Source organism: Thalassobacter sp. 16PALIMAR09 (assembly GCF_000765485.1).
Classification (GTDB): domain Bacteria; phylum Pseudomonadota; class Alphaproteobacteria; order Rhodobacterales; family Rhodobacteraceae; genus Thalassobacter; species Thalassobacter stenotrophicus.
The window spans coordinates 53447-109928 of record NZ_JHAK01000004.1 but is presented as its reverse complement, the minus strand read 5'-3'; the positions used below and the strand labels follow the sequence as shown (position 1 = coordinate 109928).

Below are 56482 nucleotides of genomic sequence, written 5' to 3'. Positions count from 1 at the left end.
AATGGCCGATAGCTGCCACACAGGGCGTAAACGGACGATGGCGCGTCGCGGATGTCCTTTTGTGGAAGTGAAAAAATGGGCTAGGGTTTCACGGAATGCGACCGGGAGAGCGCTAGACATGACCGACACCATCCGTTTCACGCTTGACGGCGAACAGATCGAGGCACCCGCTGGGCTGACGATTTGGGAGGTCGCGAATGGCCGCGGCCTCGTGATACCGCACCTGTGCCACAAGCCCGCGCCAGGCTACCGCCCCGACGGAAACTGCCGCGCCTGCATGGTCGAGATTGAAGGCGAGCGGACCTTGGCCGCATCCTGCATCCGCGAACCGGCTGAGGGGATGGTGGTGAATACTGCCTCAGCACGTCCGGTGGCGGCACGCAAAATGGTCATGGAAATGCTTGTGGCCGACCAGCCCGAGCGCGATGTGGCCCATGATAAGTCAAGCCACCTGTGGGACATGGCCGAGGCGAATGGCGTCACCACCAGCCGCCTGCCGACCCTAGAGGCCGAGCGTATCCCCCTGCTCGATGACACCCACGTTGCGATGTCCGTCAACTTGGACGCCTGTATCCAATGTGGCTTGTGCGTGCGCGCCTGCCGCGAGGTGCAGGTCAATGACGTGATCGGCATGGCCGGTCGCGGGCACGACAGCTATCCAACGTTCGATTTCGCCGACCCTATGGGCGAAAGCTCCTGCGTGGCGTGCGGTGAATGTGTCCAAGCCTGCCCCACGGGTGCGTTGATGCCCGCCACTGTGGTGGACGCGGAACAGGTCGGCGACAGCAAGGATTATGACGAAGAAGTTAAGAGCGTTTGCCCCTTCTGCGGCGTCGGCTGTCAGGTCTCGCTCAAGGTCAAAGACGGCCGCGTGAAGTTTGTTGAGGGCATCGATGGTCCCGCAAACGAAGGGCGCTTGTGCGTCAAAGGACGGTTTGGGTTTGACTATATCCACCATGATCATCGCCTGACCAAACCACTGATCCGCCGCGATGACGCCCCGGCCAAGGGGCTGAATGTGGACCCCGCCAACTGGAAAACACACTTCCGCGAAGCCACTTGGGAAGAAGCACTCGAGGCCGCAAGTGCGGGCCTCAAGGGACGCGGGCGCGATGTTGCAGGTTTTGGCTCTGCCAAATGCACCAACGAAGAAGCCTATTTGTTCCAGAAGTTTATCCGCCAAGGGTTTGGCCACAACAACGTCGATCACTGCACCCGGCTGTGCCACGCATCATCGGTTGCGGCCTTGTTGGAAAACGTCGGTTCGGGCGCGGTCACGGCGACATTCAATGAAATTGAAAACGCCGATGTGGCCATCGTCATCGGCGCGAACCCGATCGAAAACCACCCCGTTGCAGCGACGTACTTCAAGCAGTTCACCAAGCGCGGCGGCAAGCTGATCGTTATGGACCCACGGGGCCAAGCCCTAAAACGGTTCGCGAGCCACATGCTGCAATTCCGCCCCGGAGCGGACGTGTCGATGCTGAACGCGATCATGCACGTGATCGTGGAAGAAAAACTCTACGATCAACAATACATCGACGCCTACACCGAAAACTGGGAGGCAGAGAAATCGCACCTCGCAGGCTTTGCCCCCGAAGCGATGGAGGCGATCTGCGGGATCGACGCAGAAACCCTACGCGAGGTGGCCCGCACATTCGCAGGCGCCAAAGCCGCGATGATCTTCTGGGGTATGGGCGTCAGTCAGCACATCCACGGCACAGACAACTCTAGGTGCTTGATTTCACTTGCGCTTATGACCGGTCAAGTCGGGCGGCCCGGCTCTGGCCTGCACCCGCTGCGCGGGCAAAACAACGTGCAGGGCGCATCTGATGCGGGCCTTATCCCGATGTTCCTGCCCGACTATCAGACCGTCACCGATGACGGTGTGCGCAGCGCATTTACCGACGTTTGGGGCAGCGGCGATTTTTCGGCTGAAAAGGGCTTGACGGTCACCGAAATTGTGGATGCCATCCACGCCGATCAGATCAAAGCGATGTATATCTTGGGCGAGAACCCCGCCATGTCGGACCCGGATGTGGATCACGCGCGTGCAGCCCTCGCCAAGCTGGATCACCTTGTGGTGCAGGATATTTTCATCACGGAAACAGCGAACTACGCTGATGTGATCCTGCCTGCTTCTGCCTTTGCAGAAAAATCTGGTACTGTCACCAACACCAACCGGCAGGTCCAAATGGGACGGCCCGCCGTCGCACCTCCCGGTGAGGCGCGAGAGGATTGGTGGATCACAACCGAACTTGCGAAACGTTGCGGACTGGACTGGTCTTACACCCATCCAAGCGAGATTTTCGCCGAAATGAAGGGCTTTATGAAGTCCCTCAACAACATCACATGGGATCGGCTTGAGGGCGAAAATGCGGTGACTTACCCCTCCCTTTCGCCCACAGACCCCGGTCAAGCCATTGTTTTCTCAGATGGGTTTCCACGGCCCGAAGGGCGCGCGCGCTTCACACCCGCTGATGTGATCCCACCGGCCGAAGCCCCCGATGCGGATTACCCGATGATCCTGACCACAGGGCGGCAGCTTGAGCATTGGCACACCGGATCAATGACCCGGCGGTCGAGCGTTTTGGACGCGGTTGAGCCGGAGGCGAATGCATCCCTGCACCCCTCAACCCTCAGAAAACTCGGGATAAACCCCGGTGAGATGGTGCAACTGACCACGCGCCGCGGATCGGTCACGATCATGGCGCGGGCGGACCGCGCCGTGGCCCCAGACATGGTGTTCCTGCCCTTTGCATACGTTGAGGCGGCAGCGAACCTGCTGACCAACTCGGCGGTTGATCCATACGGCAAGATCCCCGAGTTCAAGTTCAGCGCCGTGCGAGCCGAAAAACCAGCCGCGATTGCAGCCGAGTAAGTTAACGCGCGCTCTGCCCGTTAACCCATCAAGCAAGGCCAAAATACAAAACGCCGCCCATGTCATCATGGGCGGCGTTTTGCTTTAGTCAATTAAAGAGCGCCCCCTACGAGGCGCCCCATAAGAGCTTACATCAGTTCGCGCACGTCCGTCAGGCGACCCGTAATCGCCGCAGCAGCAGCCATTGCAGGCGACATCAAGTGCGTGCGTCCACCCCGGCCCTGACGACCCTCAAAGTTACGGTTAGAGGTCGCGGCACACCGCTCACCCGGAGCCAGTTGGTCCGGGTTCATCGCCAGACACATCGAACAGCCCGCAAGGCGCCATTCAAAACCGGCCTCTTTGAAGATGTCCGCCAAGCCCTCTTCTTCGGCCTGCGCGCGCACAAGGCCCGACCCCGGCACGACCATCGCGCGAATGCCGTCTTTCTTCTTTTTGCCCTTCAGGATCGCGGCAGCGGCACGCAGATCCTCGATCCGGCCATTGGTGCAAGACCCGATAAAGACCGTATCAATAGCAACTTCAGCCAGAGGCGTGCCCGCAGTCAGCCCCATGTAATCGAGCGAACGTTGCGCTGCATCGACCTTGCCGCCTTTGAAGTCAGATGCGGATGGCACCGCTGCGGTGATCGGCAAAACATCCTCGGGCGAGGTACCCCATGTGACGGTCGGTGCGATGTCTTCGCCCCGGATCGTCAGGACCTTGTCCCATGCCGCATCATCGTCGGAATAGAGCGTTTTCCACCAGTTCATCGCGGCTTCCCACTGGGCGCCTTTCGGGGCGTGGGGGCGGCCTTCGACGTAGGCGTATGTGGTTTCATCTGGTGCGATCAGGCCTGCGCGTGCGCCGCCCTCGATGGCCATGTTACAAATGGTCATACGACCTTCCATGGACAGATCGCGGATCGCCTCACCACAGTATTCAATCACGTAGCCGGTGCCGCCTGCGGTCCCGGTCTCACCGATGATGGTCAGAACGATGTCTTTGGCGGTCACGCCCGGCGCCAGCTTGCCGGTAATCTCAACCTTCATGTTTTTGGATTTTTTCTGGATCAGCGTTTGCGTGGCCAGAACGTGCTCAACCTCGGAGGTGCCGATGCCGTGGGCCAGCGCGCCAAATGCGCCGTGGGTCGCGGTGTGGCTGTCGCCGCACACTACGGTCATGCCGGGCAATGTCCAGCCCTGCTCCGGCCCGACGATGTGCACGATACCCTGACGCACGTCCGACACGGGGTAGTAGTGAATGCCAAAATCCTTGGCGTTCTTGTCGAGCGCAGCCACCTGAATCGCCGAATCCTCGGTCATGTTGGCGGGGTCTTCACGACCAGGGGTCGTCGGCACGTTGTGATCGGGCACCGCGATGGTTTTTTCTGGTGCGCGCACGGTGCGGCCCGTCAGGCGCAGGCCTTCGAACGCCTGCGGCGAGGTCACTTCGTGCACAAGGTGGCGGTCGATATACAGCAAGCTGGTGCCGTCTTCGGCTTCATGCGCGAGATGCGCGTCCCAGATTTTGTCGTAGAGCGTTTTGGGGGACATGATGGGGTCCTCTCCCGTGATGTTGTTGGTGAGCGTCTGTGGTCTGTTCAGGGGTGGGCGGGTCAGCCGAGCCGCGCGCGCACGCTCATGGAGGCGCCGTAAAAGCGTTCACGCAGGCGGGCGCGATCATCCATGAGAATAAAGGTCGTCATGACGCTGAGATACAACCGGATCGCGCCCTTCGCAAGGGACGCGTTTCACACCGCCTTCGCAAGCCTCAGATCCGGCGCGCCGACCTGAGGACCCATGACCCTTGCCGCGGGCACATCTGTGGCGCACTCTGCCCAAATGGCCAATCATGACAGTCCACAAACCGATGCCACCACCCTAGAGGTCGCCAGCGACACGGCGCAGATGATCCTGCGGCAAGCAGAGCTTTTCGCATCGGGGCTTTTGCGCGTCTCAAGCCTGACCCAGATCGTAATCCTTGTGGCGCTGCTGTTGGTTGCGGAAGGCGCGCGCAGGGTGCTGACCCCAAAGCTAGAGGCATGGGTCCGCACCCGCGAGGGAATGCCAAAGTGGCAATTGCGTTGGCTGGTCGTGGTGCGCAACCGGTTGCGAGGGATCGTCTTTGTCCTTCTTGCGTGGGGTGCCTTAGCCATCATGCAAGAGATGTTTCGCTTCCCTTCGCGCTACTACCTGATTGCGATTGCAGCCAATCTAGCCACCGCTTGGCTGATCGTGGCCTTTGCCACACGGCTCATCAAAAACAACGCCTTACGCCGCATTGTGAATTGGGCCGCGTGGATATGGATCACATTGCGCCTTCTGCAACTGGATGACGACACGCAGGTCGTGTTGGACAGTGCCCGCATCGGGATGGGCGATAGCTCCATCAGCTTGTGGCAAATCCTGCAAGGCGCGGCCCTTCTGGCGGTTCTGGTTATGGGCGCGCGTTTCATCACCCGCGCTACCGCCGAGCGGCTGCAAACCAATGAGGACATGTCCCCCTCGATGCGGGTTTTGGCCATCAAGGTCATCCAAGTCGTGTTTTACGGGGCCGCGATCTTTATCGGGTTGGGAACCGTCGGCATCGACCTGACCGGGCTCGCGGTTTTATCCGGGGCGATCGGCGTCGGGCTTGGGTTCGGGTTGCAAAAGGTTGTGTCCAACCTTGTGTCTGGTGTCATCATTCTGTTGGACAAGTCGATCAAACCCGGCGACGTGATTTCCCTTGGGGATACCTTTGGCTGGATCCAAACGCTGGGTGCGCGCTACGCCAGTGTGGTCACCCGCGACGGCAAGGAATACCTGATCCCGAATGAGGACCTGATCACCGGCCAAGTGGTGAACTGGTCCCATTCCAATGAGTTCGTGCGCCTCGATATCCACTTTGGCACCGCTTACAACGACGACCCTCACCTGGTGCGCAAGGTCGCGATCGAGGCCGCGCAAGGCGTGGACCGCGTCCTCAGCCACCGCCCGCCTGTTTGCCATATCGTGGGGTTTGGCGACAGTTCGGTGGACTACATCCTACGGTTTTGGATCAAAGACCCCACCGGCGGGCTGACCAACATTCGAGGCAATGTGTTCTTGGCTTTGTGGGATGCCTTCCGCGAGCATGGCATTTCCATCCCCTTCCCTCAGCGAGAGGTCACGATGCTGCCCGCCGCGCAACATGACGCGGATCAACCACCGGCCTAACATTTGCGGCCCCATCACACGCCGTTCGCAGTAGCCTTAACCCATGGGGGCTGGACATTCCGCCCATCACAGGGCATCAGGCCGCTTCCGCACATCTGCGGATATCATTGTTTTGCGGCTCAACCTTTGGTAGCCTACGGACAGGACGCGCGAGAGGCGCACCATTTTTTGGAGGATCAGACCCTGTCTGCTCAGACCCCGGGCGCCACGACAGCGCCACACGCAACCAGCGACACGGCCGCTTCGGACGCTACGCTTGAACTTATCCTGACATCGCTGGAGGCCGAAAAGGCCGAAGATATCGTGCAGATCGACCTGCGCGGCAAAACCTCGATGGCGGACCACATGGTGGTTTGCTCGGGCCGCTCGACCCGTCAAGTGAGCGCCCTGTCCGAAAAGCTGGCCGAAGTTCTTAAGGTCCAACTGGGCCGGAGCTGCAAAATCGAAGGCAAAGGCGCCGGTGATTGGGTGCTGCTCGACGCAGGTGACGTAATCGTCCACGTGTTCCGCCCCGAAGTGCGCGAGTTCTACCAACTGGAAAAGATGTGGCAAGCGAACCCCTCTGACCCTGCCTCGGCGAACGCCGCGAAGGTCTGATGCGCGTCCACCTATGCGTTGTGGGCAGGCTCCGTAAGGGGCCAGAAAAAGCGTTAATCGACGATTATCTCACCCGGTTTGACCGCACGGGGCGCAGCCTAGGGCTGGGTCCTGCGCGTGTCGTTGAGGTTGAGGATAAACGCGGCGGCGGCATGGCCGCTGAAGCCGAGTTGCTGCGCCGTGCGCTGCCGACTGGCGCCGCACTGTGGTGTCTCGATGAGCGTGGTGAGGTGATGACCTCACCTACTTTCGCTGAGCGGTTAGGCCGCGTGCGCGATCAGGGTCGGGGTGATCTGGCCTTTGTGATCGGCGGTGCGGACGGCATCGATCCAAGCCTCAGGGCGCAAGCGGACATGACCCTCAGCTTTGGTGCGATGGTTTGGCCGCATATGTTGGTCCGGGTCATGCTGGCCGAACAGATGTACCGCGCCGCAAGTATTTTGGCAGGCAGCCCATATCACAGGGTCTAAGCCGCGCCGCTACCGGGACTTGTCCCGCCACGGTCCTTGGTCCAAAAGATGCCTATGACCAAACAAACCACCCCCGCCAAAGCGCCCGTCGTCCTGTGTATTCTGGATGGATGGGGCCTGTCCGACACGCCCGCAACCTCGGCCCCTGATGTGGCGCATACGCCCACGATGGACCGCCTGATGGCGACGTGCCCCAATGCCACGCTCATCACCCATGGCCCTGATGTGGGCCTGCCCCGCGGGCAAATGGGCAACTCAGAGGTTGGGCATATGAATATCGGCGCAGGCCGGGTGGTTGCGATGGATTTGGGCCAGATTGATCTGGCGGTTGAGGATGGCAGCTTTGCCACCGCGCCCTCTCTGACGGCTTGGATCGACAGCCTCAAGGCATCGGGCGGCACTGCGCACCTGATGGGCGTTGTATCTGATGGCGGCGTGCATGGGCACCTGTCCCACATCATCGCCGCCGTTGATGCGATCACCGCAGCCGGAGTGCCCGTGGCCATTCACGCCATCACCGATGGCCGCGATGTGGCCCCGCAATCCGCTGATGGCTTTCTTGGCCAACTTCAATCCGCCCTGCCCTCTGGCGCGCAGATCGCGACAGTCATCGGCCGCTACTGGGCGATGGACCGTGACACCCGCTGGGACCGCGTTGAGCGCGCTTATGACGCGATGGTCTTTGCCAAAGGCGATGCGGCCCCGGATGCAGCCACCGCCGTCGCGCAAAGCTATGCCAAGGAAGAAACGGACGAATTTATCGCACCAACGGTCCTGCCCGGTCACACCGGGATGGCCCAGGGCGACGGGTTCTTTTGCCTCAACTTCCGTGCCGACCGCGCCCGCGAAATCCTCAGCGCGCTGGCCGATCCTACGTTCGACGGGTTCGCGCGGACACAAACGCCGCTGCATATGTTGGGCATGGTCGACTATTCCGAGGCGCACAACGCCTTTATGGCGACGGTCTACCCCAAAAAGCAGGTCGAAAACACGCTGGGCGCATGGGTGGCTCAGGCCGGAAAACGGCAATTCCACCTCGCGGAGACCGAGAAATACCCACACGTCACGTTCTTTTTGAACGGCGGCAAGGAAACACCAGAACCGGGCGAGGATCGGTTCATGCCGAAATCACCGGCTGTCGCGACCTATGACCTACAACCCGAGATGTCCGCCGCCGAAGTGACCGAGCATTTCATCGGCGCAATCAACGCAGGCTACGACCTGATCGTTGTGAACTACGCCAACCCAGATATGGTCGGCCACACCGGGGACCTCGCGGCGGCAGCCAAGGCCTGCGAAGCGGTGGATACCGGGCTTGGTGCGGCCCTCGCGGCGCTAGAAGCCAAAGGCGGCGCGGCGATTATCTGCGCCGACCACGGCAATTGCGAAACCATGGTTGAGCCGACGACAGGCGCGCCACACACCGCCCATACGCTCAATCCGGTTCCGGTGATCATGGTCGGCGGACCCACAGGCGCGACGATGCAGGACGGGCGCTTGGCCGACCTCGCGCCCACAGTGCTGGCCCTGATGGGGCTGCAACCACCGCCCGAAATGACAGGCCGGTGCCTGTTCGGATGACCCTGCGCGCGGTCATCATGGCCGCCACACTGGCGGGCACGTTGGGCGCGCTATCCATCGGGCCTGCCCGCGCACAAACGCTGGAACAAACGGCCCGCGCCGCAGCCGAGCAGTTGATCGCGGCGGGTGATCTGCTTGCGGATGCCAACCGCGCCTCGGACCGGATCGCGGCCCTTACCCGGACCGTTCGCGCGTATGAGGACGGGCTGTCCGCGCTGCGTGATGGCCTGCGGCAGGTCAATGCCCGCGAACGGGTGCTAACGGCTGAGTTTGAGGACCGCCGCGCCGAGGTCGCCCAACTTTTGGGTGTGCTCGCACGGATTGGGCATACGCCCGCGCCCCTTTTGAACCTGCATCCATCGGGGCCTGTTGGCACGGCCCAAGCGGGGCAAATGGTGGCCGCGATCACCCCCGCCCTACAGGCAAAGGTCGACACGCTCAGCACGGATTTGGCTGACCTTGCGCTTTTGCGGGACCTGCAAAACCATGCCCGCACAACGCTTGAGACTGGGCTGGCCGAGGTGCAGACCGCCCGCACCGAACTGGCCACTGCCCTGTCCAACCGCACAGACAGGCCCCAACGATTTGTGCAGGACGCGGACGCCATGGCGACCCTTGTGCAAAACGCCGATACATTGTCCGGCTTTGCCGATGGGCTGAGCACACTGTCTAGTGCAGGCATGACGCCCGTGCCCGAGGCCGCAACCACGGCCCTGCCCCTGCCCGTCACCGGCCAAGTGCTACGCACCTTTGGCGAAGCAGATGCCGCCGGGATTGTCCGCAACGGCTGGCTTATCGCCACAACGCCCGGCGCTTTGGTCACATCTCCGTTAGACGCGACCATTCGCTATGCTGGGCCTTTGTTGGACCAGGGGCAAGTGATCATCCTTGAGCCCAGCCCCAACGAATTGATCGTTCTCGCTGGAATGTCAGAGACTTACGGCACATCCGGAACGATCCTGAGCCAAGGCGCACCCGTCGGCGTGATGGGCGGCACCTTGCCACGCGCGCAGGATTTTCTGCGCGAGGTGGGACAAGGTGGTGGCGCAGGCCGCTCCGAGACGCTTTATATAGAGGTAAGAGACCGGAACACACCGGTGGACCCCGCGGATTGGTTTGCCCAATAGGCCCGCCGCTTGATGCATAAAAGAGAGATCATATGAAAAAGATGCTCATGGCCGCCGCAGTCGGCACGATTACCGGGATTGGCGCGACAACCTACATCGCTGGCCCTTTGCTTGCCGAAGAAGCTGGCGATCGGGCGAGTGTGTATGAACAGCTCGACCTGTTCGGCATTATTTTTGAGCGTATCCGCACCCAATACGTCGAGGAGGTCGATGAGGGTGAACTGATTGAAGCCGCTATCAACGGGATGCTGACCTCGCTTGATCCGCATTCCAGCTACCTGCCGCCGCAGGCCTTTACGGCCATGCAGGTGGACAACCGGGGTGAATTCGGCGGCCTTGGCATTGAGGTCCAACAGGAAAGCGGCTTTGTGAAGGTCGTCACGCCGATGGACGGCAGCCCTGCGCTAGAAGCGGGCATCGAGGCGGGCGATTTTATCACCGCAGTAGATGGCGAAAGCCTACTTGGCCTGACGCTTGGCGAAGCGGTTGAGTTGATGAAGGGCCCGGTGGGCACCGATGTTGAGCTGACCGTGCGCCGCGAAGGCGTAGAGGAGCCGCTGGAGATTGGCGTCACCCGTGGCAACATCAAGCTGACCGCCGCACGCGTGCGCACCGAAGGCGACAGCGTTGTGGTGCGGGTCTCGACCTTTAACGAACAGACCCTGCCCAACGTGCGCGACGGCATGGAGCGTGAAATCGAAGCCGCGGGCGGCTTGGACAACATCAACGGTGTCGTGTTGGATTTGCGCAACAACCCCGGTGGTCTGCTAACGGCAGGCGTCGAACTGGCCGATATCTTCCTTGAGCAGGGTGAAATCGTCTCGACCCGGGGGCGTAATCCCCGTGACGGCGACCGGTTCAACGCGCGCCCCGGTGATACGATCAACGGCCTACCGCTTGTCGTATTGATCAACGGTGGCTCTGCTTCCGCATCCGAGATCGTGGCAGGTGCGTTGCAGGACCACCGTCGCGCTGTGGTTGTGGGCACCAAAAGCTTTGGCAAAGGGTCGGTGCAGTCGATCATGCCTGTGCAGGGTGACGGGGCGATGCGCCTGACGACCTCGCGCTACTACACGCCTTCGGGTCGCTCGATCCAAGCCTTGGGCGTATCCCCCGATATCGTCGTGCAGCAACCACCACGCGTGCAGCAGACCGAAGAAGAGGCCGATGATCGCCCTCGCCGCTCTGAGGCCGGTCTACGTGGGTCTATCTCAAACGACAGCCTGAGCGAAGATCAGCAACAGCAAATCCTGCAAGAGCAGGAAGCCGCTGAGCAGGCTGCGCAACTGCGCACCGACGATTACCAACTGGCGTATGCCGTTGATATCCTCAAAGGCCTCAGCGCCATCGACATGGCGGCGCAATAAACCGATGATCACATTAGAAGACGCAGCCAAGCTGCCGTACAGGCCCAACGTGGGCCTGTGCCTTCTCAACTCCGATGGGCTGATCTGGGCGGGTGAGCGGATTGACACCCCCGGCGCGTGGCAGATGCCGCAGGGCGGCGTGGACGCAGGCGAGGACCTGCGCACCGCTGGCCTGCGCGAGCTGGAGGAAGAGACCGGCCTGCGCGCCGATCAGGTCGACGTGTTGGGCCAAACTGCGACACCCCTGCGCTACGACCTGCCACTTGATCTATTGCCCAAGCTTTGGAAGGGGCGGTTTCGCGGCCAAGAGCAGACATGGTTTCGCATGCGGATGCTCGCGCCCGACACGGCCATCGTGATCGAAACCGAGCACCCAGAATTCCTGCGCTGGCAGTGGATGCGCGGGCCTGACCTCCTGGATGCCATCGTTCCGTTCAAGCGCGACATTTACCGCGATGTCTTGCGGGAATTCGCGCTGCTGTAGCGACGATATACCCCCTTGGCCTGCGCATCTCTGAGCGCGCAGGTTGTGGGCTATGCTCCGTGTCGCTTTCATTACCCTGATACTCGCGTCTTCGGCGCAGGCGCAGTCCTGCCGGGAGGCCCCCACCCTATCGGACAGTTTTCGCTTCGCCGCAGGCTCGGACCGGGCCTATGTGCTTGCGGCAGGCATTGTGGACCGGCTGGGTGGACAGCAAAGCACCGCACGCACGGATCTGCGCGGTGTGCCGCAATCCTTTGAGGCCAAGGCCCGATTTTCAGGCGTTCGCGCGGGTGCAGGCGGGCTGAACCAACGCTTCAATGAAATCATCACTGTTGAAGTGAGTTGCGCAGGACTGCGATGCGGGGCCGTGCCCCAAGGCGGGTTCATCGCGTTTCTGGAGCGGCGGGGCGACACCCACGTGTTGCGGTCCGGTCCCTGCCCCGATTACGCACTCCACCGTGATAGCCCAGCCGCGCGCGCCGAAGTGCGCGCATGCCTTGCTGGGCGATGCCCGCGTTAAAGCAGCCCGAGCGATTTGGTCCGTTGGCCGGCGCGGTTCATCGCCTCGACCAATGCCTCACTGATCCCCGGCTCTGACAGGGCATGGCCTGCGTTGGGGATCATGTGCAGTGTGCTCCCCGACCATGCATCCGACAAAGCCTGCGCCGAATAGGGCGGGCAGATCATATCATACCGGCCCTGCACGATCACACCGGGGGTGCCTGCAATCCGGCCAAGGTTGTTCAAGATCCAACCGTCGGATTCGAGCCAGCCTTTGTTCACGAAATAATGGTTTTCAAGCCGGGAAAACGCCCGTGCGTATTCTGCGGGGCTGTCCCCACCGTGGCCTTGGCTCGCCATCGAGGCCAGCGCATTTTCCCACGCGGCCCAAGCCCGCGCATAGCGGGTTTCCTGCATCAGATCACCGGAGAATAGCCGGGAATGATAGGCCGCAATCAGGTCGTCCCGCTCTTCCTCAGGGATGAGGCCGACAAACCGCGCCCATTGCTCGGGCCAGAATTGCCCCGCGCCGCCGCCGTAAAACCAATCCAACTCTCGCTGCATCATCAAGAAAACACCACGCACCGCGAGATAACCGACGCGCTCGGGGTGCGTGATCGCGTAGATCAACGCCAGCGTCGCCCCCCATGAGCCGCCGAAAACCGCCCAACGGTCGATGCCTAGCGTGTTTCGAATGGCCTCGATATCGCGCACGAGATGCCAAGTCGTGTTGTCCTTGACCACTGCATGGGGGCGCGAGCGGCCACATCCACGCTGATCAAACAGAATGATCCGCCACACATTGGGGTCGAAATAGCGCCGCATAGATGGGCTACAGCCGCCACCGGGGCCACCATGCAGCACAATCACCGGCGCGCCTTCAGGGTTGCCACACTGCTCTACATAGATGCGGTGCCCCTCGCCTACCTCTAGCATTCGCTGGTCCCAGGGGTCCAACGGCGGGTACAGGTATGCGCCTGCGCGCTTTTGACTCGGGTATCTGTCCATGGGTGCTCTATATAGCCCTTTGGAAACCTTGCACCACACAAACCCTACCGAAGAGTTGCCCCCATGACCACAACAGTTGACGCCGCCGAGATCGCAAAATTCGAAGCCATGGCCGCCGAGTGGTGGGACACCAATGGCAAGTTCAAGCCGCTGCACATGCTGAACCCCTGCCGGTTGGACTACATCACCCAGCAGATCGCGATGGAATTTGACCGTGACTTGACCCAACCAGAGCCGTTTAAGGGCCTGCGCCTGCTGGATATTGGCTGTGGAGGCGGCCTTTTGGCTGAGCCAATGACGCGGTTGGGTGCAACCGTAGTGGGTGTTGATGCCGCCGAACGGAACATCCCGGTGGCACAGCTACACGCAGAGCAATCCGGCCTCGAAATCGATTACCGCTGCACCACGGCCGAAGATTTGGCCGCCAGTGATGAGCCCCGGTTTGACGTTGTTCTGAACATGGAGGTCGTCGAACATGTGGCCGATCCCCTCGCCTATCTGACGGCCTGCCAGCAGTTGATGAAATCGGGCGGGCTGATGATCTGCTCCACCCTGAATCGGAACCCCAAAAGCTTTGTCATGGGGATCATCGGCGCCGAATATGTGATGCGCTGGCTGCCCAAAGGTACCCACGACTGGCGCAAGTTCATCACCCCTGACGAACTGTTTCAACTCATTGAACAATCCGGCCTCACACCCGTTGATCGCAAGGGATTTCAGTTCAACCCGGTAACGTGGAAGTGGCGAATCTCCGCGAAGGATCTTTCGGTCAATTATGTGACCGCGAGTATCAAAAGATAACAAAACGTTAACGTCACGAAGCGTGATGTGCTTAACGACTGCGCAACTTTGCCCTATAAGTGCCTTGTTTTCACTCAAATTTGTCCATTTTTAAGGGTTATGGTCGTTTTTGCACGAAAACGTTGAAGATTTTAAACACCTCAGGTAATGTATCTTAAGATTAGTTACTGATGAGGAAATCATGTTTAAAACTTTAAAAACCACTTTAGTTGCTGCGGGGATGTTGGCTGCCTCTGCGTCACTGGCATTCGCCGTGACGATCACGCAATCCAATGTCATTCCCAATACACCCGTTGCAAACCCGCTTGCGGACTCTTTCGGCCTAATCGCATCAGCACCCGCTGGAGCGACAGCGTTTATTGCGGAAAATGTCGTTGGGAATGTTACAGCCAAGCCTAACCAAAGGTTGAGCCCTTGGACAGGTACGCTGAATGTAGATGACCCAGCTTCTGTGTTCACTGCGGTGTCGCGCAATACTGAGGCGACATACACGCTTACTGGCAATGCTATGGGGGTCATTTCGTTTATCTGGGGTTCGCCGGATACTTACAACGACCTTGAGATTAAGCTCGCAGGTGGCGGCGGCACCGTCACAATCAACGGTGCAGATCCTGCGCTGCAGCCGATCTTCCCTTCGCCCGGTCTCGGACGTGGTGCGGTTTTGGTTACTGTGACCGATACGGTTGGCGCTGGCTTCGAATCCATCACGTTTAGGTCGACTGGTCTGCCCGCGTTTGAATTCGCGAACCTGACAATGGCTGCTGTTCCGCTGCCAGCATCCCTGCCCCTGCTGTTTGCAGGCCTGGGTGGCATCGCCTTTATGCGGAGCCGTCGCAAGAAGTCCTGATTTCAGGTTCCTCTAAAAATTATTTATGACATGCATTTTAAAGAAAGGGCGCTCCTCGGGGCGCCCTTTTTACGCTGCGGGCACGGATGGGATCACTCGTCCCTAGCCAGCCGATTGCGCATCTCCCGCAGAACCGGCACGGTCGCACGCGCCTTTTGGCGCCCGATGCTTTCGACCAAATCCACAATCAACGGCAGAAGGGCCGCCACAGCGGCATCCCGAGCCTTAATCCCAGCGGGGCTGATCGCGATCATCTTGCGCCGGGCATCATCCCAGTCTGGGCGAATGTGCACATGACCGGCCCATTCCAACTTTCCCAACGTATTTGTCATCGCCCCACGGGTGACATTAAATGTCTGAGCCAGTTGCGCAGGGGACCGCTCCTCTTGGATGTGCGCAAGGTGGTTGAGCACGGCAAAATGGCTCAACTCCATCCCCTTGGGCAGCACTTTTGACAGCCGGCTGCGCAGCAGTTGGTCTGCTGTGAGCATCTCCGAAAAGAGCGATACGGCGAGGTCTTCGGTGTCGGTCGTCATTCTTTTTGCTGCATTAGGGCCCGGTAAAGGGCGCATCCTTTGTAATCGAGGGCACGCGTGCGCGCGCCGCGGCCGCCTCTTCGGGTGCGATGTCGCATAGATATACACCGCATGCCTCACCCGCATCCAGCGCCACGTCGCCCCATGGCGTGACGACAAGTGAATGACCATAGGTCGCCCGCGCGCGACCGCGCGTCGTCGGGTGCGTGCCGGTTTGCGCAGGCGCAATCACGAAACAGCCCGTTTCAATGGCGCGCGCCCGCAAGAGAGCATGCCAATGCGCCGCCCCCGTGACGGGCGAGAACGCAGACGGCACAGTCAAGAACGTCGCCCCCGCCTGCGCCAGCCCCCGATACAAATGCGCAAACCGCACGTCGTAGCAGATTGTCATGCCCACAGCGCCCCAGGGGGTTTGCGCCAGCACAGCCCTGTCACCCGGGCGATAGCCTTCGCTTTCGCGGTAGGTTTCGGTCGCGGACACGTCCACGTCGAACATATGGATCTTGTCGTAGCGGGCCGTAATTTCACCAAAAGGATCAATCAGATACGACCGGTTGGCAAAGCGCCCATCAGGGTCGTTTGTCTTGATCGCGAGTGATCCGATCAGCAGCCAAATCCCATGATCCGCCGCCGCTTTTTGCAGAGCAGGCAGGGTGGTGTCATGCTCCTCCAACTCTAGCACCTCAACCTGACGGGTACGGCTGGCGGACACACAATTGGTGACCTCTGGGGTCAGCACCCATTCGGCGCCCTGATCAACTGCCCGCTCAATATCAGCCAGCGTGGCCGCAAGGTTGTCGACGGGCGTATCGCTCGCGGTGGGTTGGATCAGGCCCAGCCTCATCGGGCTTCGCTACCCGGCCAGTAGCGCGTCCAGCTTCCCGGCGCGGTCCAAGGCATAAAGATCGTCGCATCCGCCCACATGGATGTCGCCGACGAAAATCTGCGGAACGGTGTGACCACCATGGGCCCGCGACATCATTTCTTGACGTTTTTCAGGGGTGCGCGAGACGTCGAACTCAACAAAATTCACTGACTTGGAGGACAACAGCCGCTTGGCAGCATGGCAAAAACCACATGTGGGGGAGGTATAGATTTCGACGGGTTGCATGTGCACTCCTCTCGCAGGGGCGTTGGGTTACACAGTCCTAAAGCATGGCCGCACCCAAAGGTCCAGCCGGGAGGCCGCAACGGCCATCAGGCCTGAGGTGCCGCGCGCGCCAAAACCAAGATATCAACATGGGCCGCACCGGCTTGCAGTATCGCACGGGCACAGGCACGCAACGTGGCCCCAGAGGTCAGAACATCATCTACCAAAATCACATGACGGCCCAGAACAGCTTGCGGCTGGGCAACGACGATCGCGGCATCCAGCTCCCGCGCGCGGGCATCTGCATTTAAACCACCCAGTGAGCGTGTTCGCTTCGGTCGATGCAGCGCGCCCACCGCTGCCTGAGCACCCGACTGTTTCGCCAAAGCCTGCGCCAAAAGAGCCGATTGGTTATAGCTTCGCTTGGCCAACCGGGTCCAATGCAACGGGACCGGTACAAAGACGCTTTCTGTAGTGATTATGTCTTGGGCAGCACGGTGCATCATGCCCGCCGCACCCGGCGCAATATCGGTCCTGTCGGAGTGCTTGAGCGCCAAGACCAAATGCCGCCCCCGCCCTGAATAGCGCATCACCGCGCGCGCATGTCGCCATGGGGGCGGCGTGGACAAGCACCTGTCGCATTGTACAGCGATATCCGCCTCCAAGCCCGGCAGAGGGGCGGCACAACTGTCGCACAGAACACCCGTCAGAAACTCTGTCTCGCGCCAACATTCCGGGCATAAACCACCCGCCTCTGCCACCCACGCCTCACACAGAAGGCATTGCGGCGGGAAAAGCGCACGGATGACGGTTTGCAAACCCAAAGGTTTCTCCTATCTACGCTGGTTATGATGACCCAAACGCCCCGACTAACCGATGAAACCGCACTGGCCCATGCCCGTGCGCGCGCCGCCCGGCACGGTGATGTCGGCGCGTGGTTTCTGCACCACGACGCCATTGATGAGATCAAAGAAAGACTCATCGACGTTAATAGAACGTTTACAGAGCCTGCGATTGTGACCGGTGCCCCGCAAATTTGGGGCCCAGCCTTTCCTGATGCCCGTATTGTGCCCGACACTGACCTGCTGGATCTGACGCCCGGCGCGCATGATCTGGTCATCCACGCGATGGCCCTGCACTGGGCCAATGACCCCGTCGGGCAGTTGGTGCAGGCGCGCCGGGCCCTCAAACCTGATGGGCTGTTGTTATGCGTAGCCTTTGGCGGGCAAACCTTGCGCGAACTGCGCGCCGCCATGTCTGAGGCCGAAGCCGCCGAAATGGGCGGGCTATCGCCACGTGTCGCACCGATGGGTGATATTCGGGATCTGGGCGCGCTTTTGGGGCGTGCAGGGCTGGCCCTGCCTGTGGCTGATGTGCTCACACGCGCCGTAACCTACCGCGATCTGACCCACCTGATCGGTGACCTGCGCGCCATGGGCGAGACCAACGCGCTGGCCGATCGACACAAAACACCGCCCAAACGTGGCCTTTTCCCACGAGCGGCCCATATTTATAGCCAAGCCTTTCCCGCAGAGGGCGGTCGCATCCAGGCGACCTTTGAGCTGGCCTTTCTAACCGGCTGGGCACCCTCTGCCGATCAACCCAAACCGCTGCGCCCCGGCTCGGCAACCGCCCGCCTTGCTGACGCGCTTGGCACCGTCGAGTATACTGAGACAATCTACCCCCCACCGGAGACGACATGAAAGACGCGATGCATTCCCCAAGCAACACCCTGCCCGACTTCAAGCCCGACGGCTCGCTGACCCATGCCGATGCGGATCACCCAAAGGTGAAGTTTGGCAAAGTCGGTGTGCTGCTGGCCAATCTGGGCACGCCGGATCACTATACATACTGGCCCATGCGCCGCTATCTGGGTGAGTTCCTGAGCGACCGCCGCGTCATCGATTATTCCCCTTGGCTCTGGCAGCCGCTGTTGCAACTCGTGATCTTGACCAAGCGGCCCTTTAGCTCTGGTGCGGCGTACAAATCCATCTGGAACGAGGACAAAGGCGAGAGCCCCTTGGCCACAATCACCAAAGCGCAAACCGCGAAAATGGCGCAGCGTATGGCCGAAAGCTTTGGCGACCGCGTGGTGGTGGATTATTGCATGCGCTACGGCAACCCATCGACCAAATCCAAGGTCGAGCAGATGCTGGCCGCTGGCTGTGATAAGATCTTGTTTTTCCCGCTTTATCCGCAATACGCAGGCGCCACGAGCGCCACGGCAAACGACCAGTTTTTCCGCGCTTTGATGGCCCCCAAGTGGCAACCAGCCGTGCGCACAGTCTCTGCGTATTCGAGCGACCCGCGCTATATCGAAGCCCTCGCGCAATCCGTGGAACGCGCCTACGCCAACATCGAAGACCGACCTGACATCTTGGTCTGCTCATATCACGGCGTGCCAAAACGGTACCTGATGGAGGGTGACCCCTACCACTGCCAGTGCCAGAAAACGACGCGTCTGCTGCGCGAAAGGTTGGGTTGGGACAAAAGCGAGATTATGACGACCTTCCAGTCGAAATTCGGTCCTGAAGAATGGCTGAAGCCCTACACGGTAAAAGAGGTCGCGCGCCTTGCGGAAGAGGACGGCAAGAAGAAGATCGCCGTCATCGCGCCCGCATTCTCAGCCGACTGCATCGAGACACTGGAAGAGATCAACGAGGAGATCAAAGAGAGCTTTGAAGAGGCCGGTGGTGAGCAATTCACCTACATCCCATGCCTGAACGATGACGATGTCCACATGGATGCTCTCGCGGACATCGTACGCGATAACCTTGGTGGCTGGGTCTAAATCCCGATCGGCTGACTACGATACGTGGTCAGCCAGCCCCCACTGGGCGCCCCGTGAATATCCGAGAACCGACCCGGACCTGCATCAGTTTGTTGGGAAGCAGCTTCACGAAGATGCCCTGCACGGATACGGTCGATCCAATCATTATGGTTTTGATCATTGTGCAGGCTCCTCCTCAACCTCACAAACGTTATAGTGCCCACAAGTTAAGCATCTATTAATTTAAGTTCCGACCGCTCGCCTTTTGCGCGTATTTTTGCCGATTTAGACGCATCTGCGCATAGTTCAGAGGCACATATAGTATGCGGGCCGGGCACTATCGCCTTATTTTGAGGCACCCGCTGCAGTATTAGGCATACACATTTACCCAATCCTAAATCGATTCAGGTCAGTTAAATGTCTATGAATTTTGACGCTTAAGCCTAAAGCCAATCCCGCAGGATCGGGATGAGCGGCACATCAGCCGCTGGCATTGGATAATCCTTTAGTGCGTTGGGCCGCACCCATTTCAGCGCCTGACCTTCACGGGATTGAGGCTGCCCCTCCCACTTGCGACAGGCAAACAGAGGCATCAAGAGGTGAAAATCCTCATAAGTATGACTGGCAAACGTTAACGGCGCCAAGCAGGACGACCACGTGTTGATGCCCAGTTCTTCCTCTAGTTCCCGCACCAATGCGGCTTCGGGCGTCTCACCGGGCTCAACCTTGCCCCCTGGAAATTCCCACAGACCCGCCATGCTTTTGCCTTCGGGGCGTTGCCCCAACAAAACCCGCCCGTCGACATCAATCAACGCGACGGCCGAAACCAAAACGACCTTCATACTATTCCCCTAAACCCGGATCAGGACCGGTAGTCTGCATTGATCTCGACGTAGCGATACGTCAGATCACAGGTCCACATTGTATCGCGCGCAGCCCCCACGCCGAGATCGACGGCGACGATGATCTGGTCGTTTTTCATATAGGCGGCGCCCGCTTCCTCGGTGTAATCGGGGCTGACCCAGCCCTTTTCCGCGACCAAGATATCCCCGAACCGGATTGTAAGCGTGTCGCGGTCCGCAACCGCGCCCGACTTGCCCACGGCCATCACGATGCGCCCCCAATTGGGGTCTTCGCCAGCGATAGCGGTCTTCACAAGGGGTGAGTTCGCGATCGCAGAGGCCACTTTGCGGGCATCCGTTTCGCTTGCCGCACCGGTGACTTGGACCTCAACCAGCTTGGTCGCGCCCTCACCGTCGCGCACCACCTGCAAGGCAAGGTCATGCATAACGGCGTGCAAAGCAGACTCAAACGCGGCGGCTTCAGGTGTTGCAAGGTCGTCGATCATCGTATGTTCAGCCACACCAGTTGCAGCGAGCATCAAGCTATCGGAGGTAGAGGTGTCGCTATCAACCGTAATCGCATTGAACGTCCGGTCCGTGAGGCGCACCAACATAGCCTGCAAGGTGGGCTGTGCAATCGCAGCATCGGTGAAGATATAGACCAACATCGTGGCCATATCCGGCGCAATCATGCCTGAGCCTTTGGCGATGCCCACGACCTGCACGGGCGTGCCCGCAATGTCGGCCGTCGCCTTAGCACCTTTGGCAAAAGTATCGGTCGTCATGATTGCAGCGGCGGCTTGGGCCACACCATCCGGATGCAGCGCATCGACCAATTCCGTGACCTTTGCGGTAATCCGATCATGGGGCAAACGCTGCCCAATCACCCCGGTTGAGGCCGTAAAGACCCGGTCCACAGGCAATGCCAAGCCTTGCGCCACAGCGTCACAAATCGCCGCGACTGATGCATCGCCCGCCGCCCCTGTGAACGCATTGGAGTTGCCGGAATTCACGATGATTGCGGCCCCTGCGTCAGGCGCGCTACCGATCTTGGCCTGACAATCCAGCACGTTCGCCGAGCGTGTGGCGGAACGCGTGAACACGCCAGCAACCGCTGTCCCCGGCGCCAATTCCGCCAGCATCACATCCGTGCGACCCGCGTATTTGACACCCGCCGCAGCCGTGGCAAAGCGCACACCGGGCACAACAGGCAATTCCGGAAATACTGCAGGCGCCAAGGGGGAGACCAACGGCCCCTTTGGTGCCTCTAACGCGCGACGAAGGCGTTTAACTTCGGCCTTCAGCGCCTTGATTTTTTGCTTTTTCTTTGACATCTCAGGACGCTCAACCGTTTTCATGGGCCTTAGTCGGCGATCAGATCGCTATTGCGGACAAGGGCGGGATCAATTTCCACTTCGGCGCGCACGACCGTCGACGCAGCCAGCGCGCCCTCAACGGCGGCCGTTACACGCGCTTCCCTTACAGACTCGGCCAGAGCATCCCGAACCTCATCAAAGGTCGGGCCTCCAACTTCCCGCTGGTCGTTCAATATCAGAACATGCCAGCCGAACTGGGTCTCAACAGGCGCGGACACCTCGCCTACCTCAAGTGCCAACACCGCGGCTTCAAAGGGGGGCACCATCTGGCCCAAACCAAACCAGCCCAAGTTGCCGCCGTTGGGCCCCGACGGACCAGTCGAGAAGGTTTTCGCCAGTTCCACGAAATCCGCACCCTCAGCCAATTGGCTCACCAACGAGGCAGCCTCCGCTTCGGTTCCGACCAGAATATGAGAGGCGTTGAACTCTGGCGTGGGCTCCGCGTTACCGAATTGCGCTTCATATTGGGCACGCAGGTCGGGCTCGCTCACTTCGCCGCTGCCGGCCCGGTCCACCACGAAATTCGCGATAAGCGCGGTTTCCTGCGCCTCTAGCGACAGACGCAACGCCCGGCTCATATCGTCGCGCACGCCCGATGCCAGTGCCTCCTGACGGATCAATTGCTCCAACAACCCGTTATAAAGCTGCGCATCGGGCAACTGCTGAAACTGGGCAGGCAGATTATCGGCAACCGCAATAATATGGCCAAGGGTGATGTCCTTGCCGTTCACCGTCACAAGAACTGTGTCGGCATCCTGCGCCACGGCGGGCATAGTAAGACAGGCGATCATGGCGGCAGAGGCGAGAAGATGTTTCATGAAGATCCTTTGAGGTTTGGAACCGCGCGGTGCGCCGGTGATAGTGTCAATCCTGCGCACATGTCGGGTTCGTCACGTTGACAGCCCATAGACAGCCGCTTATGTGCCGATAGACGAAGTCAGTCCGCCCTTATCAACAGCGCTCATGTCATTGATACTGGTCACGCGCGACAGGGACAAGCGGACTGTCACCAAACTTTTCGCACGCATGCGATTGCGTGCAACTTACGATTGGGGATGCGACGCTGATGTTGGGGATGGGAACTATTGCCAAAAAGGTTTTTGGCACGCCGAACGATCGCAAAGTAAAAGCAACCCGCAAGATTGTCGCTCAAATCAATGCGCTGGAGCCTGAATTTCAGGCCCTGTCAGACGAAGAAATCATCGCACGCACACGCACATTGCAAGAGCGGGCCCAGAACGGCGAAAGCCTGGATGCGCTACTGCCCGAAGCTTTTGCCAACTGCCGTGAAGGTGCGCGACGCGCGCTTGGCCTGCGCGCCTTTGACGTGCAGTTATTGGGCGGGATTTTCCTGCACGAAGGCAACATCGCCGAAATGAAAACCGGTGAGGGCAAGACCCTCATGTCCACTCTGCCCGCATACCTCAATGCGCTTGCGGGCAAGGGCGTCCACGTCGTGACCGTTAACGATTATCTCGCGAAACGTGACGCCGAATGGATGGGCAAGGTGTTCGCGCAATTGGGCATGACCACCGGCGTCGTTTACCCTCAGCAGCCCGAGGCCGAAAAGCAAGCGGCCTACGCGGCGGACATCACATACGCGACCAACAACGAGTTGGGTTTTGACTACCTGCGCGACAACATGCGCGCCAATAAATCCGACATGGCGCAGCGCGGGCATTTCTTTGCCATCGTGGATGAAGTCGACTCGATCCTGATCGATGAGGCGCGGACACCGCTGGTGATCTCGGGTCCCTCTGAGGATCGTTCTGACCTGTACATCAAGGTAAACGAACTGATCCCGCAGGTCCGCGAAGAGCATTACACGCTCGACGAAAAGACCCGGAACGTGACCTTTACTGACGAAGGCAACGAGTTCCTTGAGGAGATCCTTCACGAAGCTGGTCTGCTGGATGCGGAGCAGTCCCTGTACGATCCCGAAAGCGTCACACTGGTGCATCACGTCAATCAGGGTCTGCGCGCACACAAGCTGTTCTTGAAAGACACACAATATATCGTGCGCAACAATGAGGTCGTTTTGATCGACGAGTTCACGGGCCGCATGATGGCCGGGCGACGTTTGGGCGACGGTCTACACCAAGCGATTGAGGCAAAAGAAGGCTGCCAAATTCAGCCCGAAAACGTGACACTCGCCTCGGTGACGTTCCAGAACTATTTCCGCCTGTACAACACGCTGTCCGGCATGACCGGGACAGCGGCGACCGAGGCCGAAGAATTTGCATCCATCTACGGATTGGGCGTGGTCGAAGTGCCCACCAACAAGCCCATCGCGCGTGTGGACGAGCACGATCAAATCTATCGCACCGCACAAGAAAAATTCGGCGCCGTGGTAATTTCGATCAAGGAAGCGAACGCCAAGGGCCAGCCCGTTCTGGTCGGCACCACTTCGATCGAAAAATCAGAAATGCTGAGCCAGTTGCTGACGAAAGAGGGCATCGCGCACAACGTTTTGAACGCCCGCCAACACGAGCAAGAAGCCCAAATCGTAGCGGACGCGGGCAAACTGGGTCAGGTCACTATTGCCACCAACATGGCGGGCCGTGGCACCGACATCCAACTGGGTGGCAACGTTGAAATGCGCGTTTTGCAAGCCATGGCTGACACCCCCGACGCCGATCCTGCGGAAACCCGTGCCCGGATCGAAGCCGAGGTCGCTGAGGAAAAACAAAAGGTTCTGGATGCGGGCGGGCTATTTGTGCTTGCCACGGAGCGCCATGAAAGCCGCCGGATTGATAACCAGCTGCGCGGCCGTTCGGGCCGTCAGGGTGACCCCGGTCGGTCCAGCTTTTTCCTCTCGCTTGATGATGACCTGATGCGGATTTTCGGCTCGGAGAGGCTGGAAAAAGTGCTTTCGACGCTTGGGATGAAAGAGGGTGAGGCCATCGTGCACCCTTGGGTCAACAAGTCGCTTGAAAAGGCACAAGCCAAGGTCGAAGGCCGCAACTTTGATATCCGCAAACAGTTGTTGAAGTTCGACGATGTGATGAATGACCAGCGTAAAGCGGTGTTTGAGCAGCGTCTTGAGATCATGGAAGCCGAGGATATCTCGGAGGTGGCGCGCGACATGCGTCATGAGGTGATCGACGACCTGATTGACCTTCATATGCCCCCTCGCAGCTACTCGGAGCAGTGGGATACCGAGGCTCTGAACGCTGATATCACGGCACATCTGAACATCGACATGCCGGTCAAAGACTGGGCCGAAGAAGACGGCGTGGACCAAGATGTCATGCGTGAGCGGATCGTAAAAGCGGCCGACGAATACATGGCTGCGAAGGCGGCTCAGTTTGGCCCCGATGCGATGCGCACCATCGAAAAGCAGGTGCTTTTGCAGACGATTGATAGCAAATGGCGTGAGCATCTTTTGATGCTGGAACAATTGCGCTCAGTCGTGGGCTTCCGCGGGTATGCGCAGCGGGACCCTTTGAATGAGTACAAAACCGAAGGCTTCCAGCTCTTTGCCTCGATGCTTGATAGTCTGCGCGCCGAGGTGACGAAGATTTTGTCGACCATCCGCCCCCGCACGGAAGAAGAGCAAAAAGCCCTGATCGCGCAACTTATGGCGCAGCAAGCCGCTCAACAGGCTGCCGCATCAGGAAGCGCCCCGGCAGAAGCGGCTGATGGAGCCGAAGCTGCGGCACCAGACTTTAACGAGAACGATCAAAGCACTTGGGGAAATCCAAGCCGCAACGACAAATGCCCCTGTGGGTCAGGCAAAAAGTTCAAGCACTGCCACGGAAGCTACTAAAGCAGGCCTTGGCTGCGAAAGCTTAGCTCCGTCGCTTTGCCGATGATCAAATGGTCATGCAGAACGATACCTAAAACCTGCGCTGCGTCGCGGATCGCATAGGTCATCTCGATATCGGCCTCCGAGGGTGACGGATCACCCGATGGGTGATTGTGCACGAGGATCAATGCAGAGGCGTTAAGCTCAAGCGCGCGTTTCACGACCTCTCGCGGGTAAACGGGCACATGATCCACGGTGCCCTTTCCCTGTTCCTCGTCTGCGATCAGGACATTTTTCCGGTCCAGATACAGAACGCGGAATTGCTCAATCTGCTGATGCGCCATCGCGGTCTGAAGGTAACCTAGCAAGCTATCCCACGACGATAGGATCGGCTTTTGGATCACTTGCGCCCGCGCCATGCGGTGGGCCACAGCCTCCATGATCTTGAGTTGTTCGATCACGGCCTGCCCTGCACCGTTCACGTCCTTGATCCGCGCAGGCGAGGCCGCCATTACCCGGTTCAGGTCACCAAAGGTCTTGAGTAGCCGCTTTGCCAATGGCTTGGTATCACCCCGCGGAAGCGCGCGAAACAATATCAACTCCAATAGCTCATAGTCAGGCATGGCAGCTGCCCCGCCCTCCATAAAGCGATGTCTTAGCCGGGAGCGGTGGTCACGCCTGTGATCTCGTTCGCTGGGGGGGGGTGGGGTAGAACGAGACCCATTAGGGATAGGTGGTGTGCAGTCCACGAGGAACCCCGGCAAAGGCGCCTCTTTGAAAGCGTTGGAAGGTTGGTCAGCTGCCATGAACAGAGCATGGGGCTAAACTGGTAAATAAACCGTTACGAACGCAGCGGTTTTTACGCCCTACAGCTCATAAGTGGGATGGAACCGGCCCGAAGGCGACAGAGTGAAAATCTCACATCCCGTAGCCGTCACCCCGATAGAATGCTCGAACTGCGCCGACAGTGACTTGTCACGGGTCACAGCAGTCCAATCATCGGCCAAAACCTTGGTCTCTGGACGGCCCAAATTAACCATCGGCTCAATCGTAAAGAACATGCCTTCTTCCAACACAGGGCCAGACCCTTCGCGACCATAGTGCAGCACGTTAGGGGGTGCGTGAAACACCCGCCCCAACCCGTGACCACAAAAATCGCGGACAACGGACATGCGGTGCGCTTCGACATAGGCTTGGATCGCGTGGCCGATATCACCAAAGGTATTGCCGGGCTTGACCGCCTCAATGCCCTTAAACAGCGCATCGTGAGTGACCTGGATTAGCCGTTCCGCTTTACGCGGTAGCTTACCTGCGACGTACATCCGGCTGGTATCACCAAACCAACCATCGACAATGACCGTGACATCGATATTCAAAATATCGCCGTCTTTCAGTGTCTTGGCGCTTGGGATGCCATGACAGACCACATGGTTGATCGAAATGCACGAGGCGTGTTTGTAGCCCTTGTACCCGATGGTGGCGGATGTCGCACCAGCGGCATTCACCTGATCCTCGATCGCTTTATCAAGCGCCTCAGTGGTCACGCCGGGCACAACCAGAGGGGCGATATTATCAAGAATTTGGGCGGCCAATTTGCCTGCCGCGTGCATGCCAGCGAAATCCGCGTCCTCATGGATACGGATGCCATCTTTGGTCAATCTGCCCCGGTAGTCATCCACGGGTATGCTCCTTCAATTTCATCTTTTCACTACGCCTTTTGGGACGATTTATCCAGTGGCGTGGTCGTGTAATTCGACGGGCAAAGCGTCGCTGAGCCAAATCCCTTCGGCTGAGATTTGGGTGCCGTAGCACAACATCTCCACCCCTGCATCACGCGCGGCATCGAACGCCGCTGCATACGCTGGATCAAGGTCCGCCGCCATACGCAAGCGTCGGCAATCGGTTCGTTGCACAAGGTATAGCATAACCGCGCGGTGCCCCGTAGCCGCCATATCCGACAATTCGCGCAAGTGTTTTGCGCCTCGGGCAGTCACGGAATCAGGGAACTCAGCCCAATTCCCGTCCCGGCACAGAGTCACGTTTTTCACCTCAACATAGGCATCAGGCAAAGCGCCCCCTGACAGCAAAAAATCCACGCGGCTTTTCGTGCCATAAGGCACCTCTGCGCGGATCTGGCTGTAGCCAGCCAACTCAGCCACCTGCCCGCTGTGCAATGCCTCTCCCACCACACGGTTCGGCAAAGAGGTGTCGATGCACACCATCTGACCCTCTGGCAATTCGCTCAGCCGCCAGCCGTATTTTAGCTTTTTCTTGGGATCATCATTCGGCTCCACCCAAATCGGAGTACCTGCGTCCTTGAGTCCCATCATCGAGCCCGGATTAGGACAATGGGCGCGCGTCTCGGTTCCGTCCGCCAACTGGATATCGGACAAAAAGCGATTGTAACGGCGCAGCAGCGTGGCGCGGATCAAAGGCGTGGCAAACTCCATGGCCTCGCCCTATACCCTTGTTTAACAGACAACAAGGGAGGCCCGAGCATGGCCCAATCCGCAGCAAACCCCACGGCCGCAATGCTGGTGATCGGCGATGAAATCCTATCCGGGCGCACGCGCGACGCTAATATGCACCACCTTGCAGGGCAGCTGACCGCCCATGGCATCGACCTGACAGAGGTTCGGGTTGTGTCGGATGATCAACCCGCCATCGTTCGCGCGCTGAACGCGCTGCGCGCCGATTATGCCCATGTGTTCACCTCTGGCGGGATCGGGCCGACCCATGACGACATCACCGCTGACGCCATCGGTGCAGCCTTTGGGGTACATGTCGACGTCCGTGATGATGCCCGCGCCCTCTTGCAGGCCCACTATGACCGCCAAGGATCTGAGCTGAATGCCGCGCGCCTGCGCATGGCACGCATCCCCGATGGAGCCACCCTGATCGACAATCCGGTCTCGGTCGCACCCGGATTTACCCTCGAAAACGTGCATGTCATGGCTGGGGTGCCCAGCGTGTTCCAAGCAATGGTGCAAAGCGTTCTGCCCACACTGACCGGTGGCCAGCCGCTTGTGTCGCGCACCCTGCGGATGATGCGCGGCGAGGGCGACCTTGCGGGTCCCTTGGGTGAGGTCGCGGCCCAATACCCGGATATCTCCTTTGGCTCTTATCCGTTCCAGAAGGATGGCGTTTATGGTGCCAACCTTGTGCTGCGCGGCCCGGATGAGGCGGCCCTAGACGCGGCGATGGCCGCACTCGAAGCGGCCCTTGCATGACAAAAGCCAACTACTTTGACGTCATCGACGCGACATGGCCCGCCGAACGCTATGTGACCGAGGGGCCATGGCGCCTGCGCCAGACGGTGGGCGCGGGCAGCCGGGTGTCATCGATCTCAGCGATTGAACCGTGGGAGGACGCGGATATTGATCGCGCCGTTGCCGCCGCACGTGCGGTCCAACAGCGTCCGCTCTTCATGGTCAAACCCGGTGAGGACCGCCTTGATGAGGCCCTCGCCGCGCGTGGCTATGTCGTTGAGGACCCATCGGTTATTTACGCCCTGCCCATCGCCCCACTGATCACCGAACCGCTGCCCTACGCCAAGGCATTTGCCATGTGGCCCCGCCTCGCGATTATGGACGACCTGTGGGATGCAGGCGGCATCAGCCCCGCCCGCCGCGCCGTGATGGAGCGAGCGGCTTGCCCCAAAACCACGGTTCTTGGCCGTGCGGGTGACCGCGCGGCAGGTGTCGCCTATGTCGGGCTGCACGGAACAACCGCAATGATGCACGCAGTAGAGGTGGCCTCCGCCCACCGGCGGCAAGGCGTATCCGCATGGATGCTGCGCGCCGCGTGCCATTGGACCGCAGCCAATGGCGGGGATGAGATTTCGATGGTCACAACCCGCGCAAACACCCCCGCCAACGCTGCCTATACTTCCCAAGGCGCCCAGCTTGTGGGACACTATCATTATAGACGCGCCCCAGAGTGAGACCGATGACAACACCCGATCTGCCCACCGCCCTTGACCTGCCGCAGGCCGACCTGCCCGCTGAGACACAACGCTACTTCGACATCTGCGTCGAAAAGCTGGGCTTCGTACCCAACGTTCTGCGCGCCTATGCCTTTGATGTCGAAAAACTAAACGCCTTCACCGCTCTTTATAACGACCTGATGCTCGCGCCATCCGGGCTATCCAAGCTTGAGCGTGAGATGATCGCCGTCGTCGTCTCAGCTGAGAACAAATGCTTTTATTGCCTCGTGGCCCACGGGGCAGCGGTGCGCCAGCTGTCCGGCCAGCCAGAACTGGGCGAGGCCTTGGTCATGAACTACCGCGTGGCCGATATCACCCCGCGCCAACGCGCAATGCTGGATTTCGCAGTCAAGATGACACGCGCCTCTGCCACCATAGAAGAGCCTGACCGCGCAGCCCTGCGCGACGCGGGCCTCAGCGACCGGGACATCTGGGATCTTGCGGGCGTGGCAGGCTTTTTCAACATGTCGAACCGGGTGGCATCGGCCACAGCCATGACGCCAAACGCCGATTATCACGGACAAGCCCGGTGAGAACCGCCGGGCCTTTGGCCACCGCCCTCCTAATGGGTGGGCCCGCGCTCGCGCTGGACTTGGCCGTGCCCGGCGACATCAGTTTTCGCGAAACATCGCCGCTGGCGGTGCACTATCTGGCTGTCGGCCCGGTCGAACAAGGCGCAGTCCCCGTCACCCCACGCGAAGGGCCCCACACTCGATTGATCTGGGGCGTGGACACCTACGACAGCAGCACGGCACTTCTGACCCAGTTTCGGGAACAGATCCAAAGCGATGGGTTTGAGGTAGAGTTTTCCTGCGCCACCCAGTCCTGCGGTGGTTATGATTTCCGCTTCGGGATTGAGGTTGAACCTGCCCCCACCATGTTCGTCGACCTCAGCGATTTTCACTACCTGACGGCCATAAATACCACGGATGATGCGGTGCTGAGCCTGTTGGTCAGCCGCGCAGGCACCGGCTATATGGTGCAAATGGATGTGATCGGCGGTGCGAAGGCAGCCCCTGACCTAACCGTTACCAAATCCACACGGATCGACGCATCAGGCATCGGCGCGGCCCTGCGTGCAGACGGTGTTGCGATCTTGGATGATGTCGTGTTCGACACCGGATCCGCCAGCTTGGCTGCAATAAAATTTACCTCGCTTGAGGCGCTGGCCCAGCATCTGGCCGCCGCACCGGGCGACGCCGTCGCATTGGTGGGCCACACGGACGCCGAGGGCGATTTGGAACCAAACGTTCTGCTCTCTGAAGCCCGAGCCGAGGCCGTACGCAGGTACCTGATCACAGAACTGGGCGTATCAGAGGATCAAGTCGCAGCGCGTGGGATTGGGTTTTTAGCCCCCCGAGCAAGCAACCTCACCAGTGAAGGCCGCGCCCAGAACCGCCGGGTTGAGGTCATCCTGACGGAAACCGCCGAATAGGCTGAGCAAAGGAAAACGGGTTGGAACGGCGCCCAACCCGTTGAAACTGCTCATTCGTGCGTCATCACTTACCACTCATCCGGACCACGGTCCTTGAACTGCTCGACAAGAAAATCAATGAACGCGCGCACTTTGGGCTGCGTGTAGCGGCCCGGCGGATAGACCGCGTAAATGCCCTGCGTCTCTACCGGTAGGTCCTTGATCGCGGGCTCCAACAGGCCTTCACGCAGCGCATCTGAGTAGAGAAAACTGGGCAAGAACGCGATGCCCAAGCCATTGATAGCCGCATTCAACAGGGATTGCCCGTCATTCACCGTTAACCAACCTGCCGATCGCACCTGACGTTTTTCACCCGAGGGCGCCGTCAGCTTCCACACATTGCCGCTGGCCTGGTTTGAGTAGTGCAGCAGCTTGTGCTCATTCAGATCGTCGATTTTTTCCGGGCGACCGTATTCCTCAAAATACTTCGGCGAGGCGATCATCATTTTGTGCGTATCAGCCAGCTTTCGTGCCCTGAGCGAGCTGTCCTCCAACTCACCAATTCTAACCGCCAAGTCGAACCCTTCAGAGATTAACTCAACATAGCGGTTGTTTAGGACCATATTAACCGTGATGTCAGGAAACTCATGCAGGAAGCCCCCTAACGCAGGCGACAAATGGTTAACGCCAAAGTCCGTGGCAGCGGACACCCGCAACAACCCCGAAGGCGCGGATTGCATGGCCGTGACAAGTGCGTCAGCCTCTCCTGCATCGTTCAAAACACGACGGGCGCGGTCGTAATAGGCGAGGCCGATTTCAGTCGGGCTCACCCTTCGCGTTGTTCGGTTCAACAATCGTGCACCCAAACGCGTTTCCAGTGACGAGACATGCTTTGAGACAGCGGATTTTGAAATCCCCATCTTCTTGGCCGCATCTGTGAAACCTCCCTGATCGACGACTGTCGCGAAGGCCTCCATTTCCGTTAAACGATCCATTTGTCACCTCAGACACACGAGTTGCAGTAACCCAGTTATCCCCGCCAATTGGGGCGAAGCTGTGCCGCTGCGAAGCCATTAACAGGGTTCTTTAAGGGATGCTTAATGGCGTCTAGAGGATCATTGTTGCCATATAATGGTTAACAACTCATAGCGTAGCGGCCAGTCGAGTGCCCTGATCAATGGCTCGTTTTGCGTCCAACTCGGCGGCCACATCAGCCCCCCCGATCACGTGGCACGTAACGCCCCTTGCGGTCAAAGCATCGGCCAAAGACCGTTCAGGCACCTGCCCCGCACACAGCACAACAGTATCAGCCTCAATGAGCCGCAGATCGTCGCCAACGCGGACATGGACACCCTCTGCGTCAATCCGTTCGTAGCTCACACCGGCCAGCATCTTGACCTGTTTCATCTTGAGGCTTGCACGGTGGATCCAACCCGTCGTCTTGCCCAAACGCTTCCCTATTTTCTCACTTTTTCGCTGCAATAGCGTGACTTGCCGGGCGGGCGCTTCGGGTTGCGGACCTTCGGGGGCAACACCACCGCGGTGAAGCGACGGGTCGGTCACGCCCCATTCCTTTTGCCAAAGTGCAGGCACCTCGGTCGGGCTATCGCCTGCATGTGTCAGATACTCCGCAACGTCGAAGCCAATGCCACCTGCACCGATGACGGCAACCCGTTCACCAACCTGCGCCCCACCAGCCAGAACGTCGATATAGGTCACAACGTTAGGGCCGTCCTGACCCAAGATCTCTGGGTCCCGCGGGGTGACACCTGTCGCGATAATCACATCATCAAACTGGGTTAACGCCTCAACACTTGCGGCAGAATTAAGGCGCAGATCGAGACTTAATCTCTCGGCCATTGTCTCAAACCAAGCGACCAAGCCGTGGAATTCTTCCTTGCCCGGAATGACTCGGGCCATGTTCAATTGTCCGCCAATACGGTCTGATTTTTCAAAAACCGTCACGCTGTGGCCACGTTGCGCCGCAGTCATGGCCGCCGCCATACCTGCCGCCCCTGCCCCAACGACCGCGACCCGCCGCGGCACAGAAGCCGGCACGATCGTGATCTCCGTTTCATGGCACGCGCGCGGATTAACCAAGCACGAAGACATCTTGCCACTAAACGTGTGGTCCAAGCATGCTTGGTTGCACGCGATACATGGCGCAATCTGATCGGCCTGTCCTGCCATAGCTTTTGCGACGAAATCCGCATCCGCAAGGAACGGCCGCGCCATCGATACCATGTCCGCGCAACCATCCGCCAACACGCCCTCGGCCACTTCGGGGGAGTTAATTCGGTTCGAGGTAATGATCGGAATAGACACCTCACCCATTAACTTTTGCGTCACCCAAGTAAACGCACGGCGCGGGACTGAGGTGGCAATTGTGGGCACGCGAGCCTCATGCCAGCCGATCCCGGTGTTAATAATAGTAGCGTATTTCTCAACCTCGCGGGCGAGCTGCACGACCTCTTCCCAGGTGGAGCCATTTGGGATCAGGTCGATCATGCTAAGCCTGTAGATCACAATAAAATCGTCACCCACCGCCGCGCGCACACGGCGCAGAACTTCTAGGGGTAGACGCATGCGGTTCTCATAGCTCCCGCCCCAACGGTCCGTGCGCCGATTGGTATGCGTCACAAGAAACTGGTTCAGGAAATAGCCCTCAGACCCCATCACCTCGACCCCGTCGTAGCCAGCTTCGCGCGCACGCTCCGCTGCGGTCGCAATGTCGGAAATCTGTTTCTCAATCCCCACTTCGTCCAGTTCTTTCGGGGCAAACGGGGAAATGGGCGATTTCACCGGCGATGGCCCCACACAATCCGGGCTATAGGCATAGCGCCCCGCGTGCAGAATTTGCATCGCGATCTTGCCGCCCTCGGCATGGACAGCGTCCGTCACAATCCGGTGGTTCGCAATATCCTCGGGCGTGAACAGCCCCGCCGCGCCAGGAAACACACCGCCCTCGCGGTTCGGGGCCATGCCGCCTGTCACGATCAATGCGGCCTGCCCACGCACGCGCTCTGCATAGAATTGCGCGACACGCGGCCAATCCTTGGTTTCTTCCAAACCCGTGTGCATGGACCCCATCAGCACGCGATTTTTCAGCGTGGTAAAGCCCAAGTCCAACGGTGCCAGCATATGCGGATAGGCGGTCATGTGTGTTTTTCTCCCCCGGTTTGCGCCAGACTGTCAGAGGCCGACAAAGCCGTCACCCCGAACGCAGCGTCATGGAAAAGTTAGAGCAGACAGATCACCCGAACAGACGTCGCAAAAACCCAATCGGTGGAAAGACTGGTTGCGTGGCTTTGGGGGTCGCAGGCGCGCTAGGCCGCGCCACGGGGCGGTTCCCGGGCGGTGCAACCTGAACAGCCGGCACGACAGCGGACCTGCCATCCGGGCGCGGCAGCGGGCGCAACTGCCCACCCAATGCAACCGGCACTGGCGCAGCGGCCACGCGCACCTCAGTCCCCCGCCCCACACTTTGGGTACGGATACGGTTCGCGAAGCGTGTCAATACGTTGAGGCTCCGCTCAGGGCTTAGTGCGCTGCCTTTGAAATCCAGCACCGAGGCTGAGACAACGCGCCCATTCACCCCAAAAATCGCACGCCAATGGGTTTCGTCGATATTATCGACCGGCGCGGGGCTGGTATCGCGCGCATGGACGTAAAACACGGACCCGCGCGCGAAACTCTCGATCACCTCGACGGTGCGCGGATCCCCCGCTCGGCTCAGCGCCGCACGCCCCGCATCACCTTCAAAAAAGATCGGCAAGGCGGGATCATTGCTGTCAAACGTGAAATTCGGGGCTAACGTCGCCACCGTAGCTGTCAGCACGGCCTCAATCCCGGGTTGCGGGGCACGCCCATCGCCCGAGATCGCCGCGCAATTGCCCATCATCACAAAGGGCACGTTGCCGACGGTCCGCGTGCTTTTTGGATCAACGCAAAACCCGCGCGGCCCGGCAACAACAACCGAGCCATCAGCCACAGTCACCTGCATCTGAACAGGAATACCCCGGCTAACAGCCAAGAAATCCGCGCAGCCGGAAACCATGAAACACACAGCTGCGCAAAGCGCAGTTTTAACATACCTACTCATGCCTTGCCCCAGCACTGTCACGGATTTTACCGCTTGTCTGCGGTCACCATGACCAGTGCGGGGCGGCGATTCAAGGTTCTTGACCCGTTAGAGGTCCATATAGATGTGCTCTTCCTCAGCGGCACCGGGATGCGTGACCGCACCCTTTCTGGCACCACCCACGAGCTTTGCGTATTTGTACAAAGCGCCCGAGGCGTAGATCGTTTTGCGCGGGCCAGTCCACGCAGCCTTACGGGCCGCGAGTTCTTCGTCCGTCAGATCGACCGACAACTCACCCGTAATGGCGTTGATCGTGATCATGTCGCCGTCTTTCAACAGCCCGATCGGCCCGCAGTGCGCAGCCTCGGGGCCGACGTGACCCACGCAGAACCCGCGTGTCGCGCCCGAAAAACGACCATCGGTGATCAATGCGATCTCTTTGCCCACGCCTTGCCCGGACAGAGCCGCCGTCGTGGCCAGCATTTCGCGCATACCGGGCCCCCCTGCGGGGCCTTCGTTACGGATGACAAACACTTCGCCCATTTCGTACTGGCGCGCTTTGACGGCGGCAAACGCGTCTTCTTCGCATTCGAACACGTGTGCAGGGCCGGTAAACACTTGGTCCTCGGGGGCGATGCCCGCGACCTTTACGATGGCACCTTCAGGGGCAAGGTTGCCTTGCAGGCCAACAACACCACCGGACGCTGTCAGTGGCTTTTCAACCGGATAGATTACGCGGCCATCGGCCTCACGGGTGATCTTGTCCAGTTCCTCACCCATCGAGAAACCGGTCGCGGTCATGCAGTCTTCGTGCATCAGGCCCGCTTTGCGCAGTTCCTTCAGAACGACGGGCACACCGCCAGCCTCGTACAGGTCTTTGGCGACATATTGGCCACCTGGCTTCAGGTCGACAAAATACGGCGTGTCGCGGAAGATATCGCAGACATCCATCAGGTCAAAGTCGATACCAGCTTCGTGGGCAATCGCGGGCAAGTGCAGACCAGCGTTGGTTGAGCCACCAGTACAGGCCACAACACGCGCCGCATTTTCCAGCGATTTACGGGTCACGACGTCACGCGCGCGGATGTTTTTCTCAATCAGGTTCATCACGGCAATGCCGGACGCAACGCCGTATTCATCGCGGCTTTCATAGGGGGCTGGCGCACCCGATGAGTTCATGAGCGCCAGGCCAATCGCCTCGGACACGCAAGCCATCGTGTTGGCAGTGAACTGGCCACCACAAGCACCCGCCGAAGGACACGCCACACGTTCCAAAACTTCCAACTCAGCGTCGCTGAGGTTGCCCGCTTGGTGTTTGCCAACGGCCTCAAAGACGTCCTGAACGGTGACGTCCTTGCCCTCAAGCCGACCCGGAAGGATCGAACCGCCATAGATGAACACCGACGGCGTGTTCAAACGCACCATCGCCATCATCATGCCCGGCAGGGATTTATCGCACCCAGCAAGACCCACAATCGCGTCATAGCAGTGGCCGCGCATCGTCAACTCAACCGTGTCAGCAATCGCATCGCGCGACGCGAGCGAAGACCGCATGCCCTCGTGGCCCATCGCAATTCCGTCGGTCACGGTGATTGTGGTGAACTCACGCGGCGTGCCTTCGGCGCGCTTGACCCCGACCTTAACGGCCTGCGCCTGACGGTTTAGCGCGATGTTGCAAGGCGCGGCTTCGTTCCAGCAGGTGGCGACACCAACCCACGGCTGGTGGATTTCTTTTTCATCCAAACCCATGGCGTAAAAATACGACCGGTGTGGCGCGCGCTGCGGGCCTTCGGTCACGTGACGGCTGGGAAGGTTGGTTTTATCCACCGGACGGTTGGTCATCGGGTCTCTCCTCACATACTCTTGGGCGAAGCAATACCCGCCAAGGTTCGGACAAACAAGCGCGATTGCCGCACCGGCTTTGATCACCTATCTGACACCCATGACCCACGTTATGCATCAAAATAGCCCTCATGCCCGCTTTGTAGCCCCCGCCCAAAGCCAGCCGCACATTTGGCGGTTGCTGGTGGGGATCATGCTGATCATTGCGGTCTATTTTGGCGGTATCCTCGCCCTACTCGGCGTGATCTGGGCAAGTGCCGGGTTTGACGCGATGGTCATGTGGTCGGCGCGGTTGACGGCGGGCAACACGCCCGGCGCCGTTCTATTGGTCTTGGCGACGTTCAGCGGCATGGCAATTGGCCCGATGATCGCGGCCAAAGTCCTGCACAAACGCCCCGCTACGACCGTGTTCGGACCAATGCGCGGTGTGCTGCGCGGCTTTGTCCTTGGGGCGAGCGTTGTTGGCGGGATCATCGGATTGTCGGTCCTGTTGATTGATCCGGGCTATGCGCCGGTGCCAAACGTAGACGCCTCTGTTTGGTTGGCGTTCTTACCGCTCGCGCTGTTGGGACTGCTCATTCAAACCGGCGCGGAAGAGGTCTTGTTTCGCGGCTATTTGCAACAACAACTGGCCGCACGGTTCAAATCGCCGCTGATCTGGGCCGTGCTGCCCAGCGCAATCTTTGGCCTGCTGCATTTCAACGCAAGCGCCGACGCCAGCATTGCGTGGCTGACCGTGGCCGCGACCGGGTTGTTCGGGCTGTTGGCCGCGGACCTGACCCGAGTGACGGGCAACATTGGCGTGGCTTGGGGGTTTCACTTTGCCAACAACGCCTTCGCCTTGCTGATCGTGGCGCTGGACGGCCCACTATCGGGCCTTGCCCTATACACAACACCGTTTACGGCCGCAGACACCGCAACGCTGCTGCCGCTGATTGCGCGGGATATGGCGGTCACACTGTCGCTCTGGGCGGTGTTGCGGGTCGTGATTAGAGTCACAACCGCGCGCACCTAATTCCGGCGCTGCGCAACTTTTGGTTGCGCAATGACCAAATCCACGCATAACTCGCTCAGTCGCACAAACCTGCACAGCCGCGCCCAAAGCCGTTGCGCGCAACAGGCCCTCGCGACCCCCACATACCCGCTGGACGAGGATAGGTAGCACCATGGCAATGCGCGACGAGGCCCCCACTCTGGCCCTTTTGATACTTGTGTACGCCACCTTTGTCGGCCTCACACTGGCCGCCGCGTCCCTTCCAATGTGGGTGATCATTCCGGCTTTGGCCGCAACCATTGGGCTACATTCGTCGCTTCAGCATGAGGTCCTGCACGGCCACCCATTCCGCAACCAAACGCTCAGCGACGCGACCGTCTTTCCGGCGCTGGGGCTGTTCATCCCCTATCTGCGGTTCAAGGATACGCACCTTGCCCATCACTACGACCCCAACCTGACGGACCCCTACGACGATCCCGAGACCAACTACCTCGACATTATTCATTGGAACGCCCTGCCCGCATGGCGCCAAAAGCTAGCGGTGTTTAACAATACCCTTATTGGGCGGATGTTGGTTGGTCCGATCCTAGGACTTGCAGCGTTTTACGCAGGCGATCTGCGCGCTATGCTGCGCGGCAATCGGCGGGTTTGGGCCTCCTACGGGTTACACATGATCGGCGCGGGCGTCCCGCTGGCGTGGGTGATCTGGGCCACACCACTGCCGATCTGGGCCTATCTGTTGGCTGCTTATGGCGCGATGTCCCTGCTCAAAATCCGCACCTATCTTGAGCATCAAGCCCATGAGCGCGCTGCCGGACGCTCTGTCATTATCGAAGATCGCGGCCCCCTCGCGCTGTTGTTCCTAAACAACAATTACCACGCCGTACACCACGCCCACCCGGGCGTGCCGTGGCACCAACTGCCCGCAGTATTCAACAGCCGCCGAGAGCGTTTCTTGGCCCGCAACGGGGGCTACACCTATCGCTCGTATCGCGATGTGTTCGCCAAATACCTGCTCACGACCAAGGACCCCGTGGCCCACCCGATGTGGACACACTCGAACCGAAAACACCCTCACACCTAGGCCTGTCGCGCCAATGCGCACACGCAACAGGCGACAGTGAATTGCAAACCTCGCTCACACTGGTTATCTGACCAAGAACTGAGCGCGAAGGGCCACCATGAACTGGATTTCCAACTACGTCCGCCCCAAGATCAACTCCCTGTTCTCCCGCCGGGAGATCCCGGAGAATTTGTGGACCAAATGTGACGAATGCGGAACGATGCTGTTCCACCGCGAGCTGAGCGATAGCCAGAACGTTTGTTCGAACTGCAACAACCACATGCATATCTCGCCGCGCGACCGGTTTGCGGCGCTGTTTGACGGGGGCATTTTCACAGAGCTAGAAGTCCCTGCCCCTGCGCATGACCCGCTACAGTTCCGCGATCAAAAGAAGTACCCTGATCGCTTGAAAGCCGCACAGAAAGCCACGCTTGAGAGTGAGGCAATGCTGATTGCCGAGGGTGAGATTTATCGCACCCCCATCGTGGCCGCGGCACAGGACTTTGGCTTTATGGCCGGATCGATGGGCATGTACGTTGGCAACGCGATTATCGCCGCCGCCGAACGCGCAGTCGCTACACGCAAGCCGCTTGTGCTGTTTTCGGCCGCAGGCGGCGCACGGATGCAAGAGGGCATTCTGAGCCTGATGCAGATGCCGCGCACAACCGTGGCCATCCAAATGCTCAAAGAAGCAAACCTGCCCTACATCGTCGTGCTGACCCACCCCACCACAGGGGGCGTGACCGCGTCCTACGCGATGTTGGGCGACGTCCAAATCGCAGAACCCGGCGCGCTGATCTGCTTTGCCGGTCCACGCGTGATCGAACAAACCATCCGCGAAACTCTGCCAGAAGGGTTCCAGCGGGCCGAGTACCTGCTGGAGCACGGGATGCTCGATCGGGTGACGCACCGCCAACACCTCAAGGAGGAATTGGCGACGATCATTCGGATGCTCACGGGGCTGCCCGCGCTGGTCAAAGGCGACCTGCCCAAACCCGATGAGACGCCCGCGCCCAGTGTCGCGGCAGACGCACCCTCGGACCCTGCCCCCAAAAGCTAAACCCCGCGCAGCGATCGGCGCGGGCCATGGCCGCGCGGTGCCTGATCGCTGCCGCGCGTTGCCATACCCTCTCGCCCAAAGGCCTGCACATCATGCCCGAAATGACCTCTGACGCATTGTTGGCGCGTATGATGACGCTCCACCCTAAAATCATCGACCTAACGCTGGACCGCGTTTGGGACCTGTTGGAAAAAGTCGGCAACCCGCAAAATTCGCTACCCCCCGTGATCCATATCGCGGGCACCAACGGCAAGGGTTCGACGCAGGCCATGTTCCGCGCCGGGATTGAGGGGGCTGGCATGACCGCGCACGCCTATACCTCGCCCCACTTGGCGCGGTTCCATGAACGTATCCGACTGGCAGGTGAGTTGATCACCGAAGACGCCCTGACCCAAGTCCTCGATACGTGCTACGATGCCCAGAACGGCACCCCAATCACGTACTTTGAGATCACGACGGTTGCCGCCCTCGTGGCCTTTGCCCGCACCCCCGCTGATTACACATTACTAGAGGTCGGGCTTGGCGGGCGATTGGACGCGACCAATGTCATCGACACCCCCGCGCTGACGGTCATCACACCTGTGTCGATGGACCACGAAGGCTTTCTCGGTGACACACTCGCCAAGATCGCCGCGGAAAAAGCGGGCATTATCAAGCGCGGCGTGCCTTGCATCGTCGGCCCCCAAGAGGATGACGCCCTCGAAGTGATTGAGGCGCGCGCCGCCGCCTTGGGTGCTCCATGCCTGATCTATGGCCAGCATTGGCACGTTTGGGAAGAACGCGGACGGCTGATTTTCCAAGACGAACACGGGCTTTTGGACCTGCCGCTTCCGGCACTGATCGGTGCGCATCAGGTGCAAAACGCGGGCATCGTGATTGCGGGCCTACGCCATCTGGCGCGCAGCGGGGCCGCCAAGTTCGACGATAACGCGATGGAGGCGGCCGTACGCGACGCCACTTGGCCCGCCCGGATGCAGCGCCTGCACACTGGCCCACTGGTGGAACTGGCGGGCGCGGCTGAGGTTTGGCTCGACGGCGGGCATAACCCCGCAGCGGGCCACGCACTGGCAGAGGCGCTCACACGGCTTCCAGCCAAACCGCTGCACCTGATCTGCGGGATGCTCAACACCAAGGATGCCGCGGGCTACATGACGCCGCTTCAGGCGGAACACCTACATGCGATTGCCGTCCCGGATGAAACCGCGACGCTGACGCCAGAGCAAACGGTCGAGGCCGCAACCCGCGCAGGATTAACAGCAACCACGGCCACAGACGCCGCCAGCGCGATCCGTAAGATCATCGCCCACACGCCCGATGCCCGCATCTTGATCTGCGGCTCGCTTTATCTGGCGGGCTATATCCTGCGCGAAAACGGGTAGCTGCCGGGGCTACTGGCCCCAATCCGCGGCCTGCATTTCTCGCAGGCGGCTCGCGGTGCGTTCAAATTCAAACGTCCCCGCGCCCTCGGCATAGAGCATCTCGGGCTGGGCCGCAGCCGAGATAATCAGCTTGGTCCCTGCTTCATACAGCGCGTCGATGAGGGTGACGAACCGCTTGGCCTCATTGAACCGGGTGCTATCCAGCTGTGGCACGTTCGTCAGGATCAACACGCGCACGGCCTCAGCTAGGGCAAGGTAATCACCAGCACCCAAGGGCCGACCGCATAGCTCCATGAAATCGGCCTTAGCGACACCGCCCCAAAACGCAGGGACCTCAACCTCACGGCCCGTAACATGCAGGGTCAGCCCTTCGGATTGGCCACCCGTCAGATCATCCCAAATGGATTGCACTTGGGCTCGCGTCTCGGCCCCAAGGGGTGCGAAATACACCGGCGAACCTGCCAGCCGATTTTGCCGATAATCCTTGGAGGAAATCAGTTCATGTACGATCAACCGCGCCTCTAGCTGACGGATGAACGGCACAAACAGGCTGCGGTTCAGCCCGTCTTTGTACAGATCATTCGGCACCCGGTTTGAGGTCGTCACAATAAACACGCCGCGCGCAAACAGTTGTTCAAACAAGCGCCCCACGATCATCGCATCCGTGATGTCCGTGATCTGCATCTCATCTAAACACAGCACCCGTGCTTGCGCCGCGATGCCTTCGGCCACGGGGAGTATCGCATCCTCCACCCCGTTCTTGCGGGCGGCGGTCATTGCGCGATGAACCTCTTGCATAAAGGCATGGAAATGGACGCGCCGCGCCGGCACATCCAGCGCCTCATAGAACAGATCCATCAACATGGATTTGCCCCGCCCAACACCGCCCCACATATAGAGACCAAGCGGCCCTTCACTGGGCTTTTTCTTGGCGAAGATACCAAACAGCGCCTTTTTCTCAGGCTTCGCGATCCGCAGACGCAGATCCTCTAGGGCCGCAACTGCCAGCCGCTGCGCAGGGTCTGGGCGCAGGCTGCCTTCGGCAATTTTGGCATCATATATGGCGGTCAATGGATCAGACATATGGACTACGTAGCCTGCGCACGCCGGGAACAAAAGACACCCCGACCCGCGCACCTTGCCGCAGCGACCGCCATGTTTGATGCAGACGCCCAGTTAAAAATAATTTACGTCGGTTCAAGAAATCCATGTTTGACCACCGCGCAAATTCCCCCCACCTTGCGCCAAACCCCAGCCCGCCGGAGCCGTCATGCAAGCCACCCGTACCTCTTTGATTTCTCCCGTGCTGATTGCGGGTTCGATTATCTTGATGATGGGGTTCGCGATCCGCGCGTCCTTTGGGGTATTTCAACTGCCGATTGCCAATGAATTTGGCTGGTTGCGGGCGGAGTTTTCCCTCGCGATTGCGATCCAAAACCTGGCGTGGGGGATCGGACAGCCGATCTTTGGCGCCATCGCGGAACGATTTGGTGACAAAAAGGCCATCGTGCTGGGCGCAGTGTTCTATGCCGCAGGTCTGGTTCTGTCGTCATTTGCCGTCACGCCCGAGGCACATCAAATGCTCGAAATCCTTGTGGGGTTCGGCATCGCGGGCACCGGATTTGGCGTGATCCTAGCGGTCGTAGGCCGCGCCGCCAGTGATGAGCATCGCTCTATGGCGCTGGGTATTGCGACGGCGGCGGGCTCCGCGGGTCAGGTGATCGGCGCGCCCTTGGCCGAATACCTGCTGGGCAGCTTCGCGTGGCAAGAAGTGTTCGTGATCTTTGCGGGCCTGATCCTTTTGACCCTGTTTGCATTGCCGATGATGCGGTCGGTTCAGCCCCCCGCCACCCGGGCCGAGCTAGAGCAATCCATGGGTGAGGTCCTGCGCGGCGCGATCAAGGACAAGTCCTTTATCCTGATTTTCGTGGGCTTTTTCAGCTGTGGGTATCAATTGGCATTCATCACTGCGCATTTTCCCGCAATGATCACCGAAATCTGTGGCCCGATTGATCCAAACAGCGTGCTGTGGTCCTTTGGGATCACGACCACCTCAGCACTAGGGGCGATGGCGATTGCGATGATCGGGCTGTCCAACATCGCGGGCACGATCTACGCGGGGTATCTGGGCAAGCACTACAGCCGCAAGTACCTGCTCGCGGCGATCTACACGGGCCGTACAATTGCGGCTGCAGCGTTCATCATGCTGCCAATCACGCCCCTTTCGGTGATCGTCTTCTCGCTTGTGATGGGGGCCTTGTGGCTGGCTACGGTGCCGCTGACGTCCGGGCTTGTGGGGCATATCTACGGGATGCGTTACATGGGCACGCTCTATGGCTTGGTGTTCTTTAGCCACCAGCTGGGTGGGTTCTTGGGGGTCTATCTGGGCGGCGCGCTCTATGATGCCTATGGCACCTACACTATCGTTTGGTGGGTCGGCGTTGGGGTTGGGGCGGTGTCCGCGCTGGTGCACCTGCCGATTAAGGAAGCCCCGCTAGAGGCCCGTACAGCCGCCGCCTAGCCGAACAAAAGGCGCAGCACCTCTGCGCTATGACCAGAGGGCAGATCATGTCCCGAGCCTTCGATCACCTCTTGGCGCGCGGACGGGTTCGCGCGCGCAAGGCGGTCCATTGCCTGTAGCGGGATGACCGTGTCCGCAGCCCCCCAAATGGCCGTGATCGAAACGCCCGACTGCGCAAGCGCCACGTGTGTCCCGGCCTGATCCACGGACAACATATGCCGCAGGCTCGACAGGACCGCGCGCATATAACCGCGCCCCAGCGTTTCCGCTTGGATACGGGCCGTAAGGTCCCGCACCGCACCCGCGGTGTCCGGCGCATTGCGTGCGTCGCGGCGCAGGACCCAACCACCAAAGGTCGCGAAGGCCCAATCGCCCAACACAGGCACCGCCGCGCACAATTCAGAAAACCGTCCCAGATCGTGACCCAACCCACCCGGTGCTAACAGCACCAGCCGTTCGACCCGGGCCCCATGCGCCTGCGTCAGTGCGGTCGCAACAGCGCCCCCCATGGAATACCCCAAAACCGTGACAGGCGCGTCGATCTGCAGGGCATCTAACAGCTCAATCGCCTGCCCCGTGAATCGGCGCACGTCATAGGCACCCTTTGGCCGGTCTGAGAACCCCCGCCCGTAAAGATCATAACGCAGCACGCGGTAGCCCCCCGCGACCAGCCCCGGGACCATGGCATCAAACACAAACGACGGCGTCGTCAGACCGTGAATGCACAGAATTACCGGACCATCCTCTGGCCCCTCCAACTGGTAGTGGGTCACCCCCTCAGACAGGCCAACGAATTGACCGGGCGCGGCATTGCGCGCAGCCCCATCCATGGGCTGCTCTGCGCCCCAAACGGCCGCGCGCGCGACAGCGCCAAGCGCCACAAGAGCCCAGATCGCCTCCATCGGGCGCCCTAGGGCGTGGCCTCCTGAGATGTCAAAAGCCCCTCCGCGATGAGGCGGTCAGCCCAGCCTTGCGGCCCTTCAAACTGGTGGGTCTGCCAGCCGCGTGCGGCAGCGGCTTGGATGTTGTCTGCACGATCGTCGGTGAACAACAGACGCTCAGGCGCAACGCCGCAATCTTGTTCCAACATCTCATAGATGCGCGGCGCGGGTTTGATCACGCCCATGCGCCCCGACACGTAATCGCGGTCAAACTCGCTCAGGAAACTGTAGAACGTGAGCGCATAGTCAAACGTCTCAATCCCAAAGTTGGTAAGCGAGAACACAGGCACACCCTTGCGGCGCAGCGCGCGCAACAAGTGAACCGAATGCGGGATCACAGGGGAGGCAAGCTGGATCCAATTGTCGTGCCAATCCCGAATTTCCACGGCGAACTCAGGGTATTGCGCCTCTGTGTCCTTGAGAACCGCATGGAAATTCTCACCCCCATCGACACGATCATTCATGGCGTGCAGATCCACAGACCCAAACAGATCCCGGCGACGGTCCTCGCCGTAGTGGCGGTCAAAATGGCGCTCTGGCTGCCATTCAATCAGAACATTTCCAATGTCAAAAACAACCGCGTCGATCATGCGTATAGGGCCTCGGAGTGGAAGGTCATGTGGTCCTCCATAAAGGAGGAGACGAAGAAATAGCTGTGGTCATAGCCTTTTTGCAGGCGCAACGTGGCTTCGGCACGGCGGGTGGCCACGGCGCTGGCCATCGCCTCGGTCTTGAGCAAATCGCCAAACTGATCATTCGTGCCCGTATCGATCAACAGGGGCACATCCAGCCCGTCGGTGCGCATCAGGTGGCTGGCGTCGTGTGCCTCAAAATCAGCGTTCTCGCCCAGGTAAGCACCCAACTGCTTTTGCCCCCAATCACTGGCCGCAGGGTTGCAGATCGGCGCAAACGCCGAAACTGAGCGAAAGCGCCCGGGGTGTTTCATCGCAAGCGTCAGCGCCCCGTGCCCGCCCATGGAATGACCCGTGATCGCTTGGGCATTCGGGTCCAACGCAAAGGCGTCAAAGACCGTGCTCGGCAGGTCCTGCATGATGTAGCTTTCCATGGCGAAATGCGGCGCCCACGGTGCCTCAGTCGCATCGACATAAAAGCCCGCGCCCTGCCCAAGATCATAGGCCGCATCATTGGCCACATTCTCGCCGCGCGGCGAGGTGTCCGGAAAAATCACGGCAATGCCTTGCTCGGCCGCCCAGCCCTGCGCGCCCGCCTTTTCCATCGCATTGGCGTGGGTGCAGGTCAGCCCCGACAGGTACCACAACACAGGCACCGGACCATCCGCCGCCTCAGCCGGCAGGAACAGCCCAAACGTCATGTCTGTACCCGTCGCCTTAGAGCGATGGCCATAGACCCCTTGAACGCCCCCAAAGCAGCGATTTTCGCTGATGATATCCATGCTGTTGCCCCCATGCGTGCTGTGTTGGCGCCAGCATAGGCGCGCGTGCGGCACAGGCAAGCACTAGGAGCGACGCGTCGCGTTCGGATTGGGACGTGTCTGCGCGGCTTCCACCTGTTTGACGAAGCGGTTCAGCGTGTTCCCAACAATCGCCGTCTCTTGGCACAGAGCGTCCAAGTCGCGTTGCAGCGCGTCCAGCGCAAAAGCGATCCACGCCGCAAACCACAACGCCAATCCGGGCAAAATCGCGGTGCCAACGGCCTCCGCCCCCTGTGCCGAAATCCAGCCCGCCTCCGGCACCGTCAGCAGCGAAAACGCGCCAAGGCCAAAGGCGATCCCACCCAAAAGGCTCAAGACCAGGCCAAACAAACGTCCCATGCGCCGCTCCGTTCTTGGTGCGGCTCTGACCACACAGTTTACATCCCCAGCGGGACGGATGCCCCCGCCCCGCAAAGGCTATGTTAGATCAGGCAAGGAACGTCCGTTCAAACGCCCACCAAAGTCCGACAACCGCAATCGCCGCCGACATGGGCACCACAACGTATGGGCGGTACCACGCCTTGCGTCCGGCCCAGATACCAACGGCCAAAAAGGCCACGGCAATCACCGCGATCTGGCCCAATTCGACACCTACATTGAACGCGATCAGCGACACGACGAACTGCCCGTCGTTCAAGCCGAAATCACCCAGCACCGAGGCAAAGCCCAACCCGTGCAGCAGGCCAAACCCAAACACGACCGCGATACGGCTCCAGCCGATGCTGCGGTCTTGCTTGTGAAAGATATTCTCAATCGCGACATAGGCGATGGAGGCCGCGATCAGCGGCTCAACAATCGCCGGTGAGACAGTCACAACACCCAAAGTGGCCATCGCCAAGGTGATCGTATGCGCCAACGTAAAGGCTGAGACCTGCCAAAGCAAAGGCCGCCACGCGAGTGAGAAAAAGAACAAGCCCAGCACGAACAAGATGTGATCAATGCCCAGCGGGATGATGTGCTCAAACCCTGAGATCACGTATTTTGTGACAACGTCGGCGGTGCTTTGGGCGGCAATCTCACCACGGGGCAACGGGTCACTGACCGCGCCGCCTTGCAAAAACGCGCTGTAGGACGCGCCCTCCGCTTGTTGACGCACCGCCACACTGCCCAATTCTGCCGCAAGGCCGAACACCACAGGCGCGTCGCCCGCAGGCAACGGGGCCACAAGCGTCAGGATCGTATCGCGCGGAAGGTCGGTATCGCCCGCCTCCGGGATCATGACGGCGGTCACCTCAGGGGTCAGGGGGGCGTCGCCCGCGCGCAGCACAATGCTTTGGGCAATCGTCGGCCAAGCGGCGTCAAACTCTGCGCGCAGGGCAGCGGGGTCCAACCCGCGCAACGCGTCATTCTGATCCGACAGCGCGCTTTCGTCGGTATCCTCGACCGCGCCAAGGTCAATGCCCGCCAGCACCGGCTCTAACATGATCGTCAATTGCACGGTCACGTCATCCTGTGCCACGGTGATGTCGGCAACGCTGGGGCGCACCTCATGCGCACTCGCGCCGAACGACAGCCCCATCACAAGCGTCATCATGGTTAATATCGAAGTTAGGACCCGGCCCATTATGTTTCCCCTCAAATCGCTGTTGCCCGCAGTTTGCGCGTTTGTGTACGCGGCACAAGTCTTGGTTTCGGGTGCCGCACAGGCGCATGAATTCTGGATTGAACCCCAAGCCTATCAAATCGCACCCGGCGAAACCGCGCTTGCGGCGTTTCACGTAGGCCAAGATTTCAAAGGGCCCACGTTTATCTATGTGCCCCGCCGCTCGGTCCGGTTTGAACAGGTCGCAGGCGGCGCGCAGGCTGAGGTCGCGGCGACCGTGGGCGATAACCCAGCCTTTCAACTCACCGGCGCGCCGGAGGGACTGCTGATCGTTGCGCATGAGGCCGCCGCACAAACGCTGGCCTACAAAACATGGGACAAGTTCCAGAAGTTCATCGACCACAAAGATTTCGGCAATGTCCTGAGCGCACACACGGCGCGTGGCCTGCCCACGGAAAACTTTCGCGAAAGCTATAGCCGCTACGCCAAGGCCCTGATCGGCGTGGGCGACGGTGCAGGAACGGACCGCGTCTTTGGCCTGCGAACCGAAATTATTGCACAGGCCAACCCCTACACCGATGACCTCTCGAATGGCCTGCCGGTTCTTGTGATGCTTGAGGGCGAACCACGCACAAACGCACAGGTCGAGCTGTTCGAAAAGGCCCCGGATGGCACGGTCACGATTACCTTGCACCGCACAAATAACGACGGGATCGCGGTCCTGCCGGTGCGCGCCGAGCACAGCTACCTTGCGGACGCCGTCACCCTACAACCGCGCGATCCGGCCGAGGCGCCCGGGGTTGCGTATCATTCACTTTGGGCGGCACTCACCTTCGCCGTGCCCTGATCTTGCGCCCGCTCGCGCAGGGCGCTACAGGTGCCCCAAAGGAGAACCCCATGGACAAGTTTGAAACGCTCACGGGCGTCGCCGCCCCCCTGCCTCTGATCAACATCGACACCGATATGATCATTCCCAAGCAGTTTTTGAAAACGATCAAGCGGTCCGGCCTTGGCGTGAACCTCTTTGATGAGATGCGGTTTGACGACGACGGCAAGGAGATCCCTGATTTCGTGCTGAACCAACCCGCGTATCGCAACGCCGAGATCATCGTCGCCGGTGATAACTTTGGCTGCGGCTCGTCGCGCGAACACGCCCCTTGGGCACTGCTTGATTTCGGTATCCGCGCCGTAATCGCGCCCAGCTTTGCTGACATCTTCTACAACAACTGCTTCAAAAACGGCATCCTGCCCATCGCGCTGCCCCAAGAGCAGGTCGATGTGATCATGCAAGAGGCCCAAAAAGGCGAGAACGCCCGCATCACAGTCAACCTCGAAGAGCAGACCGTGACCATCACTGACGGCACCGCCTTTGCCTTTGAAGTCGATAGCTTCAAAAAGCACTGCCTGCTTGAAGGTCTTGATGACATTGGCCTGACCATGGAAAAAGCCGCGTCGATCGACGCCTTTGAAGCGCAGGCCTCGCAAGCCCGCCCTTGGGTTTAACACCGCGTTAAAACACTCTGCGAAGTGTGACTCAAAAGACTCACTTTTCGACACAATATATAGGCCCGTGCTCACCGCGCGGGCCTAAGTCTTTGGTAAACCCTTTAAAAACGCATCCTCAATAAAAATGAAAAAATAAAAAGATTCTGCTGTGAGTCCAGATGCTTGCGCGACAGCCTTAATTTGGGCAAAGTGATGGCATAAATGAGGCAGCCCGCCGCAAAGGTGGGTTTCAACTTGGGACAAGGACAAGGCACGTACCGCGTCCGTCCAAATTGAGGTAATGAGGCAGTGATTTCGCAGCTCACAGGCGCGTTCATGCGTGCTATTCTGGTGGCGCTTCTCGTGGCGACCCCGTCCCTTCTTTTGCCCGGATTGGGTCAAGAGATCACACAGATCGTGGCTTTGCTCGCGATCTTTGCGGCGTTTTTCGTGTTTGTAGAATACGCCGCCACCTACCCCGGCTTGGTCGAGTTTCGCGACGCACCGCCCTATAACCGCGTGCGTTTCCTGATGCTGCTTGCGACGCTGTTTCTGATCACGGTTGCCTGTCGCGGACAGTATGACCCCACACCTTTGGCCGAATTCGTCACTGCCATTGGCCTGTTGCTGGGCCACAGCGTCGACTTTCCCTACAGCCCGCTGAGCATCGTCATGGACGCCCTGCCGCGCGGCACCACGGTAGAGCAAGCCCAGATGGTGCGGATTGCAGCCGGGTTGGCTTATTTGGTGGCTCTGGTCTCGCTCACAGTCTTCGCAATCTTGATCCGGCTGCGCAGTTGGCCCTCCCCCACGGGCAGTTTCAACGTCTGGATCAACCTGCCCACGTTTGATCCAACCGCCGGCACCGACGTGGTTAAACGGTTAAACCGGGACGCACGCGTTAACATTATCTTAGGCTTTGTACTGCCATACATCACCCCACCTCTCGCGGCCTTCATTGCCGCAAACCACAACCTTTCGATGTTTTCCAACGACCTAACACTCGTGTGGACAGTCACTCTATGGGCCTTTTTGCCAGCCTCCTTGTTCATGCGCGGCATCGCCATGCACCGCCTGTCCGACATGATCGAGGCAAAGCGCAAACGCCTCGTGGACGCCAGCATGGACCACGGCGATGGGTTGCACGCCTTCTAATCTGCGTACTGCTGGCCACGCCCGCGGCCCACGCTGATACGCTGAAAATCGCTTGGATGGACACAGGCCTCACCCGTAAGGGGCCGGGCTTGATGTTGCGCGCCCTCACGGACCGCCCCGACGATCAATCCACCGCGGCAATCGCCGTCCTGGCCGCAGCCGCCGCCGATATCCTCGTGCTCAGTGGCATTGATCACGACTATGGCCTGCATGGGGTGCGCGCGTTACAGAACCGCTTGACTGAGGCGGGCCAAACCTACCCCCACATCGCCGCGATTTCCCCCATGTCGGGCAAGGCATCCGGTGTGGATATCGACGGCGATGGCCGCCTCAATGAACCCGAAGACGCCCTTGGCTACGGTTGGTTCAGCGGCGAAAACGGGCTGGCGATCCTGTCGAAACTCCCCTTGGGCGCGATTGAAGATCTGGGCCGCGTGCTTTGGGCCGACGTGCCCGGTTCCGCCGCCCGTGACGTGCTATCGGCGGACGCGGCAAACGTAGTGCCCCTTGCCTCAACGGCGCACTGGCGGGTCCCGGTCATGGCCCAAAGCGGCACGTTTGACCTGCTGGCCATGGCCGCAACGCCCCCCGTGTTTGATGGCCCCGAGGATCAAAATGGCCTGCGCAACCGTGACCAACTTTTGTTTTGGGCCAATGCCTTGTCCGACGGTGCCTTCACGGCGCCGATCCTCGCGGGCCGCTTCAACCTTGACCCCATGGACGGCGAAGGGCACCGCACCGCACTACGCGCCCTCCTGACCCACCCCCGTCTTCAGGATCCCGCCCCAATCAGCCCCGGCGGCGCGGTCTTTGAAAGCGATATTCCCAACATAGGCCCCCCCGCGCAGGACACCGCCGCGTGGCAAAAGCCACCCGGCCCCCTGCGCGTGGATTACATCCTGCCCAGCCGCGACTGGACCGTCATCGACAGCGGGGTCCTGTGGCCCGCCCCCGGTGACCCTTTTGCCGAAACCGTGGCACAAGCAGGCGCGGACCTTTTGGTCTGGGTGACCGTCACGCGCTAACAGATGCCGCCCATTCTTGACCCCGGGGCAGACCTCCGCTACCCACCGCTGCGATATATAACGCAGTGCAAGGAGCGCCCGCATGTCCAACCCTTCCCTCCTGATTTTGCCCGGTGACGGGATTGGCGCCGAGGTCATGGCCGAAGTGCAGCGCGTCATCGGCTGGTTCGGGGACAAACGCGGGCTGGCCTTCGACGTCAGCGAAGACCTTGTGGGCGGTGCGGCCTATGACGCGCACGGCACGCCGCTGCACGACGACACGATGGCCCGCGCCCAAGAGGTCGACGCAGTCCTTCTGGGCGCCGTCGGCGGCCCCAAGTACGACGATCTCGATTTCTCCGTAAAGCCAGAGCGCGGCCTGCTGCGCCTGCGCAAGGAAATGGACCTGTTCGCAAACCTGCGCCCCGCGCAATGCTTTGACGCCTTGGCCGATTTCTCCTCGCTGAAAAAGGACATCGTTGCGGGTCTCGACATCATGATCGTACGCGAATTGACCTCTGGTTCCTACTTCGGTGAGCCGCGCGGCATCTTCGAAGAAGACGGCCAGCGCGTGGGCATCAACACCCAACGCTACACCGAAGCTGAGATCGACCGCGTCGCGCGCTCCGCGTTTGAACTGGCCCGCCGCCGCAACGGCAAGGTCTGCTCGATGGAAAAAGCCAACGTCATGGAGTCGGGCATTCTGTGGCGCGAAGTCGTCACGGCCGTCCACAAGGACTACGCCGATGTTGAGCTGAGCCACATGTACGCCGACAATGGCGCGATGCAGCTCGTGCGCGCACCCAAACAATTCGACGTCATCCTGACCGACAACCTGTTTGGCGACATCCTGTCCGACTGTGCCGCTATGTTGACCGGCTCGTTGGGTATGTTGCCCTCCGCCTCGCTGGGTGCGCCAATGGAAAATGGCCGCCCCAAAGCGCTGTATGAGCCCGTCCACGGCTCCGCGCCTGACATCATGGGCCAAGGCAAAGCGAACCCGATCGCCTGTATCCTCAGCTTCGCAATGGCGCTGCGGTATTCGTTCGACCAAGGCACAGAGGCCGCGCGCCTTGAGACCGCGATCGAAGGCGTTTTGGCCGACGGCGTGCGCACTGGCGACCTGCTGGGCGATGCGAACACGACAGCCGTGTCCACATCCGGCATGACCGACGCAATCTTGGCAAAGCTCGACGCCTCGCTCTAAGGTCCGGCTTTCGCCCCAAGGCGGCACCAAACGCCCAATAATCATGCGCAAAGGCCCATCCGCCTTTGCGCATCTTTTATGGTGCAAATGTGCGCCCAATGCCCGCGCTCAAAATCAAGCCTTGCCGAAAACCAAACACAGGCGCAGGTATAGCGGGACTGCACACACCAAACACCCAAAGCTCTGATATGTCGTCTGCACCCTCTTCCTCTTTGTCCGGGCTTCTTCTGGGCCTTGCCGCATTTGGCGTCTTTGCCACTCACGATATTGCGGTCAAAGCACTTGGCGGCTCCTACGCACCCTTTCAGATCGTCTTTTTCAGCGTGCTGTTGGGCTTTCCCCTGGTGACGGTGATGTTGCTGCGGGATGCGACCACCGCGAACCTGCGCCCCAACCGCCCGTGGTGGAGCGGGCTGCGCACTGCGGCGGCCGTTATCACGGGGATATCGGCCTTTTATGCGTTCTCGGTCCTGCCCTTGGCCCAGACCTATGCGCTGCTGTTCGCGACACCATTGATCATCACCCTACTCGCCGTACCCATCCTTGGCGAAACCGTGGGCTGGCGGCGGGGCATGGCGGTGATCGTTGGCCTTGTGGGCGTTCTGGTGGTGCTGCAACCGGGGGCAACGGACTTCACGCTTGGGCATGTCGCGGGGCTGACGGCGGCGGGTGCGGGGGCCTTGGCCTCTGTGATCGTGCGCAAAATCGGGCGCGAGGAACGCTCCGCCGTTTTGATGCTCTATCCGATGGTCGCAAATGTGGTCGTCATGGGGGCGCTTTTGCCGTTCTTTTACAAACCCATGCCCTTACAGGATTTTGGGCTGGTCGTCGTGGTCGCGGTCTTTGGGTTTGTGGCAACCCTGTGCCTGATCGGCGCGTACCGCCGGGCCGATGCCGCCCTCGTGGCCCCGATGCAGTATTCCCAGATCATCTGGGCGGCGGTCTATGGCTGGCTGTTCTTCGATGAGGCGATCAACGCCTCAACCATCCTTGGCGTCGGGATCATCATCGCCAGCGGGCTGTATATTGTCCTGCGCGAGGCGCGCGGCGGCGGGTCCGCCACAACCCCGGTTTTACGCACACGCTCACGGCCCGAAACAGGCACCGCCCCCCGCGTCAGCCCAATGCTAACTGAGGCGGAAAAGGACGCCAGCCTTTAGGAGCGCCCCCAAGTTTACGAGCCATCCTTGGGAATTGTGGCGACAGATGTGACCTTAGCTGCATCCAGCAAACAATTGTCGAGCAGACCTAAGTATTGGTTGAGACGAATAAAGTCGATCTCGGTGCGCGGCACACCCGCTGCTTTTTCACTGGCAACCCTCGCCCCCTCCTCGTTGCCCCCAACACCTGCCAAAAGATCGTCGCGAATAGCGGTAAAATCGGCTACATCGCGTACCAATGCTTCACGCGTGATGATGCGGATTTCTTCCACCGCGCCGTAGGTGGCAGCCCGGGCCATCTTTTTGGTCGGCCCCGTCGAACGCGCCAACAAGAAGCGCCCCATATTGGCCGTTGTGGCCACGCAATTCATGCGCTTGGACGCGATATAGATACCCTTGATTGTGTCCTGAGACACCGTGCGCGACGCCACCGAAGTGCTCGCCACACCCACTAGCCCCCGGTTCGCAAGCGCCACATCCGACGCGCTGCCCACAGCCCCAACCACAAAGCTGCCAGCCGCCAAATAAGTCAAAACGGCTGCCACATTTTGCCCCTCAGTGGCTTCGTGCGCCGCTTTCCTGTAGGCCATCGATAGCGCTTCACTGTGCTCCGCCAAGGTCTTCAAATAGCTAGTTGAAGTGACCGGCTTGCTTTTCAATACCGCGTCCTCTTCCCGCAGCAGGCTCTTCTCTGCGCAACCTGCCCCCAAAACACACATAACAACGGCGACTGTCCAAGCCCGCATGGGACCCTCCATACTCATTAACCAACAACGGAAATATATTATCAGGCCGCGTTAACTTTTTGGGGTCAGGTTTTCCTTACCTCGACGCATGGGCCAAAACGCAAAAGGGCCGCCCTAAGGCGACCCCGATGTTCAGATTTGCACGCTCTTGTTAGGCGTTTTCGCTCGGTAGACGCGCGGCCTCAGCGTAGGGCACATTCACACCCCCATAGCGCCGTACTCGCAGGTTGCATTGCTCCGCATGGCCCGCAAACCCCTCAAGCATACACAACCGTGAACCATAGGCCCCAATTTGCGCCGCGGCCTCATCGGTTGTAACCTTTTGATAGCTATGCGTCTTGAGGAACTTACCCACCCAAAGACCGCCCGTATACCGGCCCGCCTTCTTGGTGGGCAGCGTATGGTTCGTGCCGATAACCTTGTCACCATTGGCCACGTTGGTGCGCGGCCCCAAGAACAGCGCGCCGTAACATGTCATATGCTCAAGGAACCAATCATCGCGGTCCGTCATGACCTGAACATGCTCGGACGCGATGTCATCTGCTACGGCCAGCATCTCATCATAGGTGTCGCACAAGATTACCTCGCCGTAGTCGCGCCAGCTGACCGAAGCGGTGTCCGCCGTGGGCAGGATCTCTAGCAGCCGGTCGATCTCCCGCAGAGTGTCCTCTGCCAGTTTGCGCGAATTCGTGAGCAATACGGCCGGCGAGTTATAGCCATGCTCGGCCTGCCCCAACAAATCCGTCGCGCACATTTCGGCGTCAACAGTGTCATCGGCAATCACCATCGTTTCGGTTGGGCCTGCGAACAGGTCGATGCCTACGCGGCCAAACAATTGGCGCTTAGCCTCTGCGACAAAGGCGTTGCCGGGGCCGACCAACAGATGCACGGGGTCAATCGTTTCCGTCCCGATCGCCATCGCGCCCACGGCTTGAATACCGCCGAGGACATAGATTTCATGCGCGCCGCCCATATGCATCGCGGCAATCACGGCAGGGTTCGGCACCCCATTGAACGGCGGCGTGCAGGCGATGATCCGAGGCACGCCTGCAACACTGGCCGTCGCCACCGACATATGCGCCGAGGCAACCATCGGGAACTTACCCCCCGGAACGTAGCAGCCCACGGATTGCACAGGGATATTCTTGTGGCCCAAAATCACGCCGGGCATCGTCTCGACCTCAACATCCAACATGCTATCGCGCTGCACTTGGGCAAAGGCACGCACCTGATCCTGTGCGAATTTGATATCCGCCATATCCTCGGGTGAAACTTGGGCGATAATCGCCTCAATCTCGGCCTCGCTCAGCCGGTAGCTTTCACGATCAAAGCCGTCGAACTTGTTGGCCAATTCGCGCACAGCCGTGTCGCCGCGCGTCTCAATATCGCGCAGCGTGGCGGCCACGATTTCGGCGGTTTTGGCGTCATCATAGGCACGAACATCATCCGAAATGCCGCGCTTGAGGTAAGTGATCGTCATGGGCTTGGCTCCGTTTTGCAAATCGCAATTGCATACCTATGCAACGCTAGTCCAAGCGCGCGGGCCAAGCAAGCCATTCACCAACGAAAAACCCCCGACGCGCGGCCGGGGGTTTTCCAATGTTTCGACAGGGTATTCGCCTTAAGAATTGCGCAGGCCTTAGTCCGCGCCGTGGACCGAGATTTGCGCATCTGAAGGTGGGTTAAAAACCTTTTGCACCGCAAAGATCGCCCCCGTCAGAACCACGCCGATGACGTCCGTGACCCAGCTGCCTTCGATCATGAACAGCGCAGCAAGGATCAGGGCCGCACGGATGAACCACGCCACGCGCGCCCCCGCGAACCAGCCCTGCACACCAGAGCTTAGCAAGAACACCCCGAACACCGCCGTCACACCCGCAAGGCCCACTTCGAACCACGTACCATCCATCAAGATCGCAGAGTTGTAGAAGAACATGAACGGCACGATGAACGCCGCGATGCCGATCTTGAACGACGCCACAGATGTCTCCATCGGGTTGGCCCCCGATATCCCCGCCGCCGCGTAACTGGCCAGCGCCACAGGCGGCGTGATGGCCGAGACAACGGCAAAGTAGAAGACAAAGAAGTGCGCCGTCAGCTGCGGGATACCCAGTTGCACCAGACCCGGTGCCACCACGCTTGCCGCCACCGCATAGGCCGCTGTCGTCGGCATGCCCATGCCCAGCAGGATCGCGATACACATCGCAAAGAACAGCGCCAGAAGTTGCGACACACCCGCAAGGT

General features: G+C 60.0%; 56 protein-coding genes (1 of these 56 only partly in view). 29 read left to right on the top strand and 27 right to left on the bottom strand.

Annotated features, from left to right (window positions below):
- Positions 1-118: 118 nt before the first annotated feature.
- Complete coding sequence (gene fdhF, locus PM04_RS10090; protein WP_038006307.1) at positions 119-2881, top strand: formate dehydrogenase subunit alpha; 2763 nt, start codon at positions 119-121, stop codon at positions 2879-2881.
- 128 nt (positions 2882-3009) lie between these two features.
- On the opposite strand, the gene leuC is transcribed toward fdhF, so the two are convergent.
- Positions 3010-4416, bottom strand: coding sequence for a 3-isopropylmalate dehydratase large subunit (gene leuC / locus PM04_RS10085; protein WP_038006306.1), 1407 nt, complete (start codon positions 4414-4416; stop codon positions 3010-3012).
- 62 nt (positions 4417-4478) lie between these two features.
- Positions 4479-4568: an isopropylmalate isomerase gene (locus PM04_RS18080; protein WP_234702836.1), complete on the bottom strand. Its 90-nt coding sequence runs from the start codon at positions 4566-4568 to the stop codon at positions 4479-4481.
- Between the two features lie 136 nt (positions 4569-4704).
- Here PM04_RS18080 and PM04_RS10080 point away from each other — a divergent pair, with 136 nt between their 5' ends.
- The 8 genes from PM04_RS10080 to PM04_RS10045 all read left to right on the top strand — a co-directional run bounded on the left by PM04_RS10080 (position 4705) and on the right by PM04_RS10045 (position 12206).
- Complete coding sequence (locus tag PM04_RS10080; RefSeq protein WP_052068307.1) at positions 4705-6060, top strand: mechanosensitive ion channel domain-containing protein; 1356 nt, start codon at positions 4705-4707, stop codon at positions 6058-6060.
- Between the two features lie 168 nt (positions 6061-6228).
- The gene (gene rsfS / locus PM04_RS10075) at positions 6229-6657 is read left to right on the top strand and encodes a ribosome silencing factor (RefSeq protein WP_081945971.1); all 429 of its coding nucleotides are present in this window, start codon (positions 6229-6231) and stop codon (positions 6655-6657) included.
- Positions 6657-7127 carry a 23S rRNA (pseudouridine(1915)-N(3))-methyltransferase RlmH gene (gene rlmH / locus PM04_RS10070; RefSeq protein WP_038006305.1) on the top strand — a complete coding sequence of 157 codons (471 nt, stop codon included), beginning with the start codon at positions 6657-6659 and terminating at the stop codon, positions 7125-7127. Before rsfS ends, rlmH begins: the two co-directional genes overlap by 1 nt.
- Positions 7128-7181: 54 nt before the next feature.
- Positions 7182-8708: a 2,3-bisphosphoglycerate-independent phosphoglycerate mutase gene (gene gpmI / locus PM04_RS10065; protein ID WP_038006304.1), complete on the top strand. Its 1527-nt coding sequence runs from the start codon at positions 7182-7184 to the stop codon at positions 8706-8708.
- On the top strand, positions 8705-9835 hold the full coding sequence (locus PM04_RS10060; protein WP_038006303.1) for a murein hydrolase activator EnvC: 1131 nt from the start codon (positions 8705-8707) through the stop codon (positions 9833-9835). Before gpmI ends, PM04_RS10060 begins: the two co-directional genes overlap by 4 nt.
- A gap of 32 nt (positions 9836-9867) precedes the next feature.
- On the top strand, positions 9868-11202 hold the full coding sequence (locus PM04_RS10055) for a S41 family peptidase (RefSeq protein ID WP_038006302.1): 1335 nt from the start codon (positions 9868-9870) through the stop codon (positions 11200-11202).
- A 4-nt stretch (positions 11203-11206) separates the two neighbouring features.
- On the top strand, positions 11207-11686 hold the full coding sequence (locus PM04_RS10050) for an RNA pyrophosphohydrolase (protein WP_052068299.1): 480 nt from the start codon (positions 11207-11209) through the stop codon (positions 11684-11686).
- Positions 11687-11738: 52 nt separating this feature from the next.
- Positions 11739-12206 carry a hypothetical protein gene (locus PM04_RS10045; protein ID WP_038006301.1) on the top strand — a complete coding sequence of 156 codons (468 nt, stop codon included), beginning with the start codon at positions 11739-11741 and terminating at the stop codon, positions 12204-12206.
- Here the strand turns inward: PM04_RS10045 and pip are convergent.
- Positions 12203-13195 carry a prolyl aminopeptidase gene (gene pip / locus PM04_RS10040; protein ID WP_038006300.1) on the bottom strand — a complete coding sequence of 331 codons (993 nt, stop codon included), beginning with the start codon at positions 13193-13195 and terminating at the stop codon, positions 12203-12205. The genes PM04_RS10045 and pip overlap by 4 nt on opposite strands.
- A 63-nt stretch (positions 13196-13258) precedes the next feature.
- Here pip and ubiG point away from each other — a divergent pair, with 63 nt between their 5' ends.
- Together ubiG and PM04_RS10030 are read left to right on the top strand one after the other, a co-directional pair.
- Positions 13259-13996: a bifunctional 2-polyprenyl-6-hydroxyphenol methylase/3-demethylubiquinol 3-O-methyltransferase UbiG gene (gene ubiG / locus PM04_RS10035; RefSeq protein WP_038006299.1), complete on the top strand. Its 738-nt coding sequence runs from the start codon at positions 13259-13261 to the stop codon at positions 13994-13996.
- Between the two features lie 181 nt (positions 13997-14177).
- Positions 14178-14843 (top strand): VPLPA-CTERM sorting domain-containing protein, encoded by a 666-nt coding sequence (locus PM04_RS10030; protein ID WP_038006298.1) that lies wholly within the window; start codon positions 14178-14180, stop codon positions 14841-14843.
- 92 nt (positions 14844-14935) lie between these two features.
- Here the strand turns inward: PM04_RS10030 and PM04_RS10025 are convergent, their stop codons facing one another.
- The 4 genes from PM04_RS10025 to PM04_RS10010 form a co-directional block, all read right to left on the bottom strand.
- Positions 14936-15379, bottom strand: coding sequence for a MarR family winged helix-turn-helix transcriptional regulator (locus tag PM04_RS10025; RefSeq protein WP_038006297.1), 444 nt, complete (start codon positions 15377-15379; stop codon positions 14936-14938).
- 13 nt (positions 15380-15392) lie between these two features.
- Positions 15393-16223: a carbon-nitrogen hydrolase family protein gene (locus PM04_RS10020; RefSeq protein ID WP_038006296.1), complete on the bottom strand. Its 831-nt coding sequence runs from the start codon at positions 16221-16223 to the stop codon at positions 15393-15395.
- 9 nt (positions 16224-16232) lie between these two features.
- Positions 16233-16490 (bottom strand): glutaredoxin 3, encoded by a 258-nt coding sequence (grxC, locus tag PM04_RS10015; protein ID WP_038006295.1) that lies wholly within the window; start codon positions 16488-16490, stop codon positions 16233-16235.
- Between the two features lie 86 nt (positions 16491-16576).
- Entirely contained in the window at positions 16577-17293 is a 717-nt protein-coding gene (locus tag PM04_RS10010; protein WP_038006294.1) for a ComF family protein, read from the bottom strand.
- Positions 17294-17320: 27 nt separating this feature from the next.
- Between PM04_RS10010 and PM04_RS10005 the strand changes: the two genes are divergently transcribed.
- Positions 17321-18172 (top strand): methyltransferase domain-containing protein, encoded by an 852-nt coding sequence (locus PM04_RS10005; RefSeq protein ID WP_038006635.1) that lies wholly within the window; start codon positions 17321-17323, stop codon positions 18170-18172.
- An 8-nt stretch (positions 18173-18180) separates the two neighbouring features.
- Complete coding sequence (gene hemH, locus PM04_RS10000) at positions 18181-19260, top strand: ferrochelatase (protein WP_052068309.1); 1080 nt, start codon at positions 18181-18183, stop codon at positions 19258-19260.
- Between the two features lie 28 nt (positions 19261-19288).
- On the opposite strand, the gene PM04_RS18325 is transcribed toward hemH, so the two are convergent.
- The 4 genes from PM04_RS18325 to PM04_RS09985 all read right to left on the bottom strand — a co-directional run bounded on the left by PM04_RS18325 (position 19289) and on the right by PM04_RS09985 (position 22275).
- Complete coding sequence (locus tag PM04_RS18325; protein WP_255347910.1) at positions 19289-19420, bottom strand: hypothetical protein; 132 nt, start codon at positions 19418-19420, stop codon at positions 19289-19291.
- A gap of 262 nt (positions 19421-19682) precedes the next feature.
- On the bottom strand, positions 19683-20081 hold the full coding sequence (mutT, locus tag PM04_RS09995; RefSeq protein WP_038006292.1) for an 8-oxo-dGTP diphosphatase MutT: 399 nt from the start codon (positions 20079-20081) through the stop codon (positions 19683-19685).
- 20 nt (positions 20082-20101) lie between these two features.
- Positions 20102-21415, bottom strand: a complete 1314-nt coding sequence (gene argJ / locus PM04_RS09990) for a bifunctional glutamate N-acetyltransferase/amino-acid acetyltransferase ArgJ (protein ID WP_081945987.1) — start codon at positions 21413-21415, stop codon at positions 20102-20104.
- 29 nt (positions 21416-21444) lie between these two features.
- Positions 21445-22275, bottom strand: coding sequence for a peptidylprolyl isomerase (locus PM04_RS09985; protein WP_038006291.1), 831 nt, complete (start codon positions 22273-22275; stop codon positions 21445-21447).
- Positions 22276-22523: 248 nt separating this feature from the next.
- Here PM04_RS09985 and secA point away from each other — a divergent pair, with 248 nt between their 5' ends.
- Positions 22524-25226: a preprotein translocase subunit SecA gene (gene secA / locus PM04_RS09980; protein WP_038006629.1), complete on the top strand. Its 2703-nt coding sequence runs from the start codon at positions 22524-22526 to the stop codon at positions 25224-25226.
- Here the strand turns inward: secA and radC are convergent.
- The 3 genes from radC to sfsA are packed head-to-tail and all read right to left on the bottom strand — an operon-like array spanning position 25223 to position 27655.
- Entirely contained in the window at positions 25223-26011 is a 789-nt protein-coding gene (gene radC / locus PM04_RS09975) for a DNA repair protein RadC (protein WP_038006290.1), read from the bottom strand. The genes secA and radC overlap by 4 nt on opposite strands.
- 60 nt (positions 26012-26071) lie before the next feature.
- The gene (gene map, locus PM04_RS09970) at positions 26072-26884 is read right to left on the bottom strand and encodes a type I methionyl aminopeptidase (protein ID WP_038006289.1); all 813 of its coding nucleotides are present in this window, start codon (positions 26882-26884) and stop codon (positions 26072-26074) included.
- A gap of 48 nt (positions 26885-26932) precedes the next feature.
- Complete coding sequence (sfsA, locus tag PM04_RS09965) at positions 26933-27655, bottom strand: DNA/RNA nuclease SfsA (RefSeq protein WP_038006288.1); 723 nt, start codon at positions 27653-27655, stop codon at positions 26933-26935.
- Positions 27656-27703: 48 nt separating this feature from the next.
- Here sfsA and PM04_RS09960 point away from each other — a divergent pair, with 48 nt between their 5' ends.
- The 4 genes from PM04_RS09960 to PM04_RS09945 are packed head-to-tail and all read left to right on the top strand — an operon-like array spanning position 27704 to position 30625.
- On the top strand, positions 27704-28435 hold the full coding sequence (locus PM04_RS09960) for a molybdopterin-binding protein (RefSeq protein ID WP_038006286.1): 732 nt from the start codon (positions 27704-27706) through the stop codon (positions 28433-28435).
- Entirely contained in the window at positions 28432-29148 is a 717-nt protein-coding gene (locus PM04_RS09955; protein WP_038006284.1) for an N-acetyltransferase, read from the top strand. Before PM04_RS09960 ends, PM04_RS09955 begins: the two co-directional genes overlap by 4 nt.
- 5 nt (positions 29149-29153) lie before the next feature.
- Positions 29154-29723, top strand: a complete 570-nt coding sequence (locus PM04_RS09950) for a peroxidase-related enzyme (RefSeq protein WP_038006281.1) — start codon at positions 29154-29156, stop codon at positions 29721-29723.
- Positions 29720-30625 carry an OmpA family protein gene (locus tag PM04_RS09945; RefSeq protein ID WP_052077298.1) on the top strand — a complete coding sequence of 302 codons (906 nt, stop codon included), beginning with the start codon at positions 29720-29722 and terminating at the stop codon, positions 30623-30625. The genes PM04_RS09950 and PM04_RS09945 overlap by 4 nt, the downstream gene beginning before the upstream one ends.
- Before the next feature lie 68 nt (positions 30626-30693).
- Here PM04_RS09945 and PM04_RS09940 read toward each other — a convergent pair whose 3' ends face one another.
- The 4 genes from PM04_RS09940 to ilvD all read right to left on the bottom strand — a co-directional run bounded on the left by PM04_RS09940 (position 30694) and on the right by ilvD (position 36527).
- On the bottom strand, positions 30694-31599 hold the full coding sequence (locus tag PM04_RS09940; protein WP_038006279.1) for a LysR family transcriptional regulator: 906 nt from the start codon (positions 31597-31599) through the stop codon (positions 30694-30696).
- A 148-nt stretch (positions 31600-31747) separates the two neighbouring features.
- Positions 31748-33763, bottom strand: coding sequence for an NADPH-dependent 2,4-dienoyl-CoA reductase (locus PM04_RS09935; RefSeq protein WP_038006277.1), 2016 nt, complete (start codon positions 33761-33763; stop codon positions 31748-31750).
- Positions 33764-33857: 94 nt separating this feature from the next.
- Positions 33858-34706 (bottom strand): hypothetical protein, encoded by an 849-nt coding sequence (locus PM04_RS09930; RefSeq protein WP_152593992.1) that lies wholly within the window; start codon positions 34704-34706, stop codon positions 33858-33860.
- Positions 34707-34793: 87 nt separating this feature from the next.
- The gene (gene ilvD, locus PM04_RS09925) at positions 34794-36527 is read right to left on the bottom strand and encodes a dihydroxy-acid dehydratase (RefSeq protein ID WP_038006272.1); all 1734 of its coding nucleotides are present in this window, start codon (positions 36525-36527) and stop codon (positions 34794-34796) included.
- Between the two features lie 112 nt (positions 36528-36639).
- Here ilvD and PM04_RS09920 point away from each other — a divergent pair, with 112 nt between their 5' ends.
- The 4 genes from PM04_RS09920 to PM04_RS09905 all read left to right on the top strand — a co-directional run bounded on the left by PM04_RS09920 (position 36640) and on the right by PM04_RS09905 (position 41023).
- Positions 36640-37542, top strand: a complete 903-nt coding sequence (locus PM04_RS09920) for a CPBP family intramembrane glutamic endopeptidase (protein ID WP_038006270.1) — start codon at positions 36640-36642, stop codon at positions 37540-37542.
- Positions 37543-37693: 151 nt separating this feature from the next.
- Positions 37694-38605: a fatty acid desaturase gene (locus PM04_RS09915; RefSeq protein ID WP_038006268.1), complete on the top strand. Its 912-nt coding sequence runs from the start codon at positions 37694-37696 to the stop codon at positions 38603-38605.
- 97 nt (positions 38606-38702) lie between these two features.
- The gene (gene accD, locus PM04_RS09910; protein WP_038006266.1) at positions 38703-39644 is read left to right on the top strand and encodes an acetyl-CoA carboxylase, carboxyltransferase subunit beta; all 942 of its coding nucleotides are present in this window, start codon (positions 38703-38705) and stop codon (positions 39642-39644) included.
- A gap of 92 nt (positions 39645-39736) precedes the next feature.
- Positions 39737-41023, top strand: a complete 1287-nt coding sequence (locus PM04_RS09905) for a folylpolyglutamate synthase/dihydrofolate synthase family protein (RefSeq protein WP_038006625.1) — start codon at positions 39737-39739, stop codon at positions 41021-41023.
- 9 nt (positions 41024-41032) lie between these two features.
- Here the strand turns inward: PM04_RS09905 and zapE are convergent, their stop codons facing one another.
- Positions 41033-42106 carry a cell division protein ZapE gene (gene zapE, locus PM04_RS09900; protein ID WP_038006264.1) on the bottom strand — a complete coding sequence of 358 codons (1074 nt, stop codon included), beginning with the start codon at positions 42104-42106 and terminating at the stop codon, positions 41033-41035.
- 187 nt (positions 42107-42293) lie between these two features.
- Here zapE and PM04_RS09895 point away from each other — a divergent pair, with 187 nt between their 5' ends.
- Positions 42294-43544, top strand: a complete 1251-nt coding sequence (locus PM04_RS09895) for an MFS transporter (protein ID WP_038006262.1) — start codon at positions 42294-42296, stop codon at positions 43542-43544.
- Here the strand turns inward: PM04_RS09895 and PM04_RS09890 are convergent.
- From PM04_RS09890 to PM04_RS09870, 5 genes are all read right to left on the bottom strand, one after another.
- Positions 43541-44446, bottom strand: coding sequence for an alpha/beta fold hydrolase (locus PM04_RS09890; RefSeq protein ID WP_038006260.1), 906 nt, complete (start codon positions 44444-44446; stop codon positions 43541-43543). The two genes, PM04_RS09895 and PM04_RS09890, sit on opposite strands and share 4 nt — an antisense overlap.
- 8 nt (positions 44447-44454) lie before the next feature.
- Entirely contained in the window at positions 44455-45075 is a 621-nt protein-coding gene (locus PM04_RS09885) for an HAD family phosphatase (RefSeq protein ID WP_038006258.1), read from the bottom strand.
- Positions 45072-45899 carry an S-formylglutathione hydrolase gene (gene fghA / locus PM04_RS09880; RefSeq protein WP_038006255.1) on the bottom strand — a complete coding sequence of 276 codons (828 nt, stop codon included), beginning with the start codon at positions 45897-45899 and terminating at the stop codon, positions 45072-45074. Before fghA ends, PM04_RS09885 begins: the two co-directional genes overlap by 4 nt.
- A 63-nt stretch (positions 45900-45962) precedes the next feature.
- Positions 45963-46277, bottom strand: a complete 315-nt coding sequence (locus tag PM04_RS09875) for a hypothetical protein (RefSeq protein WP_038006253.1) — start codon at positions 46275-46277, stop codon at positions 45963-45965.
- A gap of 88 nt (positions 46278-46365) precedes the next feature.
- Positions 46366-47502 (bottom strand): HupE/UreJ family protein, encoded by a 1137-nt coding sequence (locus tag PM04_RS09870; protein ID WP_081945973.1) that lies wholly within the window; start codon positions 47500-47502, stop codon positions 46366-46368.
- Position 47503: 1 nt separating this feature from the next.
- Here PM04_RS09870 and PM04_RS09865 point away from each other — a divergent pair, with 1 nt between their 5' ends.
- The 6 genes from PM04_RS09865 to PM04_RS09840 all read left to right on the top strand — a co-directional run bounded on the left by PM04_RS09865 (position 47504) and on the right by PM04_RS09840 (position 53492).
- On the top strand, positions 47504-48328 hold the full coding sequence (locus tag PM04_RS09865; RefSeq protein WP_081945974.1) for a DUF4198 domain-containing protein: 825 nt from the start codon (positions 47504-47506) through the stop codon (positions 48326-48328).
- A 50-nt stretch (positions 48329-48378) separates the two neighbouring features.
- A complete protein-coding gene (gene leuD, locus PM04_RS09860; protein ID WP_038006249.1) occupies positions 48379-48984 on the top strand; it encodes a 3-isopropylmalate dehydratase small subunit in 606 nt (201 codons plus the stop codon).
- A gap of 318 nt (positions 48985-49302) precedes the next feature.
- Positions 49303-50121 (top strand): hypothetical protein, encoded by an 819-nt coding sequence (locus PM04_RS09855; RefSeq protein WP_038006247.1) that lies wholly within the window; start codon positions 49303-49305, stop codon positions 50119-50121.
- Between the two features lie 56 nt (positions 50122-50177).
- The gene (locus tag PM04_RS09850) at positions 50178-51146 is read left to right on the top strand and encodes an endonuclease/exonuclease/phosphatase family protein (protein ID WP_038006244.1); all 969 of its coding nucleotides are present in this window, start codon (positions 50178-50180) and stop codon (positions 51144-51146) included.
- An 82-nt stretch (positions 51147-51228) separates the two neighbouring features.
- Positions 51229-52332, top strand: coding sequence for a 3-isopropylmalate dehydrogenase (gene leuB / locus PM04_RS09845; RefSeq protein ID WP_038006241.1), 1104 nt, complete (start codon positions 51229-51231; stop codon positions 52330-52332).
- 188 nt (positions 52333-52520) lie between these two features.
- Positions 52521-53492 (top strand): DMT family transporter, encoded by a 972-nt coding sequence (locus PM04_RS09840; RefSeq protein ID WP_038006622.1) that lies wholly within the window; start codon positions 52521-52523, stop codon positions 53490-53492.
- Positions 53493-53506: 14 nt separating this feature from the next.
- Here the strand turns inward: PM04_RS09840 and PM04_RS09835 are convergent, their stop codons facing one another.
- The 3 genes from PM04_RS09835 to PM04_RS09825 form a co-directional block, all read right to left on the bottom strand.
- The gene (locus PM04_RS09835; RefSeq protein WP_161785918.1) at positions 53507-54082 is read right to left on the bottom strand and encodes a hypothetical protein; all 576 of its coding nucleotides are present in this window, start codon (positions 54080-54082) and stop codon (positions 53507-53509) included.
- A gap of 307 nt (positions 54083-54389) precedes the next feature.
- Entirely contained in the window at positions 54390-55718 is a 1329-nt protein-coding gene (gene hisD / locus PM04_RS09830; RefSeq protein WP_038006236.1) for a histidinol dehydrogenase, read from the bottom strand.
- Between the two features lie 159 nt (positions 55719-55877).
- On the bottom strand, positions 55878-56482 hold the 3' end of the coding sequence (locus PM04_RS09825; protein WP_038006234.1) for a TRAP transporter fused permease subunit. It continues 1858 nt past the right edge of the window; 605 of the gene's 2463 nt are visible here — the last part of the coding sequence; its start codon lies off the right edge, out of view; the stop codon is at positions 55878-55880.

Excerpts from the sequence above, each read along its gene's own strand:
- PM04_RS09870 (WP_081945973.1), bottom strand. The coding sequence starts at position 47,502 with ATGGGCCGGGTCCTAACTTCGATATTAACCATGATGACGCTTGTGATG.
- PM04_RS10020 (WP_038006296.1), bottom strand. The coding sequence starts at position 16,223 with ATGAGGCTGGGCCTGATCCAACCCACCGCGAGCGATACGCCCGTCGAC.
- PM04_RS09890 (WP_038006260.1), bottom strand. The coding sequence starts at position 44,446 with ATGGAGGCGATCTGGGCTCTTGTGGCGCTTGGCGCTGTCGCGCGCGCG.
- sfsA (WP_038006288.1), bottom strand. The coding sequence starts at position 27,655 with ATGGAGTTTGCCACGCCTTTGATCCGCGCCACGCTGCTGCGCCGTTAC.
- rlmH (WP_038006305.1), top strand. The coding sequence starts at position 6,657 with ATGCGCGTCCACCTATGCGTTGTGGGCAGGCTCCGTAAGGGGCCAGAA.
- hemH (WP_052068309.1), top strand. The coding sequence starts at position 18,181 with ATGCATTCCCCAAGCAACACCCTGCCCGACTTCAAGCCCGACGGCTCG.
- PM04_RS09955 (WP_038006284.1), top strand. The coding sequence starts at position 28,432 with ATGACAAAAGCCAACTACTTTGACGTCATCGACGCGACATGGCCCGCC.
- secA (WP_038006629.1), top strand. The coding sequence starts at position 22,524 with ATGTTGGGGATGGGAACTATTGCCAAAAAGGTTTTTGGCACGCCGAAC.
- PM04_RS10080 (WP_052068307.1), top strand. The coding sequence starts at position 4,705 with ATGGCCAATCATGACAGTCCACAAACCGATGCCACCACCCTAGAGGTC.
- PM04_RS10025 (WP_038006297.1), bottom strand. The coding sequence starts at position 15,379 with ATGACGACCGACACCGAAGACCTCGCCGTATCGCTCTTTTCGGAGATG.
- PM04_RS09985 (WP_038006291.1), bottom strand. The coding sequence starts at position 22,275 with ATGAAACATCTTCTCGCCTCTGCCGCCATGATCGCCTGTCTTACTATG.
- PM04_RS18080 (WP_234702836.1), bottom strand. The coding sequence starts at position 4,568 with ATGACGACCTTTATTCTCATGGATGATCGCGCCCGCCTGCGTGAACGC.
- PM04_RS09865 (WP_081945974.1), top strand. The coding sequence starts at position 47,504 with ATGTTTCCCCTCAAATCGCTGTTGCCCGCAGTTTGCGCGTTTGTGTAC.
- leuB (WP_038006241.1), top strand. The coding sequence starts at position 51,229 with ATGTCCAACCCTTCCCTCCTGATTTTGCCCGGTGACGGGATTGGCGCC.
- PM04_RS09940 (WP_038006279.1), bottom strand. The coding sequence starts at position 31,599 with ATGGATCGTTTAACGGAAATGGAGGCCTTCGCGACAGTCGTCGATCAG.
- PM04_RS10005 (WP_038006635.1), top strand. The coding sequence starts at position 17,321 with ATGACCCAAACGCCCCGACTAACCGATGAAACCGCACTGGCCCATGCC.
- PM04_RS09850 (WP_038006244.1), top strand. The coding sequence starts at position 50,178 with ATGGACACAGGCCTCACCCGTAAGGGGCCGGGCTTGATGTTGCGCGCC.
- PM04_RS09855 (WP_038006247.1), top strand. The coding sequence starts at position 49,303 with ATGCGTGCTATTCTGGTGGCGCTTCTCGTGGCGACCCCGTCCCTTCTT.
- PM04_RS09885 (WP_038006258.1), bottom strand. The coding sequence starts at position 45,075 with ATGATCGACGCGGTTGTTTTTGACATTGGAAATGTTCTGATTGAATGG.
- zapE (WP_038006264.1), bottom strand. The coding sequence starts at position 42,106 with ATGTCTGATCCATTGACCGCCATATATGATGCCAAAATTGCCGAAGGC.
- PM04_RS09840 (WP_038006622.1), top strand. The coding sequence starts at position 52,521 with ATGTCGTCTGCACCCTCTTCCTCTTTGTCCGGGCTTCTTCTGGGCCTT.
- mutT (WP_038006292.1), bottom strand. The coding sequence starts at position 20,081 with ATGAAGGTCGTTTTGGTTTCGGCCGTCGCGTTGATTGATGTCGACGGG.
- PM04_RS10030 (WP_038006298.1), top strand. The coding sequence starts at position 14,178 with ATGTTTAAAACTTTAAAAACCACTTTAGTTGCTGCGGGGATGTTGGCT.
- radC (WP_038006290.1), bottom strand. The coding sequence starts at position 26,011 with ATGGCAGCTGACCAACCTTCCAACGCTTTCAAAGAGGCGCCTTTGCCG.
- argJ (WP_081945987.1), bottom strand. The coding sequence starts at position 21,415 with ATGTCAAAGAAAAAGCAAAAAATCAAGGCGCTGAAGGCCGAAGTTAAA.
- PM04_RS10055 (WP_038006302.1), top strand. The coding sequence starts at position 9,868 with ATGAAAAAGATGCTCATGGCCGCCGCAGTCGGCACGATTACCGGGATT.
- pip (WP_038006300.1), bottom strand. The coding sequence starts at position 13,195 with ATGGACAGATACCCGAGTCAAAAGCGCGCAGGCGCATACCTGTACCCG.
- ubiG (WP_038006299.1), top strand. The coding sequence starts at position 13,259 with ATGACCACAACAGTTGACGCCGCCGAGATCGCAAAATTCGAAGCCATG.
- PM04_RS18325 (WP_255347910.1), bottom strand. The coding sequence starts at position 19,420 with ATGATCAAAACCATAATGATTGGATCGACCGTATCCGTGCAGGGCATC.
- gpmI (WP_038006304.1), top strand. The coding sequence starts at position 7,182 with ATGACCAAACAAACCACCCCCGCCAAAGCGCCCGTCGTCCTGTGTATT.
- PM04_RS09935 (WP_038006277.1), bottom strand. The coding sequence starts at position 33,763 with ATGACCGCCTATCCGCATATGCTGGCACCGTTGGACTTGGGCTTTACC.
- PM04_RS09915 (WP_038006268.1), top strand. The coding sequence starts at position 37,694 with ATGGCAATGCGCGACGAGGCCCCCACTCTGGCCCTTTTGATACTTGTG.
- PM04_RS09950 (WP_038006281.1), top strand. The coding sequence starts at position 29,154 with ATGACAACACCCGATCTGCCCACCGCCCTTGACCTGCCGCAGGCCGAC.
- grxC (WP_038006295.1), bottom strand. The coding sequence starts at position 16,490 with ATGCAACCCGTCGAAATCTATACCTCCCCCACATGTGGTTTTTGCCAT.
- PM04_RS09895 (WP_038006262.1), top strand. The coding sequence starts at position 42,294 with ATGCAAGCCACCCGTACCTCTTTGATTTCTCCCGTGCTGATTGCGGGT.
- fghA (WP_038006255.1), bottom strand. The coding sequence starts at position 45,899 with ATGGATATCATCAGCGAAAATCGCTGCTTTGGGGGCGTTCAAGGGGTC.
- PM04_RS09905 (WP_038006625.1), top strand. The coding sequence starts at position 39,737 with ATGCCCGAAATGACCTCTGACGCATTGTTGGCGCGTATGATGACGCTC.
- accD (WP_038006266.1), top strand. The coding sequence starts at position 38,703 with ATGAACTGGATTTCCAACTACGTCCGCCCCAAGATCAACTCCCTGTTC.
- PM04_RS09930 (WP_152593992.1), bottom strand. The coding sequence starts at position 34,706 with ATGAGTAGGTATGTTAAAACTGCGCTTTGCGCAGCTGTGTGTTTCATG.
- ilvD (WP_038006272.1), bottom strand. The coding sequence starts at position 36,527 with ATGACCAACCGTCCGGTGGATAAAACCAACCTTCCCAGCCGTCACGTG.
- fdhF (WP_038006307.1), top strand. The coding sequence starts at position 119 with ATGACCGACACCATCCGTTTCACGCTTGACGGCGAACAGATCGAGGCA.
- PM04_RS10045 (WP_038006301.1), top strand. The coding sequence starts at position 11,739 with ATGCTCCGTGTCGCTTTCATTACCCTGATACTCGCGTCTTCGGCGCAG.
- PM04_RS10050 (WP_052068299.1), top strand. The coding sequence starts at position 11,207 with ATGATCACATTAGAAGACGCAGCCAAGCTGCCGTACAGGCCCAACGTG.
- PM04_RS09920 (WP_038006270.1), top strand. The coding sequence starts at position 36,640 with ATGCATCAAAATAGCCCTCATGCCCGCTTTGTAGCCCCCGCCCAAAGC.
- PM04_RS09875 (WP_038006253.1), bottom strand. The coding sequence starts at position 46,277 with ATGGGACGTTTGTTTGGCCTGGTCTTGAGCCTTTTGGGTGGGATCGCC.
- PM04_RS09835 (WP_161785918.1), bottom strand. The coding sequence starts at position 54,082 with ATGGCCTACAGGAAAGCGGCGCACGAAGCCACTGAGGGGCAAAATGTG.
- PM04_RS10060 (WP_038006303.1), top strand. The coding sequence starts at position 8,705 with ATGACCCTGCGCGCGGTCATCATGGCCGCCACACTGGCGGGCACGTTG.
- hisD (WP_038006236.1), bottom strand. The coding sequence starts at position 55,718 with ATGACGATCACTTACCTCAAGCGCGGCATTTCGGATGATGTTCGTGCC.
- leuC (WP_038006306.1), bottom strand. The coding sequence starts at position 4,416 with ATGTCCCCCAAAACGCTCTACGACAAAATCTGGGACGCGCATCTCGCG.
- PM04_RS09960 (WP_038006286.1), top strand. The coding sequence starts at position 27,704 with ATGGCCCAATCCGCAGCAAACCCCACGGCCGCAATGCTGGTGATCGGC.
- leuD (WP_038006249.1), top strand. The coding sequence starts at position 48,379 with ATGGACAAGTTTGAAACGCTCACGGGCGTCGCCGCCCCCCTGCCTCTG.